General features: G+C 71.3%; 49 protein-coding genes and 1 pseudogene (1 of these 50 running past the window's edge). 24 read left to right on the forward strand and 26 right to left on the reverse strand.

What is annotated here, in order from left to right; all coding sequences use genetic code 11:
- Positions 1–46: 46 nt before the first annotated feature.
- The 3 genes from ACFWBF_RS20415 to gmd form a co-directional block, all read right to left on the reverse strand.
- A complete protein-coding gene (locus ACFWBF_RS20415) occupies positions 47–730 on the reverse strand; it encodes a hypothetical protein (protein ID WP_385603544.1) in 684 nt (227 codons plus the stop codon).
- An 87-nt stretch (positions 731–817) separates the two neighbouring features.
- Entirely contained in the window at positions 818–3,601 is a 2,784-nt protein-coding gene (locus tag ACFWBF_RS20420; protein WP_385603547.1) for a LamG-like jellyroll fold domain-containing protein, read from the reverse strand.
- A 244-nt stretch (positions 3,602–3,845) separates the two neighbouring features.
- Complete coding sequence (gene gmd / locus ACFWBF_RS20425; protein WP_385603550.1) at positions 3,846–4,859, reverse strand: GDP-mannose 4,6-dehydratase; 1,014 nt, start codon at positions 4,857–4,859, stop codon at positions 3,846–3,848.
- A gap of 218 nt (positions 4,860–5,077) precedes the next feature.
- Between gmd and ACFWBF_RS20430 the strand changes: the two genes are divergently transcribed.
- Positions 5,078–6,019 (forward strand): GDP-L-fucose synthase family protein, encoded by a 942-nt coding sequence (locus ACFWBF_RS20430; RefSeq protein WP_385603553.1) that lies wholly within the window; start codon positions 5,078–5,080, stop codon positions 6,017–6,019.
- Positions 6,020–6,037: 18 nt separating this feature from the next.
- Here ACFWBF_RS20430 and ACFWBF_RS20435 read toward each other — a convergent pair whose 3' ends face one another.
- The gene (locus ACFWBF_RS20435) at positions 6,038–7,522 is read right to left on the reverse strand and encodes a sugar transferase (RefSeq protein ID WP_385603556.1); all 1,485 of its coding nucleotides are present in this window, start codon (positions 7,520–7,522) and stop codon (positions 6,038–6,040) included.
- A gap of 381 nt (positions 7,523–7,903) precedes the next feature.
- Here ACFWBF_RS20435 and ACFWBF_RS20440 point away from each other — a divergent pair, with 381 nt between their 5' ends.
- Positions 7,904–10,171 carry a M4 family metallopeptidase gene (locus tag ACFWBF_RS20440; RefSeq protein WP_385603559.1) on the forward strand — a complete coding sequence of 756 codons (2,268 nt, stop codon included), beginning with the start codon at positions 7,904–7,906 and terminating at the stop codon, positions 10,169–10,171.
- A gap of 276 nt (positions 10,172–10,447) precedes the next feature.
- Here the strand turns inward: ACFWBF_RS20440 and ACFWBF_RS20445 are convergent, their stop codons facing one another.
- Together ACFWBF_RS20445 and ACFWBF_RS20450 are read right to left on the reverse strand one after the other, a co-directional pair.
- A complete protein-coding gene (locus ACFWBF_RS20445) occupies positions 10,448–10,966 on the reverse strand; it encodes a hypothetical protein (RefSeq protein ID WP_385603562.1) in 519 nt (172 codons plus the stop codon).
- Positions 10,967–11,182: 216 nt separating this feature from the next.
- The gene (locus tag ACFWBF_RS20450; RefSeq protein WP_385603566.1) at positions 11,183–12,673 is read right to left on the reverse strand and encodes a DHA2 family efflux MFS transporter permease subunit; all 1,491 of its coding nucleotides are present in this window, start codon (positions 12,671–12,673) and stop codon (positions 11,183–11,185) included.
- 158 nt (positions 12,674–12,831) lie between these two features.
- Between ACFWBF_RS20450 and ACFWBF_RS20455 the strand changes: the two genes are divergently transcribed.
- On the forward strand, positions 12,832–13,839 hold the full coding sequence (locus ACFWBF_RS20455; RefSeq protein ID WP_385603569.1) for an Lrp/AsnC family transcriptional regulator: 1,008 nt from the start codon (positions 12,832–12,834) through the stop codon (positions 13,837–13,839).
- Between the two features lie 15 nt (positions 13,840–13,854).
- Here ACFWBF_RS20455 and glgP read toward each other — a convergent pair whose 3' ends face one another.
- The 3 genes from glgP to ACFWBF_RS20470 form a co-directional block, all read right to left on the reverse strand.
- A complete protein-coding gene (gene glgP, locus ACFWBF_RS20460; protein WP_385603572.1) occupies positions 13,855–16,506 on the reverse strand; it encodes an alpha-glucan family phosphorylase in 2,652 nt (883 codons plus the stop codon).
- 281 nt (positions 16,507–16,787) lie between these two features.
- Entirely contained in the window at positions 16,788–17,933 is a 1,146-nt protein-coding gene (locus ACFWBF_RS20465; protein ID WP_385603575.1) for a hypothetical protein, read from the reverse strand.
- Positions 17,920–18,387 (reverse strand): hypothetical protein, encoded by a 468-nt coding sequence (locus ACFWBF_RS20470; RefSeq protein ID WP_385603578.1) that lies wholly within the window; start codon positions 18,385–18,387, stop codon positions 17,920–17,922. Before ACFWBF_RS20470 ends, ACFWBF_RS20465 begins: the two co-directional genes overlap by 14 nt.
- A 425-nt stretch (positions 18,388–18,812) precedes the next feature.
- Here ACFWBF_RS20470 and ACFWBF_RS20475 point away from each other — a divergent pair, with 425 nt between their 5' ends.
- From ACFWBF_RS20475 to glgB, 4 genes are all read left to right on the forward strand, one after another.
- Complete coding sequence (locus tag ACFWBF_RS20475) at positions 18,813–20,807, forward strand: maltotransferase domain-containing protein (RefSeq protein WP_385603581.1); 1,995 nt, start codon at positions 18,813–18,815, stop codon at positions 20,805–20,807.
- Positions 20,804–22,498: a maltose alpha-D-glucosyltransferase gene (gene treS, locus ACFWBF_RS20480; protein ID WP_385603585.1), complete on the forward strand. Its 1,695-nt coding sequence runs from the start codon at positions 20,804–20,806 to the stop codon at positions 22,496–22,498. The genes ACFWBF_RS20475 and treS overlap by 4 nt, the downstream gene beginning before the upstream one ends.
- 155 nt (positions 22,499–22,653) lie before the next feature.
- Positions 22,654–24,108 (forward strand): phosphotransferase, encoded by a 1,455-nt coding sequence (locus ACFWBF_RS20485; protein ID WP_385603588.1) that lies wholly within the window; start codon positions 22,654–22,656, stop codon positions 24,106–24,108.
- A complete protein-coding gene (gene glgB, locus ACFWBF_RS20490; RefSeq protein WP_385603591.1) occupies positions 24,105–26,435 on the forward strand; it encodes a 1,4-alpha-glucan branching enzyme in 2,331 nt (776 codons plus the stop codon). Before ACFWBF_RS20485 ends, glgB begins: the two co-directional genes overlap by 4 nt.
- Here the strand turns inward: glgB and trxA are convergent.
- Together trxA and ACFWBF_RS20500 are read right to left on the reverse strand one after the other, a co-directional pair.
- Positions 26,426–26,773, reverse strand: a complete 348-nt coding sequence (trxA, locus tag ACFWBF_RS20495) for a thioredoxin (RefSeq protein ID WP_385603594.1) — start codon at positions 26,771–26,773, stop codon at positions 26,426–26,428. The genes glgB and trxA overlap by 10 nt on opposite strands.
- 34 nt (positions 26,774–26,807) lie before the next feature.
- Entirely contained in the window at positions 26,808–27,188 is a 381-nt protein-coding gene (locus ACFWBF_RS20500) for a MerR family transcriptional regulator (RefSeq protein WP_385603597.1), read from the reverse strand.
- A gap of 386 nt (positions 27,189–27,574) precedes the next feature.
- Between ACFWBF_RS20500 and ACFWBF_RS20505 the strand changes: the two genes are divergently transcribed.
- On the forward strand, positions 27,575–28,198 hold the full coding sequence (locus ACFWBF_RS20505) for a helix-turn-helix domain-containing protein (protein ID WP_385603695.1): 624 nt from the start codon (positions 27,575–27,577) through the stop codon (positions 28,196–28,198).
- A gap of 142 nt (positions 28,199–28,340) precedes the next feature.
- On the opposite strand, the gene ACFWBF_RS20510 is transcribed toward ACFWBF_RS20505, so the two are convergent.
- Positions 28,341–29,366, reverse strand: coding sequence for an ATP-dependent 6-phosphofructokinase (locus ACFWBF_RS20510; RefSeq protein WP_385603600.1), 1,026 nt, complete (start codon positions 29,364–29,366; stop codon positions 28,341–28,343).
- A gap of 269 nt (positions 29,367–29,635) precedes the next feature.
- Here ACFWBF_RS20510 and pta point away from each other — a divergent pair, with 269 nt between their 5' ends.
- From pta to pyk, 3 genes are all read left to right on the forward strand, one after another.
- On the forward strand, positions 29,636–31,720 hold the full coding sequence (gene pta / locus ACFWBF_RS20515) for a phosphate acetyltransferase (protein ID WP_385603603.1): 2,085 nt from the start codon (positions 29,636–29,638) through the stop codon (positions 31,718–31,720).
- Positions 31,721–31,765: 45 nt separating this feature from the next.
- On the forward strand, positions 31,766–32,983 hold the full coding sequence (locus tag ACFWBF_RS20520; protein ID WP_385603605.1) for an acetate kinase: 1,218 nt from the start codon (positions 31,766–31,768) through the stop codon (positions 32,981–32,983).
- Between the two features lie 63 nt (positions 32,984–33,046).
- A complete protein-coding gene (gene pyk / locus ACFWBF_RS20525; protein WP_385603609.1) occupies positions 33,047–34,477 on the forward strand; it encodes a pyruvate kinase in 1,431 nt (476 codons plus the stop codon).
- A 74-nt stretch (positions 34,478–34,551) separates the two neighbouring features.
- On the opposite strand, the gene ACFWBF_RS20530 is transcribed toward pyk, so the two are convergent.
- The 7 genes from ACFWBF_RS20530 to ACFWBF_RS20560 form a co-directional block, all read right to left on the reverse strand.
- A complete protein-coding gene (locus tag ACFWBF_RS20530; protein ID WP_385603612.1) occupies positions 34,552–34,785 on the reverse strand; it encodes a hypothetical protein in 234 nt (77 codons plus the stop codon).
- On the reverse strand, positions 34,782–38,657 hold the full coding sequence (locus ACFWBF_RS20535; RefSeq protein ID WP_385603616.1) for a hypothetical protein: 3,876 nt from the start codon (positions 38,655–38,657) through the stop codon (positions 34,782–34,784). Before ACFWBF_RS20535 ends, ACFWBF_RS20530 begins: the two co-directional genes overlap by 4 nt.
- A 20-nt stretch (positions 38,658–38,677) precedes the next feature.
- Positions 38,678–39,574, reverse strand: coding sequence for an FG-GAP repeat domain-containing protein (locus tag ACFWBF_RS20540; protein WP_385603619.1), 897 nt, complete (start codon positions 39,572–39,574; stop codon positions 38,678–38,680).
- A 231-nt stretch (positions 39,575–39,805) separates the two neighbouring features.
- Entirely contained in the window at positions 39,806–41,131 is a 1,326-nt protein-coding gene (locus ACFWBF_RS20545; RefSeq protein ID WP_385603621.1) for a hypothetical protein, read from the reverse strand.
- Positions 41,121–41,678: a DUF6114 domain-containing protein gene (locus ACFWBF_RS20550; RefSeq protein ID WP_385603624.1), complete on the reverse strand. Its 558-nt coding sequence runs from the start codon at positions 41,676–41,678 to the stop codon at positions 41,121–41,123. Before ACFWBF_RS20550 ends, ACFWBF_RS20545 begins: the two co-directional genes overlap by 11 nt.
- Before the next feature lie 112 nt (positions 41,679–41,790).
- Positions 41,791–42,435, reverse strand: coding sequence for a DUF6230 family protein (locus ACFWBF_RS20555; RefSeq protein ID WP_385229197.1), 645 nt, complete (start codon positions 42,433–42,435; stop codon positions 41,791–41,793).
- A gap of 594 nt (positions 42,436–43,029) precedes the next feature.
- A complete protein-coding gene (locus ACFWBF_RS20560; RefSeq protein WP_385603627.1) occupies positions 43,030–44,028 on the reverse strand; it encodes a tetratricopeptide repeat protein in 999 nt (332 codons plus the stop codon).
- A gap of 241 nt (positions 44,029–44,269) precedes the next feature.
- Here ACFWBF_RS20560 and ACFWBF_RS20565 point away from each other — a divergent pair, with 241 nt between their 5' ends.
- Positions 44,270–44,917 (forward strand): TetR/AcrR family transcriptional regulator, encoded by a 648-nt coding sequence (locus tag ACFWBF_RS20565; RefSeq protein WP_385603630.1) that lies wholly within the window; start codon positions 44,270–44,272, stop codon positions 44,915–44,917.
- Positions 44,918–45,013: 96 nt separating this feature from the next.
- Here the strand turns inward: ACFWBF_RS20565 and ACFWBF_RS20570 are convergent, their stop codons facing one another.
- From ACFWBF_RS20570 to ACFWBF_RS20580, 3 genes are all read right to left on the reverse strand, one after another.
- Complete coding sequence (locus ACFWBF_RS20570) at positions 45,014–46,714, reverse strand: methylmalonyl-CoA mutase (RefSeq protein WP_385603632.1); 1,701 nt, start codon at positions 46,712–46,714, stop codon at positions 45,014–45,016.
- Between the two features lie 94 nt (positions 46,715–46,808).
- On the reverse strand, positions 46,809–47,138 hold the full coding sequence (locus ACFWBF_RS20575) for a DUF3817 domain-containing protein (RefSeq protein WP_385229209.1): 330 nt from the start codon (positions 47,136–47,138) through the stop codon (positions 46,809–46,811).
- Between the two features lie 70 nt (positions 47,139–47,208).
- On the reverse strand, positions 47,209–47,718 hold the full coding sequence (locus tag ACFWBF_RS20580) for a MarR family winged helix-turn-helix transcriptional regulator (protein WP_385603635.1): 510 nt from the start codon (positions 47,716–47,718) through the stop codon (positions 47,209–47,211).
- A gap of 260 nt (positions 47,719–47,978) precedes the next feature.
- Between ACFWBF_RS20580 and ACFWBF_RS20585 the strand changes: the two genes are divergently transcribed.
- The 6 genes and pseudogenes from ACFWBF_RS20585 (at position 47,979) to ACFWBF_RS20610 (ending at position 50,849) form a co-directional block, all read left to right on the forward strand.
- Positions 47,979–49,028 carry a glycoside hydrolase family 6 protein gene (locus tag ACFWBF_RS20585; protein ID WP_385603638.1) on the forward strand — a complete coding sequence of 350 codons (1,050 nt, stop codon included), beginning with the start codon at positions 47,979–47,981 and terminating at the stop codon, positions 49,026–49,028.
- A gap of 96 nt (positions 49,029–49,124) precedes the next feature.
- Positions 49,125–49,313, forward strand: a pseudogene (locus ACFWBF_RS20590) (DUF6232 family protein); the annotation flags it as partial.
- Positions 49,314–49,399: 86 nt separating this feature from the next.
- The gene (locus ACFWBF_RS20595) at positions 49,400–49,546 is read left to right on the forward strand and encodes a hypothetical protein (protein WP_385603640.1); all 147 of its coding nucleotides are present in this window, start codon (positions 49,400–49,402) and stop codon (positions 49,544–49,546) included.
- The gene (locus ACFWBF_RS20600; RefSeq protein WP_385603643.1) at positions 49,543–49,893 is read left to right on the forward strand and encodes a hypothetical protein; all 351 of its coding nucleotides are present in this window, start codon (positions 49,543–49,545) and stop codon (positions 49,891–49,893) included. Before ACFWBF_RS20595 ends, ACFWBF_RS20600 begins: the two co-directional genes overlap by 4 nt.
- Before the next feature lie 141 nt (positions 49,894–50,034).
- A complete protein-coding gene (locus ACFWBF_RS20605; RefSeq protein ID WP_385603646.1) occupies positions 50,035–50,364 on the forward strand; it encodes a plasmid mobilization protein in 330 nt (109 codons plus the stop codon).
- Positions 50,361–50,849, forward strand: a complete 489-nt coding sequence (locus ACFWBF_RS20610; protein WP_385603649.1) for a hypothetical protein — start codon at positions 50,361–50,363, stop codon at positions 50,847–50,849. Before ACFWBF_RS20605 ends, ACFWBF_RS20610 begins: the two co-directional genes overlap by 4 nt.
- Positions 50,850–50,890: 41 nt before the next feature.
- On the opposite strand, the gene ACFWBF_RS20615 is transcribed toward ACFWBF_RS20610, so the two are convergent.
- Positions 50,891–51,187 (reverse strand): MTH1187 family thiamine-binding protein, encoded by a 297-nt coding sequence (locus ACFWBF_RS20615; RefSeq protein WP_385603652.1) that lies wholly within the window; start codon positions 51,185–51,187, stop codon positions 50,891–50,893.
- Complete coding sequence (locus ACFWBF_RS20620) at positions 51,184–51,528, reverse strand: DUF3817 domain-containing protein (protein ID WP_385603655.1); 345 nt, start codon at positions 51,526–51,528, stop codon at positions 51,184–51,186. The genes ACFWBF_RS20615 and ACFWBF_RS20620 overlap by 4 nt, the downstream gene beginning before the upstream one ends.
- A 149-nt stretch (positions 51,529–51,677) precedes the next feature.
- On the opposite strand from ACFWBF_RS20620, the gene ACFWBF_RS20625 reads away from it, so the two are divergent.
- From ACFWBF_RS20625 to ACFWBF_RS20650, 6 genes are all read left to right on the forward strand, one after another.
- On the forward strand, positions 51,678–52,316 hold the full coding sequence (locus ACFWBF_RS20625; RefSeq protein WP_385603659.1) for an AIM24 family protein: 639 nt from the start codon (positions 51,678–51,680) through the stop codon (positions 52,314–52,316).
- The gene (locus ACFWBF_RS20630) at positions 52,316–52,966 is read left to right on the forward strand and encodes an AIM24 family protein (protein ID WP_385603661.1); all 651 of its coding nucleotides are present in this window, start codon (positions 52,316–52,318) and stop codon (positions 52,964–52,966) included. Before ACFWBF_RS20625 ends, ACFWBF_RS20630 begins: the two co-directional genes overlap by 1 nt.
- On the forward strand, positions 52,963–53,790 hold the full coding sequence (locus ACFWBF_RS20635) for an AIM24 family protein (protein WP_385603665.1): 828 nt from the start codon (positions 52,963–52,965) through the stop codon (positions 53,788–53,790). Before ACFWBF_RS20630 ends, ACFWBF_RS20635 begins: the two co-directional genes overlap by 4 nt.
- Positions 53,791–53,860: 70 nt before the next feature.
- The gene (locus ACFWBF_RS20640) at positions 53,861–54,337 is read left to right on the forward strand and encodes a MarR family winged helix-turn-helix transcriptional regulator (RefSeq protein ID WP_385603698.1); all 477 of its coding nucleotides are present in this window, start codon (positions 53,861–53,863) and stop codon (positions 54,335–54,337) included.
- Between the two features lie 125 nt (positions 54,338–54,462).
- Complete coding sequence (locus ACFWBF_RS20645) at positions 54,463–55,041, forward strand: PepSY domain-containing protein (protein WP_385603668.1); 579 nt, start codon at positions 54,463–54,465, stop codon at positions 55,039–55,041.
- A gap of 94 nt (positions 55,042–55,135) precedes the next feature.
- A complete protein-coding gene (locus tag ACFWBF_RS20650; protein ID WP_099895366.1) occupies positions 55,136–55,210 on the forward strand; it encodes a 50S ribosomal protein bL37 in 75 nt (24 codons plus the stop codon).
- 108 nt (positions 55,211–55,318) lie between these two features.
- Here the strand turns inward: ACFWBF_RS20650 and meaB are convergent, their stop codons facing one another.
- Both meaB and ACFWBF_RS20660 read right to left on the reverse strand, forming a co-directional pair.
- Entirely contained in the window at positions 55,319–56,281 is a 963-nt protein-coding gene (gene meaB, locus ACFWBF_RS20655; RefSeq protein ID WP_385603671.1) for a methylmalonyl Co-A mutase-associated GTPase MeaB, read from the reverse strand.
- 65 nt (positions 56,282–56,346) lie between these two features.
- On the reverse strand, positions 56,347–57,326 hold the 3' portion of the coding sequence (locus tag ACFWBF_RS20660) for an acetyl-CoA C-acetyltransferase (RefSeq protein WP_385234853.1). 223 nt of this gene lie beyond the right edge of the window; the window shows 980 of its 1,203 coding nt (coding positions 224–1,203); its start codon lies beyond the right edge, outside the window; its stop codon occupies positions 56,347–56,349.

The following is a 57,326-nucleotide window of genomic DNA, read 5'->3' on the forward strand; positions in this document are numbered from 1 at the left end:
GGCAAATCCGGTCCGCGGCGGCGTTTGTGTACGGCGCGCGGTGCCCCTACGCGGGGATCCAGGCGTAGCAGCCCGTGGAGGTGAACTGGGCGGTGCCGGCCGGGACGTTGGCCGTGATCTTGTCACCGGCCTTGACGGGGGCCTCGGGGCCCGACGCGAGGACGGCGCCGTCCTTGTCCTTCGCCTCCCACGCGCAGGTGGAGCCCTGGGTCAGCGCCCGGTACGAGCCCGCCGCGGGCGACTGCCGGGTGCCGTCCGGGAAGCCCTTCTCCGCCGCGGCGAGGATCGGCTTCTGCTCCGGGCACAGGTAGGTGATCGCGTCCTTCGCGCCCGGGATCTCCCCGGCGACGATGGAACCGACCGCCGCGTCCTTGTCACGCTTGGCCGTGCGCTCCACCCGCTGGCAGGACTCCTGGCCGGTCTGCAGGACGGCCGCCGGGTCCATCTTCTCGGGAACCCGGCCGCTCAGGTACTTCTTCTCGTTCTCCTTGAAGCTGCCCGTCTTGGGGGTGAGCTTCGCGTCCGGCAGAACGGGTCCCGTCGGCTTCGCCTCGGGCGACGCGGCCGGGGCCGGCGCCGGGGCGTCCGCCGGGTCGGGTGCCGAGGACGAGGCCGGCGGCTTCGCCTTGGCCGCGCCGGCGTCGGCCTTGCCGTCACCGTCCGAGCTGCAGGCGGTCAGGGTCAGGGCGGCGGCCAGCAGAACAGCAGCCGCTGCGGAGCGTCGGTACATCAGGTGGCTCCCGTACTTACTGGGTACTCGGTGGACAGGGGTGCGGGGCCCGGCTGGCGCGCCGGGCCCCGCACTGTCGTCAGACGGTTACTTCGGGCCGAAGGTGAGGACCAGCTGCGGTGCGGCGTCCGCTGCCGTCGACTCCGAGGACCAGATCCACAGCGGGTCGGTGCCCGTGCTCGTCAGGCCCAGGCTGTAGCTGGAGTTCAGCACCGCGGAGAGCGCGGTGGTGTCCAGCGGCACGCTCTGGATAGCCGAGCCGTCCGGCACCGCCGAGATGGTGCCCAGCGCGGGGGCTCCCACGGCGGGCTTGGTGTTGAAGGTGGTTCCCGCACCGCTCCAGGTACCGGTGACCGGGACCACGGAGACGGTGTCGGCGGAGCCGGCGCCCGTCTGGGTCGTGGTCTTGATCTGGAGCGAGGCGGCCTTCAGGACCTGACCGGCCGGGGCGGCCGGGAGGTTGAAGCGCAGGTACGTCTCGTACACCGAGCCGCTGCCGCGCACCGCGAGGGAGGTGGCCGCGCCGTTGGCGGTGCTCGGGGCGCCCTGGTTGACGTAGGTGTCCTCGGTCGCGGAGACCTTGGAGACCGAGTCGGAGGGGGCCTTGGCCAGATCGAAGTGGTTCTTGATCTGGGCCTGGGACAGCGCCGTCGGGTAGACGGCCGTCTCGTCGATCTGACCGGCGAAGAAGTTGCTGGTCGGACGGGTCGGCCAGCTGCCGAGGTTGTCGCCGCCCACGTGCCAGTAACCGGCGTAGGAGGTGGAGTTGGTGACGTTCAGCGTGCCCTTGGACTGGCCGTCCACGTACAGCGCCATGCCCGCCGGGCCCTGCGTACCGACCACGTGGTGCCACTTGTTGTCGTTGAACGTGTCGAACAGACCGGTGGAGATGGTCCGGGTCGAGCCGTTGTAGACACCGAAGATGAGGCGACCGGTGTTGGTCATGTAGAGCTGCTTGTCGTACGTGCCGCTGCCGCGGTCCGTGTTGTTGCCGAAGCCGACCAGCTTGCCGCCGCGCGTGGTGTTCGTCTTGAACCACGTCTCGATGGTGTACGAGGCGCCGACCGACTGGCGGTGGTCGCTGTACAGCTGCTGGCTGGTGCCGTTGAAGCCCATCGCCGTGCTGGCGCCGGTGACGGCGCCGGGGGCCTGGCGCAGGGCCGGGGCGTTCACCTGGATGCCGCTGGTGTTGCCGCTGACCGAGGAGTCGGCGACGTACGGGCTGACGGTGTCGTCGTAGCGCCAGTACAGGTTGGCGCCGTCCGCGCGGACCTGGTTCGGGTACGTCTGGACCGAGGTCGGGACCGTCACGGACACGGAGGCCGACAGGGCGCTGGTGTTGCCCGCGCCGTCGGTCGCGGTGACCCGGTAGCTGTAGGACTGGCCGGCCTTGGCGGTGGCGTCGATCCAGGACGCCTGCGGGCGCTCCCACTCGACGGAGTCCGCGACCACGGTGGCGATCGGCGTGCCCGAGCCGTTGCGGTAGATGCGGTACGTCAGCTTGCTGTCGTCCTGGTCGTAGCTGGTGCGCCAGCGGACCTGGACCTCGTTCGGCTTGACGGCGGCGGCGCTGGCGACCGGGGTGGTCGGGGCGCCGACGTCGCCGGTGGAGGCGAAGCGGGTCAGACCCTGCTGCGGCTTGCCGTTGATCTGGGTGAATTCACCGCCGACCCACATGTACTTGACGTCGTTCTTCTCCGCCACGGCCATGACGCGCGGGCCGATGCCCTCGCCGAGGCCGTCGTTGGCGGTGGGGTGCCAGCCGAGCTTGCGCGGGCTGGCCACGAAACCGTCCACGGGCGCGGGGGCGGCGCCTTCGTAGTTGGTCGGCTGGGCCAGCAGGAAGTTGCGCTTGCCGTCGGGCCATTCGCCGTTGAGGGTGCAGTCGTGCGCGTGCGAGGAGCTGTAGAGCACACCCTCGTACGGCAGGACGAACTGCGTCGCGCCGAGGCAGCGGTCGCGCCACTTCTCGCTGAAGTCGCTGAGCCGCAGGCCGATGCGGCCGTCGAAGACACCGCCGCCGGAGCCCTCGTTGCCGGTGTAGAAGCCGGTGGCGTCGGTCGCGATCGTCTTGACGACCGAGTTCGACGGGATGTTGGTGTAGGTCTTGGCGACCGCGCCGGTCGTGGAGTTGACCACGGCGAGCGCGTGCGTGTTGGCGCCGTTGACCGAGAAGAAGTCGCCGCCCAGCAGCACGTTCTTGCCGTCGGGGGTGACCGCGACGGCGCGACCCGGCTCGTCCGCGTTGGCGGTGAAGGGCTTGAGCGCACCGGAGGTGGCGTCGACCGCGGCGAAGCGCTCGCGGGTCTGGTCCTCGACGGTGCCGAAGTCGCCGGCCGCGTACACGGTGTCGCCGGTGACGGCGAGGGCGCGCACGGTGGCGGGGAAGCTCGGGTGGAACGAGGCCTTGGGGGTGCAGGTCGCGATGTCGATCGCGGCGACGCTGGAGACGGGGGTGCCGTTGACCGCGCCGAAGTAGCCGCCCGCGTACAGCGTCTTGTTGTCGGGCGAGACGGTCAGGGTACGCACGGTGGCGCTGCCGTCGCCGATGGTGAAGGCGAGCTTGCAGGAGGTCGGGTTGCCCGTCGCGGCGTCGAGGGCGACGAAGTTCACGGCTTCCTGCTCGGCGCCGCTGCCGGCGCCGTCCGGCGGGCGGACCGCGGAGAAGGTACCGCCGGCGAAGACGGTGCCGTTCGCCTGGGCCATCGCCCAGACGATGCCGTTGGGCTGCCAGGTCGGCAGGTTGTCGGCGGTGAATGCCACTGGCGCCGTGATGGCTGACGCCTCGGGCATCAGCACCAGGCCTATGCCGGTGCCGGCACCGGCCAGTGACAGGACGAGGGCAGCAGTCAGCCCTCTGGATCTACGCATGAGCCCCCCAGGGCAATCGCCCGGTTTGATGGCTGGAACTATCCGATCAGCCATATGTACTGGCGCAGACTAGGGCTCACCTGAGGGCCCGGTCACCTCACTTGACCCATTGCATACCAACTTGGAATCAACAGGTTCAGCATGGAGGGTGCACTACGGACATACGGCAGCTTTGCCCCGGTCACACCCACAGAGAACTGTGCGAATGACCGGGACACGGCAAAGCGTAGGGGAAATATAAGGCCTAGCGGTCGATGCGGACGGTCACGCCCGCCAGTTGGTCCTCGACCTGGCGGATGTCGGCGTCAACCATGATCTTGGCCAGATCCGCCACCAGGACCGTCGGCTTCCAGCCGAGCAGTTCATGGGCCTTGGAGGCGTCTCCGATGAGGGCGTCGACCTCGCTGGGACGCTCGTACTTGGGGTCGTAGCGCACGTGCTCGTTCCAGTCGAGCCCGGCGTGGCCGAAGGAGGCCTCGACGAACTCGCGGACGGTGGCTGCGACGCCGGTGGCCACGACGTAGTCGGTGGGCTCGTCCTGCTGGAGCATGCGCCACATGGCGTCCACGTACTCCGGGGCGTAGCCCCAGTCGCGGACGGCGTCGAGGTTGCCGAGGTAGAGCTTCTCCTGGAGGCCGGCCTTGATCCGGGCGACCGCGCGGGTGATCTTGCGGGTCACGAAGGTCTCGCCGCGGCGCGGGGACTCGTGGTTGAAGAGGATCCCGTTGACGGCGAACATGTCGTACGCCTCGCGGTAGTTCACCGTGGTCCAGTACGCGAAGACCTTGGCCGCGCCGTACGGGCTGCGCGGGTGGAAGGGGGTGCCCTCGTTCTGCGGGGGCGGGGTGGCCCCGTACATCTCCGAGGAGGAGGCCTGGTAGATGCGGGTGTCGACCCCGCTGGCCCGGATGGCCTCCAGCAGGCGCAGGGCGCCGAGGCCGGTCACGTCACCGGTGTAGAGGGGCGCGTCGAAGGAGACCCGGACGTGCGACTGGGCGCCGAGGTTGTAGACCTCGTCGGGGCGTATGTCGCGGAGCAGGTTCACCAGCGCGACCCCGTCGGACAGGTCCGCGTGGTGCAGCACGAAGGAACGATTCGCCGTCTGCGGGTCCTGGTAGATGTGGTCGATCCGCTCCGTGTTGAAGCTGGAGGACCTCCGCACGAGCCCGTGCACCGTGTAGCCCTTGGAGAGCAGGAGCTCGGCGAGGTACGAGCCGTCCTGCCCGGTGACGCCGGTGATCAGCGCGGTCTTGCCCATGGGGTCCCCCTGGTGGTGGTTGCTGTTCGTGGTGTGGTGAGGCTGTGCCTCGGAGTGGGTGCGGCAGGCCCCGGCAGGGGGACGTGCCGAGCGTACGGGCCAGGGCCCGGGGGCTGGATGGGTACCGTACACGCCCGGTCCGGCCACCTTTGCGGCGGATTCGCTCGGGCGCGGGGCTGCCCCGCAGCGCGCGGGAACGGACTGGCATCATCGGCGGTATGACAAGTTCGCCGCTCCTGCCCCCGAACGCTCGCGTCTTCGTCGCCGGCCACCGCGGCCTCGTGGGGTCGGCGGTCGTCCGCCGGCTCACCGCGGACGGCCACGAGGTGCTGACCCGGGGCCGAGCCGACCTCGACCTGCGCGACGCCGCCGCGACCGGGGCGTACCTGAAGGACGCCCGACCCGATGCCGTCGTGCTGGCTGCCGCCAAGGTCGGCGGGATCATGGCCAACAGCACGTACCCGGTGCAGTTCCTGGAGGACAACCTCAAGATCCAGCTCAGCGTCATCGCCGGCGCGCACGCCGCCGGCGTGAACCGCCTGCTGTTCCTCGGGTCCTCCTGCATCTACCCGAAGCTGGCCCCGCAGCCGATCAGCGAGGACGCCCTGCTGACCGGCCCGCTGGAGCCGACCAACGAGGCGTACGCCCTCGCGAAGATCGCGGGCATCGTCCAGGTCCAGTCGTACCGCAAGCAGTACGGGGCCTCGTACATCTCGGCCATGCCGACGAACCTCTACGGCCCGGGCGACAACTTCGACCTGGAGTCCTCGCACGTGCTGCCCGCCCTCATCCGGCGCTTCCACGAGGCCGCCGCCGAGGGCCGCGAGGAGGTCACCCTGTGGGGCTCGGGCACTCCGCGCCGGGAGTTCCTGCACGTGGACGACCTGGCGGCGGCCTGCGCGGTGCTGCTGGAGCGCTACGACGGCGACGAGCCCGTCAACATCGGCTGCGGCGAGGACCTGACCATCAAGGAGCTGGCCGAGACGGTCGCCGAGGTGACCGGCTTCCAGGGCCGGCTCGCCTGGGACACCTCCAAGCCGGACGGCACCCCGCGCAAGCTCCTGGACGTCGGCCGACTGACCTCGCTGGGGTGGAAGCCCGGGATCCCGCTGCGGGACGGCATCGCCTCCACCTACCGGTGGTGGCGCGAGCAGAGCTGATCGCAAAGCAGCGGCCCCTCAGTACGCTCCGCGGCCGTCGACGACGGCGCGGAGGGTACGGCCCATGACGTCGACATCGCTGGTGAAGGACCAGTTGTCGACGTACTGCAGATCCAGCTGAATCGTTTCATCCCAGGACAGGTCGGACCGTCCGCTGATCTGCCACAGCCCCGTCATCCCCGGCCGGACGGTGAGCCTGCGCAGCTCGACCTCGTCGTACTGCGCCACCTCCTCCGGCAGCGGGGGCCGCGGGCCGACCAGCGACATGTGTCCGGCCAGTACGTTGAACAGCTGCGGCAGTTCGTCCATGGACGTACGGCGCAGCAGCCGGCCCACCCGGGTCACCCGGGGGTCGCGGCGCATCTTGAACATCAGGCCGTCGTTCTCGTTGGCCGCGGACAGCTCCGACTTGCGCGCGTCCGCGTCGACGACCATGGTGCGGAACTTCCACATGACGAACGGGGCTCCGTCGCGGCCGATGCGCCGCTGCCGGTAGAAGGCGGGGCCGCGCGAGCCCGCGCGGATCCCCAGGAAGATGGCGAGGAACAGCGGCGCCAGCACGACCAGCCCGAGGGCGGCCCCCACGCGGTCCAGCACCGATTTCAGGACGGTCTGCACGCCCCGGCTCACCGGCGGCGCCACGCGCAGCACGGCCAGTCCGCCCGCGGTCAGGGTCTCCAGTCGCTTGACGGAGACCTCCACCAGCCCCGGGAAGACGGCCAGTTCGAGCCCGGCGTCGTGCAGGGCCCACACCACGCGGCGCAGCCGCTCCCCGCCGATCCGCACCCCCGGCGCCACGAGCACCAGGTCGGCGTGGTGGCTGGCGACGGCTCCGAGCACGGCGGCGGAGTCCCCGTGCGGGGCCTGCGGCATGTCCGTGTCCAGCCGGGCCGCCACGGGCACCCCGCTGACCATGGAGCCGGCGCCGACCGGGACCACGCCGACGACGACGTACGGGTGGTCGGTGCGCGCGGCCAGGTGCGCGATGACGGTCTCGGCGGCGTCGGGCTCGCCGATGACCAGCACCCGGCTCACGGCGTGCGCCTCGCGGCGGGCCGCGGAGAGGTGGCGGTAGGTCAGCTTGTGGCAGGCGACGGTGATGAGGAGAGCGGGCAGCAGGGCGCCGAGCGCGGACAGCCGCGGGGTGTTCTCGCCGGTCACGACCCGGGCGACGGCGAGGACGCCGATGAGAATCAGCCAGTCGTGTACGACGGGCAGGACACCGCGGGACTCGCCGAGCACGCGGGACGCGTAGCGCCGGCGCATCGCCTGCACCCCGGTCCAGGCCAGAGCGGCGCCGACGGCGCAGTAGACCGGCCGGACCTGCTGCGCGGCCTCGAAGACGAGTCCCACGGGAACGGCCGCGCCGAGGAAATCGGCGGAGACTGCGGCGGGCAGGTACCAGCGGGCCTTGTCTCCGAGCCGACGTGCGGGCAGGGCTGCCCTCGACGAATCAGCAGCCGTTCTGGCCACTCTTTGCGCAGGAAAATGGACATGCCTCATGGGCCCCCCTGGCACGTGGTCTATGACAGTGGCGCGTGTCCGCGGCTTCCCCGGGCAGCGGTCATCTGGCGCACCGGGAAACAGTACGACAAACACCCGTACGGTAGATGCCGTTTGCGTGAACGAGACCTCTCGTTGCTCAAGTGTTAGCAACCGGTATCAGCTGTTCCGAATGTCGGACTCCCACGTCCCACACGAAGGTGAATGGTTCGGATACCGGATGCGTCTCTTCGGACAACGAACTGTTTCCAGCCAACCTTTTGACGCGGCCCTGACATCAGCGCCCGCAGGTGGCACTCTTCGACCGTTCATCGCACCAGCCCTGATCTGCCCGGAGGCCCACCCAGCCGTCCGGAACCCCCCTTGCAGAAGGAGTCTGCGTTGAGTCCCACCCCCCAGAGGCGTGCCACCGCGGCCGGCGCGCTCGTTGCCGCGGCAGCGCTGCTCGCCGTCGGCATACAGGCCGGAACCGCATCCGCCGACGCCACCGCGTCGCAGGCCCGCTCGGCTCAGCCCAACTCGGGCGCCGCCAACCGCGCACTCAGCGCTTCGGAGCGTGCGACGCTCCTCGCCGAGGCCAACTCCACCACCGCGCAGGCGGCCAAGGCCCTCGGCCTCGGCGGCGGCGAGAAGCTCGTCGTGCGCGACGTGGTCAAGGACGCGGACGGCACCACGCACACCACCTACGAGCGGACCTACGACGGTCTGCCCGTACTCGGCGGTGACCTGACCGTCCACGCCAAGGACGGCGCCACCAAGAGCGTCACCAAGGCCACCAACCACGAGATCAAGGTGGCGGACACCTCCGCCACCGTCACCCCGGCCGCGGCCGACGGTGCCGCGATCTCCGCCGCCAACTCGGCGGGTGCCAAGGACGCCAAGCCCTCCCAGGGCGCCCGCAAGGTGATCTGGGCGGCCGAAGGCGCGCCGGTCCTCGCCTACGAGACCATCGTCGGCGGCCTCCAGCACGACGGCACCCCGAGCGCCCTGCACGTGATCACCAACGCCAAGACCGGCGCGAAGATCACCGAGTGGCAGGCCATCGAGACCGGCACCGGCAACACGATGTACAGCGGCCAGGTCACGCTGGGCAGCTCGCAGTCGGGCAGCAACTTCACGCTGACCGACGCCGGGCGCGGCGGCCACAAGACCTACGACCTCAACGGTGGCAGCTCCGGCACCGGCACGCTCTTCACGAACACCACCGACGTCTGGGGCAGCGGCGCCGCCTCCAACCGGGCGACCGCCGCCGCGGACGCCCACTACGGCGCCCAGCTGACGTGGGACTACTACAAGAACGTGCACGGCCGCAACGGCCTGCGCAACGACGGCGTCGCCCCCTACAGCCGGGTCCACTACGGCAACGCGTACGTCAACGCGTTCTGGGACGACTCCTGCTTCTGCATGACGTACGGCGACGGCACCAGCAACACGCACCCGCTGACGTCCATCGACGTGGCCGCGCACGAGATGACCCACGGTCTGACCTCGGTCACCGGCAACATGACCTACTCGGGCGAGCCCGGCGGCCTGAACGAGGCGACCTCCGACATCATGGCGGCGGCCGTCGAGTTCAACGCCAACAACCCGTCAGACGTCGGTGACTACCTCGTCGGCGAGAAGATCGACATCAACGGCGACGGCACCCCGCTGCGCTACATGGACAAGCCGAGCAAGGACAACGGCTCCAAGGACGCGTGGTACTCGGGCATCGGCTCCATCGACGTCCACTACTCCTCGGGTCCGGCGAACCACGTCTTCTACCTGATGTCCGAGGGCTCCGGCGCCAAGGTCATCAACGGCGTCAGCTACAACTCGCCGACCTCGGACAACCTCCCGGTCACCGCGATCGGCCGCGACGCCGCCGCGAAGATCTGGTTCCGCGCGCTGACGGTCGGCTACTTCAAGTCGAACACCAACTACGCGGCCGCCCGTACGGCGACCCTCCAGGCCGCTGCCGACCTGTACGGCGCGAACTCGGTCACGTACAACAACGTGGCCAACGCCTGGGCCGGCATCAACGTCGGTGCCCGGCCGCCGCAGCAGGGCGTCTCGGTCACCGCGATCGCCAACCAGACCACCCAGATCAACACCGCTGTGAGCCTGCAGGTCCAGGCGACCAGCACCAACCCGGGTGCGCTGAGCTACGCGGCGACCGGCCTGCCTGCCGGCCTGTCGATCAACTCCTCGACCGGTCTGATCTCGGGCACGGCGACCACGGCGGGCACGTCCAACGTGACCGTCACGGTGACCGACTCCGCCTCCAAGACGGGGACGGCGTCCTTCACCTGGACCGTCGGGACCAGCCAGCAGAACGTCTTCGAGAACACGGCCGACTACGCGATCGCCGACAACGCGACCGTCGAGTCCCCGATCACCGTGACCCGCACCGGCAACGCGCCGAGCACCCTCAAGGTGGACGTCAACATCGTCCACACCTACATCGGTGACCTGAAGGTCGATCTGGTCGCCCCTGACGGCAGCGTCTACAACCTGCACAACCACTCCGGTGGCAGTGCGGACAACATCGTCAAGAGCTACACGGTGAACGCGTCCTCCGAGGTCGCCCAGGGCGTCTGGAAGCTCCGGGTCAACGACAACGCGAACCTGGACACCGGCAAGATCGACAGCTGGAAGCTCACCTTCTGACCCGACCCCGCCAGGGCCAGGAATGAAGCAGAGCTGAACCGATAGACCACGGGGCCGCCCGGGAGCAGACCTCCCCGGGCGGCCCTGTTCCATGCGCCCGTGTTCCATCCGGCCCTTCCTGTACGGGACCTGCTCCCCCAGGGGCGGGACCTTCGCCGCCGGTCGGCCGGGCCGCCCCGGGGAGGGCCGGCGGCGCGGAACGCGCCTGACCGGACGTCGAAAGGGCCCGGCACCCCACAGGGGGCGCCGGACCCTTTCGCGCAGGGGACCGGTGGATCAGCCGACGGAGCGGAAGATGCTGCCGAAGAGGTCGCTCTGCTCGGCGTCGTTCGTGCGGCGGTCCTCGTCGTCGTCACGGTCGTGACGTGCGTCGTGGCGGCCCTCGTTGTCGCTGTCGCTGTTGTTGTTGTTGTTGTGGTTGTTGTGGTGGCGGGTCGGCTTGAAGAGGACCGACCGGACCTCGAGGTCGTGCGCCCGCTCGCCCGGCTGCAGGGCCTCGACGGCCTCGCCGCCACAGTTGCGGTCCTCGAAGAGCAGCGCCAGCGACTCGGTCGCGTTGCGCACCTCGAAGGCCGGGTGGCCCCCGGAGGCGTGCGTCAGCCGGTAGCAGGTGTCGTTGTCGGCGGGCTCGATCCGGCCGCGGCGCGTTTCACCGTCCTCGTCGGTGTACCGGTAGCGCAGCTCGCCCAGGCTGGTGCGGTCGTCGTCGTGGTCGTTGGCCAGGGACTGCCCCGCGGTGGGAAGGACGAGGGCGAGGGCGGCGAGGGCCGCGGCGGCGGTGGTGCGAAGACGCATGAAGAAGTCCGTTTCTCGGGTTTCGAGGATGCCGGGTCCGGTGACATCCGCCGGAAGCGTAGGAGCGGACGGAACTGCCGAAACGATTCAGCATGCGCAGCGCGTTCGAAGGTTCACCCTCACGGACCGCCCGGGCGGGCCGAACGCCGCATCGCCGGGGCGTACGCGAACGCCCCGGACCCGGACGGGGTGCGGGGCGTCCGCGCGCCGGGACGCTCAGGCGGCGGCGCGTTCCGGGGCCGCGGCCCCGGCCGGAGCCGGCCTGCGGACCAGCACGAACAGGACCAGCGCGCCCACCAGGCCCATGACTCCCGAGACCCAGAAGGTGTCCTTCAGCCCGCTCGCGAAGGCCGCCCCGATCCACTGCCCGGCCCCCGGGTCCGCGTGCAGCAGCTCGCCCGCCCGGCCGGTGGCCAACGCCTCGGCCGTGCCGTGCGGTTGGCCGGAGCCGTCGAGGCCGTCGCTCAGCCCGGCCTGGAAGACCGCGCCGAGCACCGCGATGCCCAGGGCCATGCCGAGCTGCCGCGCGGTGTTCAGGGCGCCGCCCGCCATGCCCGCCCGGGCCGGGGCCACCGCCCCCATCGCGGCGGCCGCCAGCGCCGGGGAGGCCAGGCCCACGCCCGCACCGGTGGCGATCATGCCCGCCAGCAGCGCCACCCAGCCGTCACCGGCGTCCAGCATCCAGCCCTGGAGCAGCGCGCCGATCCCGATGAGCAGCAGCCCGCCGCCGATGGTCAGCCGCGCCGAAGCCCCGTGCAGCAGCTTTCCGGACGCCGCGGAGACGAAGAAGGCGGCCAGGCTGAGCGGCACCAGCACCAGACCCGCGCCGACCGGGCCCATCCCCTCGGCGGACTGCAGCCACATGGACACGTACATGAGGTAGCCGAACGCGGCGCCGGACATCAGCAGCGCGGCGGTCATGACGGCCACGAAGGTCGGGCTGCGGAACAGCGAGAGGTCCAGCATCGGGCGGGAGCTGCGCAGTTCGACGAGGACGAAGGCGGCGAAGGCCACCACGCCGAGGCCGAACAGGCCCAGGGTGGTGCCGGAGGTCCAGCCGTTCTCGCCGACCCGGATCAGGGCGTACGTGACGACGCCCGCGCCCGCCGTGAAGGTGGCCATGCCGGGCAGGTCGAGACCCTGGGCCTGCGGGTTGCGGGACTCGGCGACGGCCTTGAGGGTGACGTACACGGCGAGCGCGCAGACGGGCAGGTTGATGAAGAAGATCCAGCGCCAGCCGAACTGCTCCGTCAGCAGCCCGCCGATGATCGGGCCGGCCGCGGCGGCGGCGCCGTTGACCGCGCCCCAGACGCCGAAGGCGACCCCGCGGTCCCGGCCCTGGTAGGCCCCGCTCAGCAGGGCCATGGTGGTGGCGAACATCGCGGCGCCGCCGACGCCCTGGACGGCGCGGAAGGCGATCAGCGCGCCGGGGCCGTCGGCCAGGCCGCAGGCGAGCGAGGCGGCGGCGAAGAGGCCGAGCCCGCCGAGGTAGACGCGGCGCCGGCCGATCCGGTCGGCGAGCGAGCCCGCGCCCAGCAGCAGGGCGGCGAGCGCGAGGGCGTATATGTCCATCACCCACTGCAGCTCGGCGAATCCGGTGTGCATGTCGGCGGCCATGTCCGGCAGGGCGACGGTCACGATCGTGACGTCGACCAGGAGCATGAAGGCCCCGAGGCACACCGCGGTCAACGGCAGCCACTTACGCATGGGAGGTCTCCTCGGGGTAAAAGTCGCCAGTTCGTGCACAGCAGTGTCCGGCAGGACTTCCGCTGACCTCAAGGTCTCAGCTGCTCCCGCGATACCCACAGCCACGCTCCCGGATCTGCCGGATTTCCATCACTGCAGGCCCTGACATGATGGAAAGCATGGATCCCGTGGAACTGGACACCCTCGATCAAGCCCTGATCCAGGCGCTGATGATCGACGGTCGAGCGTCCTTCAGCCGTCTCTCCGAGGTACTGGAGGTCTCCGACCAGACCGTCGTACGCCGCTACCGGCGGCTGCGCGGCAGCGGGCTGGCCCGGGTCGTCGGACTGCCGATGGGCCGGCGCGTCGGCCTCTTCGAGTCCTGGCTCCGGGTGCAGTGCGCGCCGGACGCCGCGCCGGCGGTGGCGGAGGCGCTCGCCCGCCGCCCCGACATCGCCTGGGTGAACCTCTGCTCCGGCGGCACCGACATCCATTGCATGACCAAGGCCCGCACCCGCGAGGACCGCGACGCCCTGCTGCTGGACAAGTTGCCGCGCACCCGCCGGGTGACCGGGGTGACGGCCCACACCCTCCTGCGGATGTTCAGCGGCGGCCCCGAGCGGTGGATCGGCCTCGACGTACTGGGCCCCGGCCAGGTCGCCGCCCTGGAGCCGCCCCGGCCGCCGGCGCCGGGGACGCGGCCGCGGTACGGGCTGGACGAAACGGAGCTGGCCCTGCTGGCGGTGCTCGGGCAGGACGGCCGGGCCGGCTACCCGGAACTGGCCCGGGCCACCGGCCTGTCGGAGTCCACCGCCCGGCGCCGGCTGGAGCGGCTGCGCGAGCAGGGCGCCATGTACTTCGACGTGGAGATCGTGCCGCGCACGCTCGGGTACGAGGCGGAGACGACCCTGATGCTGACCGTGGACCCGGCGAGCCTCGCGGAGGCGGGCGCCGCGCTGGGCAGCCACCCCGAGGTGCCGTTCGCGGCCGCCGTGACCGGCGCGGCGAACCTGCTGGCCGTGGTGATCTGCCGGGACACCGACGCCCTCTACACGTACCTGACCCAGCGGATCGGCGCGGTGCCCGGGATCCGGCAGATGGAGGTCATCCCGACCCTGAAGAACATCAAGCGGGCCGGGATGCTCGTGGAGGACGGGCGGCTGATCGACCCGCCGCCCGCCTCCTGACCCGGGCGCGTGCCGCTAGCGCAGCACCACCCCGGCTCCCGCGGCCGGGTCCCCGGCGTCCGTGGCCACCGGGCCGGCGACCAGGCCCAGTTCGGCCGGGGTCGCCAGCAGCGGATGCGTCGGCAGGATCCGTACCGTGTACCCGAAGGGCCCCGTACGGTCGAGGGCGAGCGGGCCCTCGTACACCCAGCGGCCCTCCAGGTCCGGCCCGCCGGCCGGTTTGAGCGGGAAGGGCCGCGCGTCCCGGATGACGTCCTGCGCGTCGACCCGCCCGGCGACGGCCTGCACCTCCACGTCCTCGGGCGCGAGCGCGTCGAGGGAGACCTGGACGCGCAGGGTGAGCGTGGCCCCGAGTTCGGCGGTGCCGTTGACCGGACCCGCGGCCAGCGCCTCCACGTGCTCGACCCGCAGCTGCGGCCAGGCCGCCCGGACCCGGCCCTTCCACCAGGCGAGGTCCCGCGCCGCGTCGGGGCCGAGGGCGCGGTGGGCGAGCGCGGCCGGTGCGTACAGGCGCTCCACGTACTCCCGCACCATCCGTCCCGCCAGCACCTTCGGCCCCAGCGAGACGAGGGTGCGCCGGACCATCTCGATCCACCGCACGGGAAGCCCGCTGCGGCCGGCCCGGTCGTAGAAGCGCGGCGCGACCCGGCCCTCGATCAGGTCGTAGAGGGCGTTCGCCTCCAGGTCGTCGCGCCGGTCCTCGTCCGCGCCCAGGCCGTCTGCGGTCGGGATGGCCCAGCCGAAGTCCGGCTCGAACCACTCGTCCCACCAGCCGTCCAGCACCGACAGGTTGAGGCAGCCGTTCAGCGCCGCCTTCATCCCGCTGGTCCCGCACGCCTCCAGCGGCCGCAGCGGGTTGTTCAGCCAGACGTCGCAGCCCGGGTAGAGCTTCTGCGCCATGGCCATGCCGTAGTCGGGCAGGAACACGATCCGGTGCCGCACGCGCGGATCGTCCGAGAAGCGCACCAGCTCCTGCACGAGCCGCTTGCCGCCGTCGTCGGCCGGGTGCGCCTTGCCCGCCACGACGATCTGCACCGGCCGGTCCGGGTCCAGCAGCAGCCTGCGCAGCCGCTCCGGGTCGCGCAGCATCAGCGTGAGCCGCTTGTACGAGGGAACGCGCCGGGCGAAGCCGATCGTCAGCACGTCCGGGTCGAGGACCGAGTCCACCCAGCCCAGTTCGGCCTCGGCGGCCCCGCGCTGGCGCCACGAGGCGCGCACGCGTTCCCGTACCTCCTGGACCAGCTGCTCCCGCAGCACCCGGCGCAGGTCCCACACGTCCTGGTCGGGGATGTCGGCGACGGCGTCCCAGCGCTGCGAACCGCCGACGGACAGCGCGTCCTCGGTGCGCCCGGCCCCGATCTGGCGGGCGCCGAGCCGGACCACCTCGGGGGCCACCCAGGTCGGGGCGTGCACCCCGTTGGTGACCGAGGTGATGGGCACGTCGGCCGGGTCGAAGCCGGGCCACAGCCCGGCGAACATCTCCCGGCTGACGGCGCCGTGCAGGGTGGACACGCCGTTGGCCCGCTGGGCCAGGCGCAGCCCCATGACCGCCATGTTGAACACCCCGGGGTCGCCGCCGGGGTACGTCTCCGCGCCGAGCTCCAGGATCCGCTCGACCGGCACCCCGGGCAGTTCGCCGCCGTCCCCGAAGTGCCGGGCGACCAGGGCCCGGTCGAAGCGGTCGATTCCGGCGGGGACGGGCGTGTGCGTGGTGAACACGGTCCCGGCGCGGACGGCTTCGACGGCGGCGTCGAAGCCGAGCCCCTGCTGCCCCTCCAGTTCCCTTATGCGCTCGAGCCCCAGGAACCCGGCGTGGCCCTCGTTGGTGTGGAAGACCTCGGGATCGGGGTGCCCGGTGATCCGGCAGTACGTGCGCACCGCGCGCACCCCGCCGATGCCGAGCAGCATCTCCTGCAGCAGCCGGTGGTCGCTGCCGCCGCCGTAGAGCCGGTCGGTCACCTCCCGGGCGACGGCGTCGTTGTCCTCGACGTCGGAGTCCAGCAGCAGCAGCGGCACCCGGCCGACGCGGGCCTGCCAGACGTGCGCGTGCAGGGAGCGCCCGCCGGGGAGGGTCAGGGACACCCGGGCGGGCACCCCGTCCTCCTCTCGCACGAGCGAGACGGGCAGTTCGTTGGGATCCAGCACCGGGTAGTGCTCCTGCTGCCAGCCGTCCCGGGAGAGGGACTGGCGGAAGTACCCGTGCCGGTAGAGCAGTCCGACGCCGATGAGCGGCACGCCGAGGTCGCTGGCGGACTTGAGGTGGTCCCCGGCGAGGATCCCGAGCCCGCCGGAGTACTGGGGAAGGGCGGCGGTGATTCCGAACTCGGGGGAGAAATAGGCGATCGAGGCGGGCAGTGCCGCGCCGGCCTCGTGGCTCTGGTACCACCTCCCGCCGTGGACGTAGTCATCGAGGTCGGCGGCGACGACGGCGAGCCGCCGCAGGAACCGCCGGTCCCCGGCCAGCTCCTCCAGCCGCGCGGCGGAAACGGCACCGAGCAGCCGGACGGGATCACCGCCGGCGGCCTGCCAGCCCTCGGGGTCGACGGATTGGAACAGCTCGCGGGTCTCCGCATGCCACGACCAGCGCAGATTGCGCGCGAGATCGGCGAGCGGCAAGAGGGTCTCGGGGAGTACGGGGCGCACGGTGAATCGACGGATAGCCTTCACGTGTTCCACCTTCGCAGGGGATTACGGATCGGAGCGGCCGCACCACGCTGTGCACCCGCCTATCACCCCCGGAAGGCTAGCGAGACGGCCTCGGCTCGGCCATGGCGCCTCGAGGGGTGTCCAGTGCTGTGGCCGGGAAGGTTTGCCGGGTCGCGGTGTCCGGTGCGGTGCATCGCAAGGCGGAGGACCGCGTCTCGTACCGGACGTACTTGCGCGGTCCGACAACACGGCGAGGCGCCGTACCGGGCGCCGCGACGCGGTGAACCTTTCCGGTCACAGCACTAGCCGGTCGGGCCGGGCTCCCGGGGCGGGGTGTCCAACAGGTCCGCCAGGTACGGGCGCAGGGGTTCCGGGAGGGACTCGGGCGGCAGCGTGCGCAGGATCGCGAGCGCGGGCGCGTCCAGGAAACGGGCGAGCCGCAGCAGGGCGCCCAGCTCGGACTCCAGTGCGGTGGGGTCCGTTTCCCGTGCGGCGGCACGGGCCAGCGCGGCGCACAGGGCGCCGCCCTCGTCCGGGGCCCAGGAGTCGGGCCAGTCCGAGGCCTCGTCGGCGGCGGCCTCCCGCGCCCGCGGGTCGGCCGCGCGCAGGCGCCGGACGTGACGCAGGAGCGCGGAGTCGGCGTCCAGCCGGTCCCACTGGCCCAGCGTCCGGGCTCCGGGTCCCGACAGCAGCACCCGGGCGGAGCAGGAGGGGTCCAGCCGGTCGACGGCCCGGCGGTGGAACTCGATGCGTTCGAGCACCACCCGCTCCCCGGCCGGGGTACAGAAGGCCAGACCGGGGCGCGGCACCCCGCGCAGGCAGCGCACCACGGCCAGGGTCGCCGCGCCGGCGGGTTCCACGGGCTCGGCGATCCCCAGCCGGGCCGCCCGCGCGAGCAGCCCGCGCAGGGCCGGGGCCTCGGAGGGTATCCGGGTCAGGCCGTCCAGGGCCCGGTCGGCCAGGGCCGCTTCGAAGGCCGGCAGGGCGGCGAGCTGCGCCGCCAGGGCGTCGGCGTCGTCCTCCGTTCGGGCGATTTCGGCCAGCGCGGCGGCCAGGAAGCGCTCCTCCTCGGGGGCCCAGGCCACGCCGGCGGCCTCCCGCGCGGCCGTCGCCCGCAGCGCGCCGTCGGGCGCGCGCAGCCGGCGTACGTGGTCCAGGGCCGCGGGGTCGGGGGCGCGCAGGGAGCCGGCGCGGAAGGTGAGGGTCAGGGCCGGGCCGATGACGCGGACGTCGAGGCGTCCGTCCGGCCCGGGTACGGCGCTCACCTCGTGCGGGACCGGGCTGCCGAGGCCGGCTGCCCGGACCTGCGTCACCGCGTCGAAGACGAGGAACTTGAGGTGGTGGTACCCGGCGGGCTTGTCCCACTCGAAGCCGAGGGTGACGGACGGGCCGCGCTCGTCGAGGTGGAGGTACAGCAGCTCGCCGGCGGCCCAGTCAGGGGTGTTCATAGAAGGTCCTCGCCGTGGTGGGCGGCAGCACGGGGTACAGCCTGCGGTCCATGGCGCCGGTGAACTCCCGGGGTCCGCTCTCGTCGCCCCGGTGGACGCTGACGTGCGTCACGTGCAGCTCCCGGTGTGCGCCGAAGGCGAGTGCGATCCGCTGCCCGCGCACGGTGACCGCGAGCCGCTGCCCGGTGGTCGGGGTGAGGGTGACGTCGGCCGTCGCCGGGGGCTCCCACCGGTCCAGCCGGAAGTCTTCGACGGCGAGGAAGTTCAGGTGGCACTGCACGGTGTCCCCCTTCGTCTCGCGCGGCAGGTCGATCCGCAACACCACGGCCTGTCCCCAGCCGTCGGGGTGCACGGACCTGACCCGCACACCGGCCAGAGCGGGCGGACGGCCTTCGAAGAAGCCGCCGAGGGGATCCCCGTTGGTGATGAATTCTTGCCATGCACTGGTGCCCATACGCCATTGTCGCGCGCCCCCGCGGGCCCTGCGGACAGCCCCGAAGACGGTGCGGCAGGGGCGGGTGGGACGGGCGGGGAGGGCAGTGGCTCGATGTACATCGGTTGGTGGTTGCCGACTTGACGGAGCCTCGGCGGATGTCGAGAGGGGCCTTGGTCATGCCCCGGCCACTACGTACGAGTAGTTAACCCAGCACGCGGATTGGGCCGGGTGAGAGTGGGAAGGGCTCCCCGCGTACGCGCACGGCACACCCTCCCCCGACCTCTCCCGCCACCCGAGTGAACGCGGACAGGAGCGGCCATGCCCGCAGCCCAGCCGTCCACTGAGCGGCTAGAAACAGAGCGAACAGAGCGTGCACGACCAGCCGGAGGTCCGGCTGGGTTGTTGTCACCGAGCCCTGCGAACTGCCCCCAGGTGATCCCATCATGATCGGTCGCATTCCCGTGCTGGACGTCCGCCCCGCCGTCGACTGCGGCGTCAGACCCGCCAAGGCGGTCGTGGACGAGGTCTTCGAGATCTCGGCCACCGTGTTCCGTGAAGGGCACGACGCCGTCGCCGCCCACGTCGTACTCCGAGATCCGAGCGGGCGGCTGCGGCCCCCCGTGCCCCTGCGCGAGCTCGCCCCCGGCACCGACCGGTGGGGGGCCCGCGTGTCCGCCGAAGTCGAGGGGAGGTGGACGTACACCGTCGAGGCGTGGAGTGACCCGGTGGCCACCTGGCGGGCCCATGCGGCGATCAAGATCCCCGCCGGGATCGACGCCGGGCTGACCCTGCTGGAGGGTGCGGAGCTCTACGACCGGGCGGCCGCCAAGGTCCCCAAGCGGGACGGTCGCGAGCACCTCCTCGCCGCCGCCGACGCCATGCGCGACGAGGACCGCGCCACCGCCGTGCGGTACGCGGCCGCCCTCGCCCCCCAGGTGGACGCGGTGCTCGCGAAGCGCCCGTACCGCGAGCTGGTCACCGCCTCCAAGCCGCTGCCGCTGCTGGTCGAGCGCAAGCGGGCCCTCTTCGGCTCCTGGTACGAGATGTTCCCCCGCTCGGAGGGCGCCGTGCTGGAGCCCGGCGCGGCGCCGGTCAGCGGGACCTTCCGGACCGCCGCCGAGCGGCTCCCGGCCATCGCGGCCATGGGCTTCGACGTGGTCTACCTGCCGCCCATCCACCCGATCGGGAGCACGTACCGCAAGGGCCCGAACAACACGCTCTCCGCGGGGAGTTGGGATCCGGGCGTGCCCTGGGCCATCGGCTCCACCGAGGGCGGGCACGACGCCGTCCACCCCGACCTCGGCACGATCGAGGACTTCGACGCCTTCGTGGCCAAGGCCCGCGAGCTGCGGATCGAGGTCGCCCTCGACTTCGCCCTCCAGTGCTCCCCCGACCACCCCTGGGTGGAGAAGCACCCCGAGTGGTTCCGCCACCGCGCCGACGGGACGATCGCCTACGCCGAGAACCCGCCGAAGAAGTACCAGGACATCTTCCCGATCCACTTCGACACCGACATGGCCGGCATCGTCGAGGAGACCCTGCGGGTCCTGCGCCACTGGATGGACCACGGTGTCCGCATCTTCCGGGTGGACAATCCGCACACCAAGCCGGTCGTCTTCTGGCAGAAGGTGATCGCGGACATCAACAAGTCGGACCCCGACGTGATCTTCCTCGCCGAGGCCTTCACCCGCCCCGCGATGATGCGCGCGCTCGCCTCCGTAGGGTTCCAGCAGTCCTACACGTACTTCACCTGGCGCAACACCAAGGCCGAGCTGACCGAGTACCTGACCGAGCTCTCCTCGCCCCGGTCCGCCGCCGTCATGCGGCCGAATTTCTTCGTCAACACCCCCGACATCCTGCACGCCTACCTTCAGCGGGGCGGCCGCCCCGCCTTCGAGGTCCGTGCGGTGCTCGCCGCGACCCTGTCCCCCACCTGGGGGATCTACGCCGGCTACGAACTCTGCGAGAACAGCCCGGTCAGGGAGGGCAGCGAGGAGTACCTGGACTCCGAGAAGTACGAGTTCCGGCCACGCGACTGGGCCGCCGCCGACCGCGACGGCACCACCATCGCCCCGCTGATCACCTCCCTGAACCGGCTGCGCCGCCGCAATCCGGCGCTCCAGCAGCTGCGCGACATCCATTTCCATTCGACCGACAACGAACAGGTGATCGCCTATTCGAAGCATGCCGGAGCCAATTCCGTACTGGTGGTCGTCAACCTCGATCCGCACCACACCCAGGAGGCCACGGTCTCGTTGGACATGCCGGTACTCGGCCTCGACTGGCACGGGTCCCTCGCGGTGCGCGACGAGCTCACCGGCGAGACCTATCACTGGGGCAGGGCCAACTACGTGCGCCTAGAGCCGGGCCGCACGCCCGCGCACGTACTGGCGGCTCTGCGACCGTCCCCGCCCACCGGAGGGTCACCCACCACATGATGATCAACGATCCCGTCCACGACACCTTCGAGGACACCCCCGCCAAGGACCGCGATCCCGACTGGTTCAAGCGGGCCGTCTTCTACGAGGTCCTCGTCCGCTCCTTCCACGACAGCAACGGCGACGGCGTGGGGGACCTCCAGGGGCTCACCGCCAAGCTCGACTACCTCCAGTGGCTCGGCGTCGACTGCCTCTGGCTGCCCCCGTTCTTCGCCTCGCCGCTGCGCGACGGCGGCTACGACGTCTCCGACTACACCTCCGTGCTGCCCGAGTTCGGCGACCTGGCCGACTTCGTGGAGTTCGTGGACGCCGCGCACCAGCGCGGCATGCGGGTGATCATCGACTTCGTCATGAACCACACGAGCGACCAGCACGAGTGGTTCCAGCAGTCCCGCAAGGACCCCGACGGGCCCTACGGCGACTACTACATGTGGGCCGACAACGACAAGCAGTACCAGGACGCCCGCGTCATCTTCATCGACACCGAGACCTCGAACTGGACCTACGACCCGCTGCGCAAGCAGTACTACTGGCACCGGTTCTTCTCGCACCAGCCGGACCTCAACTTCGAGAACCCGGCCGTGCAGGAGGAGATCGTCTCCGCCCTCCGCTTCTGGCTCGACCTCGGCATCGACGGGTTCCGGCTCGACGCCGTCCCGTACCTGTACGCCGAGGAGGGGACCAACTGCGAGAACCTGCCGCGCACCCACGAACTGCTCAAGCGGGTGCGGGCGGAGATCGACGCGCACTACCCCGACACCGTGCTGCTCGCCGAGGCCAACCAGTGGCCCGAGGACGTCGTGGACTACTTCGGGGACTTCGCGAAGGGCGGGGACGAGTGCCACATGGCGTTCCACTTCCCCGTCATGCCGCGCATCTTCATGGCCGTCCGAAGAGAGTCCCGCTACCCGGTCTCCGAGATCCTGGCCAAGACCCCGGCGATCCCGGACCGCTGCCAGTGGGGGATCTTCCTGCGCAACCACGACGAGCTGACGCTCGAGATGGTCACCGACGAAGAGCGCGACTACATGTACGCCGAGTACGCCAAGGACCCGCGGATGCGGGCCAACATCGGCATCCGGCGCCGGCTCGCCCCGTTGTTGGACAACGACCGCAACCAGATGGAGCTGTTCACCGCTCTGCTGCTGTCGCTGCCCGGCTCGCCGGTGCTGTACTACGGCGACGAGATCGGCATGGGCGACAACATCTGGCTGGGCGACCGTGACGGCGTCCGCACCCCCATGCAGTGGACCCCGGACCGCAACGCCGGTTTCTCCTCCTGCGATCCGGGCAGGCTGAACCTGCCGGTCATCATGGACCCCGTTCACGGGTACCAGGTCACCAACGTCGAGGCCGCGATGGCCTCGCCCTCGTCGCTGCTGCACTGGACCCGCCGGCTGATCGAGATCCGCAAGGCGAACCCCGCCTTCGGACTCGGCTCGTACACCGAACTGCCGTCGTCGAACCCGGCGGTGCTCGCGTTCCTGCGCGAGTACGGGGACGACCTGGTGCTGTGCGTGCACAACTTCTCGCGCTTCGCGCAGCCCACCGAGCTGGATCTGCGGTCGTTCAACGGACGGGTCCCGGTGGAGCTCACCGGTGACGTGCGCTTCCCGCCGATCGGCGAGTGGCCGTACCTGCTGACCCTGGCGGGCCACGGCTTCTACTGGTTCCGGCTGCGCACCGAATAGCAGGCCGAGTACGGGGCGGGCAGCTCGAATGGGTCAATCGCCCGCCCCTGTACGGATCATCCTGACCCGACACTCGCACATACCGGAGTAGCAACTGCCGCACATCCGGGACACTCTGCGCATTCTGTGACGGCCCGGGGAAAGGACGCGACGCCATGTCGGAGGCTGCATCCGCCCGGAGCCGGCTGGCGGCCGACCGGGCCGCCGGGATCGGCCCGCTCGAACCGATGCTGCGGGCCTGGCTGCCCGCACAGCGCTGGTTCGCGGGCAAGGGCCGCACGATCGGCAGGATCCGCGCCGTCTCGGCGGCCGAACTGCTGCCACCGGGATCCGATCCCGGACTGCTGCACCTCCTCCTCGACGTGGACGGGGACTGCTACCAACTGCTCCTGGGCATCCGCGCGTCCCTGCCGCCCGCACTCGCGCCCGCGCTGATCGGACACCCCGAGGACGGCCCGTACGCGGGCCGGGCCGTGTACGAAGGGCTGGGCGATCCCCGGCTCGCGGCCCTGCTGCTGGAGCGGCTGCGCTCCCCCGGCACCCTCGGACCGCTGCGCTTCGACCGGGACCCGGCCGCGCCCGTCGCGGCCGGCCTGATCCCTCGGCCGCTGTCCGGGGAACAGACCAACTCCTCGCTGATCTACGGCGATTCGTACATCCTGAAGGTGTTCCGCCGGGTCGGCCCCGGCGTCAACCCGGACCTGGAGCTCCCCAGAGCCCTGGCCGCCGCCGGCTGCGCGCGGGTGCCCGCGCCCGTCGCCTGGTACGAGGCCGAGCTGCCCGGTGGAGAACCGTTGACCCTCGGCGTGCTCCAGCCCTACCTGCGCGGCTCCGACGACGGCTGGCAGCTCGCGCTGCGCCGGCTCGGCGCCGGGGCCGACTTCACCGCCGAGGCCCACGCGCTGGGCCGGGCCACCGCCGAGGTGCACAGCGCGCTCGCCGCCGCCCTGCCCACCCTCGCGCTGGGCCCCGAGCAGACCGCCCGGCTCGCCGCCGGGATGACCGCGCGCCTCGCCGCCACCGCCCGCGAGGTGCCCGCCCTGCGCCCCTACGAGGCCGGGCTGCGCGAGGCCTTCGACGCGCTGGCCGCCTCCCGGGGGGCCGGGGTGCCCGCCCAGCGGATCCACGGCGACCTGCACCTGGGGCAGACCCTGCGCACCGCCGACGGCAGTTGGGCGCTGATCGACTTCGAGGGCGAACCGGCCCGGCCCCTGGCCGACCGGCGCCGCCCCGAACCGGCCGTGCGCGACATCGCCGGGATACTGCGCTCCTTCGACTACGCCGCCCGCTCGCACCGGCCCTTCGCCCCCGCCTGGGCGGACGCCTGCCGGGCCGCCTTCTGCGAGGGCTACGCCCGCACCACCGGGCGCGACCCGCGCGAGGACCCCGTACTGCTGCGCGCGTACGAGACCGACAAGGCCGTGTACGAGGCCCGCTACGAGTCCCGCCACCGGCCCGACTGGCTGCACGTGCCGATGGCCGCGATCCGGCGGCTGTCGCAGCCCCGGCGTCCGGCCCACCGCGTGCCGCCGGTGCCGCCGCCCCTGCCCGCCCCCGGTTCCATCTCCCCGCACCCCCGTCAAAAGCCCCCGAGGAGGCCGCTCGCGTGAGCGCCGCACGACAGCCGTCACCGCCCGTCCGCGAAGAAGCCGTCGCCCAGGCCGCCCCCAAGGCCGCCCCCCAGGCCGCGCCCCAGCCCGAAAGCGCCGGCAGAAAGCCGCGTGCGCCCCGGGCCCGGCGCACCGCCCCTCCCCACGGGGTGCGGCCCGCGCCCGCGCTCGGCGGGGAGGAGCGGGCCCGGCTGCTGGAGGGCCGCCACCACGACCCGCACGCGGTGCTGGGCGCGCGTACCCGGCGGGGCGGGGTGTCCTTCCGCGTGCTGCGCCCGTACGCCAAGGCGGTGACCGTCGTCGCCAAGGGGCTGCGGGCCGAGCTCTTCGACGACGGCGACGGGCTGTTCTCCGGGCTGCTGCCGCTGACCGGGGTGCCGGACTACCGGCTGCTGGTGGCGTACGACAGCGACGAGATCGAGATCCACGACCCGTACCGCTTCCTGCCCGCGCTGGGCGAGCTGGACCTGCACCTGATCGGGGAGGGCCGGCACGAGGAGCTGTGGACGGCGCTGGGCTCCGAGCCGATGGAGCACCAAGGCGTGGCCGGCACCCGGTTCACGGTGTGGGCTCCCAACGCCCAGGGGGTGCGGGTCACCGGCGACTTCTCGTACTGGGACTCGGTCGCCTATCCGATGCGCTCGCTCGGCTCGTCCGGGGTGTGGGAGCTGTTCCTGCCCGGGGTCGGCGAGGGCGCCCTGTACAAGTACGACATCACGCGCCCGGACGGCTCGCACACCCTGCGCGCCGACCCGATGGCCCGGCACACGGAAGTTCCGCCGGCCAACGCCTCCGTGGTGGTCGCCTCGCACTACGTGTGGCAGGACGCCCAGTGGATGGCGACCAGGGGCTCCCGGCCGGCGCACCAGGCCCCGTTCTCGGTGTACGAGCTGCACCTGGCCTCCTGGCGGCCGGGGCTCTCGTACCGGCAGCTGGCCGAGCAGTTGCCCGCGTACGTCCAGGAGCTCGGCTTCACGCACGTGGAGCTGATGCCGGTCGCGGAGCACCCCTTCGGCGGCTCCTGGGGCTACCAGGTCACGGGCTTCTACGCGCCCACCTCGCGGATGGGCGGCCCGGACGACTTCCGTTTCCTGGTCGACGCGCTGCACCGGGCCGGGATCGGGGTGATCGTCGACTGGGTGCCGGCGCATTTCCCGCGCGACGACTGGGCGCTCGCGGAGTTCGACGGGCGGCCGCTGTACGAGCACCAGGATCCGCAGCGGGCGGCGCACCCGGACTGGGGGACGCTGGAGTTCGACTACGGCCGCAAGGAGGTCCGCAACTTCCTCGTCGCCAACGCCGTGTACTGGTGCCAGGAGTTCCACGTGGACGGGCTGCGGGTGGACGCGGTGGCCTCGATGCTCTACCTGGACTACTCGCGCGACGAGGGGCAGTGGACGCCGAACGAGCACGGCGGGCGGGACAACCCGGACGCGGTGGCGCTGCTCCAGGAGATGAACGCGACGGTCTACCGGCGCTGCCCGGGTGTCGTGACGATCGCCGAGGAGTCCACGGCGTGGGACGGGGTGACCCGGCCGACGGACGGCGGCGGGCTCGGTTTCGGCCTGAAGTGGAACATGGGGTGGATGCACGACACCCTGCGGTACGCGTCGAAGGACTCGGTGCACCGCAAGTACCACCACCACGACATGACCTTCGGGATGGTGTACGCGTACAGCGAGAACTACGTGCTGCCGATCTCGCACGACGAGGTGGTGCACGGCAAGGGCTCGCTCGTGTCGAAGATGCCCGGGGACTGGTGGCAGCAGCGGGCCGCGCACCGCGCCTACCTGGGGTTCATGTGGGCCCATCCGGGCAAGCAACTGCTCTTCATGGGGCAGGAGTTCGCTCAGGGTTCGGAGTGGTCGGAGGCCTACGGGCCCGACTGGTGGCTGCTGGACTCCTCGTACGCGGCGGCCGGCGACCACCGGGGCGTGCGCGACCTCGTGCGCGACCTGAACCGGACGTACACGGCGGCGCCCGCGCTGTGGGAGCGGGACAGCGTCCCCGAGGGCTTCGCGTGGGTGGAGGCGGACGCCGCGGAGGACAACCTCTTCGCGTTCCTGCGGTACGCGCAGGACGGCTCTCAGCTGCTGTGCGTCTCGAACTTCTCGCCGGTGGTCCGGCACGGGTACCGGCTCGGGGTGCCGCAGGAGGTGGCGCAGTGGCGGGAGGTCCTCAACACCGACCTGGACCTTTACGGCGGCAGCGGCGTCCACCACACCCGCCCGCTGCGCCCCGAGCCCGTCCCCGCGCAGGGCCGGCCGGTGAGCCTGCGCATGACGCTCCCGCCGCTGGCGACGATCTGGCTGCGGCCTCAGACCTGAGCCATCTGCTCCTCCAGCTCCTGGAGGAGCTTGCGCTTGGCACGGGCCCCGACCATCTGCTGCACGGGCTCGCCGTCGCGGAAGACGAGCAGGGTCGGCATGGACAGCACCCCGTACCGCGTGACGGTGGCGGGGTTGCTGTCCGCGTCGATCTGCACGATCTTGATCCGCCCGGCCTCTTCGGCGGCGACGGCGGACAGTACGGGTGCGAGCTGGCGGCAGGGGCCGCACCAGTCGGCGGTGAACTCCACGAGGACGGGCCGTCCCCGCTCGCGGAGCACCTCGGTCTCGAAGTCGGCGTCGGTCACTTCCGCCACGCCGTGGGCCTTGGTCTTCATCGTGTTTCCCCTCTTTCCTCTTCTTCCACGTCCGTCATCCGGTCATCTCGCACTTCGGCGCGGCTTCGGCCTCGGCTCCGGCGAGCTGCCGGGCCACCTGGTCGCGTACGTCGGTGAGCCGGCCGATCAGGCCGTCCAGCTCCGCGAGCTTGCGGCGGTAGACGGCGAGGGAGGCCGGACAGGCGTCGCCGGACGGGTGCCCGGCGCGCAGGCAGTCCACGAAGGGCCGGGTCTCCTCCAGGTCGAAGCCGAAGTCCCGGAGGGTGCGGATCTGGCGCAGCAGGCGGAGGTCTTCCTCGTCGTACGTGCGGTAGCCGTTCGCGTCCCGTCGCGCGGGCAGCAGTCCGCGCGATTCGTAGTAGCGCAGGGTGCGCGTGCTGGTTTTGGCCCGCTCCGCCAGTTCGCCGATTCGCATGGCCCGACCGTAGTCCTTGACGCCGACGTCAAGGCAAGGGAAGAGGGGCGGGGGCCCTCGCCACCCCCGTGCGCGAGGGCCCCCGCACTGGATCACGTACCGGTCAGGTGGCTGGTTCAGGCGGGTGAGGTGGATCACGCACGGGGGTATCGCAACGGGTGGCCGAAACCGTACGCTTGGGTAAGGATCTTGCGCGGATCCGTTTACCGGACAGTCTCCCGAAAACCGGACCAAAGCCCTTAACTTCATAGGACGTTCCTACGAGTTATGGGCTTGTTTGATTGGTCTGTAGTCGCCACGGCTCGGCCACTCCTACGGTGTGCCGTGTGCACTCCAGTCCCCCTTTCAATGCCCCCGCCGCGCGTCGTCTGCGCGCGGCCCTGGGCATGGCTCCCGGTCATGTCGCCTATGGCCTGCGCGCCCAGTACGGAATGCTCGTCGCCCCCGAGACCGTGATGGCCTGGGAGCGGGGCGAGATCTCGCCCACCTCCGCCGAGCTCACCGCGCTCGCCGGCGTGCTGTGGTGTTCGCCCGGCGAGCTGCTCGCCGAACCGGTCACCCTGCGGGAGCACCGGATGGCGAGGGGCCTGGCCGCCGAGGAGCTGGCCCGGCGGGTCGGCCTGGAGGCCAACTCGTACCAGAAGATGGAGGACACCGGGCGCTGGAAGGGCAACGAGCGCCAGTCAGCCGCCCTCGCCTCGGCGCTGGGGCTGACCCTGGCCCAGTTCGTGACGGCGACGGGCAAGGAGGAGGAGCTGGCCGAGGTGCTGCGCAGTGCGGTCACCACGCGCTGGCAGGCGTACGTGAAGCCGCTGAGCAAGCTGCTGCCGGTGCCCAGGCAGAACCTGGAGTACGTACTCGAACAGCTCTACGGCGACTACCAGTCGAAGATGGTGGCGACCCTGAGCTGGGGCAGCGCCTCGGGCGAGGCCGGGACGGGCGACGCGGGCCGGGAGTTCCTCGCCGACATCGTGGAACGGTTCTGGTACCTCGCCGGCGGTGCGTCGTAGGACACATCGGCCCGCACGGCCGCCCTGCGGGAACGGCCCCGGCGCGTCCGCGCGGGGACGCGACCGGGGCCGTTCGGCCGGCGGAAGTCGGGACGAAGGTCCCGGCCGGGAGGACCTGGGACCCGGCGCTGCGCGAGACGGCTCAGAAGACCGACTCGGCCTCGTACATACGGGCCTCGGGGACCGTCTTGAGCTCGGTGACGGCCTCCGCCAGCGGGGCCATCACGATGTCGGTGCCGCGCAGGGCGGTCATGTTGCCGAAGTCGCCGCGGTGGACGGCCTCGACCGCGTGCCAGCCGAAGCGGGTCGCGAGGACGCGGTCGTAGGCGGTGGGGGTGCCGCCGCGCTGGACGTGGCCGAGGATGACCGGCCGGGCCTCCTTGCCCAGGCGCCGCTCCAGCTCGACCGCGAGGCGGTTGCCGATGCCGGCGAAGCGCTCGTGGCCGTACGCGTCGATCGCGCCCTTCTCGTACGGCATGGAGCCCTCGGCCGGGTGCGCGCCCTCGGCGACGCAGACGACGGCGAACTTCTTGCCGCGGGCGAAGCGCTCCTCCACCATCTTGACCAGGGCGTCCACCTCGAAGGGGCGCTCCGGCAGACAGATCCCGTGGGCGCCGCCGGCCATGCCCGACTCCAGCGCGATCCAGCCCGCGTGGCGGCCCATGACCTCGACGACCATCACGCGCTGGTGCGATTCGGCGGTGGTCTTGAGGCGGTCGATGGCCTCGGTTGCGACCATGACGGCGGTGTCGAAGCCGAAGGTGCGGTCGGTGGAGGAGATGTCGTTGTCGATGGTCTTCGGTACGCCGACGACCGGCATGCCCGCGTCCGCCAGCATCCGGGCGGCGGTCAGCGTGCCCTCGCCGCCGATCGGGATCAGGGCGTCGAGCTCGTAGCGCCTCGCCAGTTCGGCCGCGTTCTCGGCCGCTTCGTGGAGGCGGGCGCGCTCCATGCGGGCTGAACCCAAAATCGTGCCGCCGCGGGCCAGAATGCCACTGACGGCATTGATGTCGAGGGGGCGGTAGTGGCCGTCCAGGAGGCCCTTGAAGCCGTCCTCGAAACCGATGACCTCGTCCCCGTGCCCGACCAGGGCACGGTGTACGACCGACCGGATGACAGCGTTCAGGCCCGGGCAGTCGCCGCCTGCGGTGAGAACTCCGATACGCATCGTGCTGTGTCTCCTGCTCCTGGTCGTACCTGGCCGTTCGCGTGCGGGCGGACAGCCGTACATATGAAGGGCGTATTGGTGAAGCGTGTCCGATTGTTCCACGGGCCGCGGGTGGCGCGCGCTCTGTCCCCTCGGTCGGCACGACCCCCACCAGGCCTTTCGACCTGTCCCATGGGCCCTTTTACCGGCGGGCGTCCTATCGACCCGCAGAGGTATTGTCAAGGGGCAAGCCCATACCAACCAGTACAAACCACGGACGGAGAGCACGCGTGACGCGCAGCGTGTACGTGACCGGCATCGAGCGGGGGGACGGCCGACAGGTCGTCGAGCTGGGGATCATAGAGCTCCTGACCCGGCAGACAGGACGGGTCGGTGTGTACCGGCCCTTGCTGCACGACGCTCCCGACCGGCTCTTCGACCTCCTGAAGGCCCGCTACCGCATAGACCAGGACGCCGCCACGGCCTACGGCATGGAGTACCAGGAGGCGTCCGCCATCCTGGCCGAGAAGGGCACCGACGAGCTGGTCTCCCAGCTGGTCGACCGCTACCACCGGGTGGCCCGCGAGTACGAGGTCATGCTGGTCCTCGGCACCGACTACGCCGACACCAACCTGCCCGACGAGCTCGCGCTGAACGCCCGCATCGCCAACGAGCTGGGGGCCGTCGTGGTGCCCGTGGTCGGCGGCACCCGGCACCAGGCCGAGGCCGTGCGCGCCGAGGCCCGCAACGCCTACCGGGCGTACGAGAGCCTGGGCTGCCACGTCGTCGCGATGGTCGTCAACCGGGTCGCCGAGGAGGACCGCGAGGTGATAGCCGAGCGCCTGGCCGCCCGGCTGCCCGTGCCCTGCTACGTGCTGCCGGACGACAAGTCACTGTCCGCCCCGACCGTCGCCCAGATCACCCGGGCGCTCGGCGGCGAGGTGCTCCTCGGCGACGAGGCCGGGCTGGCCCGCGACGCCCTGGACTTCGTCTTCGGCGGCGCCATGCTGCCGAACTTCCTGAACGCCCTGACCCCGGGCTGTCTGGTCGTCACCCCCGGGGACCGCTCCGACCTGGTCGTCGGCGCGCTCGCCGCGCACACCTCCGGCACCCCGCCGATCGCCGGTGTGCTGCTGACCCTGAACGAGCGCCCGAGCAAGGACATCCTGACGCTGGCCTCGAAGCTGGCCCCGGGCACCCCGGTCGTCTCGGTGGCCGGCAACAGCTTCCCTACGGCCGCCGAACTCTTCTCGCTGCAGAGCCGGTTGAACTCGGCCACCCCGCGCAAGCTGGAGACCGCGCTCGGCCTGTTCGAGCGGCACGTGGACACCGCCGAGCTGCGCGACCTGCTGTCGGTGGCCCGCTCCGAGCGCGTCACCCCGATGATGTTCGAGCACGAGCTGCTGGAGCAGGCCCGCTCCGAGCGCCGCCGGGTGGTCCTGCCCGAGGGCACCGAGGAGCGCGTGCTGCGCGCGGCGGACGTGGTGCTGCGCCGCGGGGTCTGCGACCTGACGCTGCTGGGCGAGGAGCCGGCGATCCTGAAGAAGGCCGCCGACCTCGGCATCGACATCTCGGGCGCCCAGCTCATCGACCCGGCGACCTCCCCGCTGCGGGAACGGTTCGCCGAGTACTACGCCAAGGCCCGGTCCCACAAGGGCATGACCGTCGAGCTGGCCCACGACGTGGTCACCGACGTCAACTACTTCGGCACGCTGATGGTCCAGGAGGGCCTCGCCGACGGCATGGTCTCCGGTGCGGTGCACTCCACCGCCGCCACCATCCGGCCGGCCTTCGAGATCATCAAGACCAAGCCCGAGGCCTCCATCGTCTCCTCGGTCTTCTTCATGTGCCTGGCCGACCAGGTCCTGGTCTACGGGGACTGCGCGGTCAACCCGGACCCGGGCGCCGAGCAGCTCGCCGACATCGCCGTCCAGTCGGCCGCCACCGCGGCCGCCTTCGGGGTCGAGCCGCGGATCGCGATGCTCTCGTACTCGACCGGCACCTCCGGCACCGGCGCGGACGTGGACAAGGTCCGCAAGGCCACCGAGATCGTCCGTGAGCAGCGTCCCGATCTGCTGATCGAGGGCCCGATCCAGTACGACGCCGCCGTGGAGCCCTCGGTCGCCGCGACCAAGCTGCCCGGGTCGGAGGTGGCCGGCCGCGCCACCGTGCTGATCTTCCCGGACCTCAACACCGGCAACAACACGTACAAGGCCGTGCAGCGCTCGGCGGGCGCCGTCGCGGTCGGCCCGGTGCTCCAGGGTCTGCGCAAGCCCGTCAACGACCTCTCGCGCGGCGCGCTGGTGCAGGACATCGTCACCACCGTGGCGATCACCGCGATCCAGGCGCAGGGCGCACCGGCGCCCACCGCCTGACCGAACTCCCCCGACCGACCGACTGCGAACAGGAAAGACCCCATCGTGACCGCATCGCGCGTACTCGTCCTCAACTCCGGCTCCTCGTCGGTGAAGTACCAGCTCCTCGACATGGCGGACCGGTCCCGCCTCGCCGTCGGCCTGGTGGAGCGGATCGGCGAGGAGACCTCCCGGCTCGTGCACGAGCCACTGGCCGACGCGGGCGCCGGCGGCGGCGGCAAGCGGGAGCGGCTCGGCCCGATCGCGGACCACGAGGCCGCGCTGAAGGCCGTGGCCGCGGAGCTCGCCGCCGACGGCATGGGGCTGGACTCCCCCGAACTGGCCGCCGTGGGCCACCGGGTGGTGCACGGCGGGACCCGGTTCACGCGGCCGACCGTGATCGACGACGAGGTGCTGGCGGAGATCCGGAACCTGATCCCCCTGGCTCCGCTGCACAATCCGGCGAACGTCACGGGCATCGAGGTGGCGCGCGCGCTGCGCGGCGACATCCCGCAGGTCGCCGTCTTCGACACGGCGTTCCACTCGACGATGCCGGAGTACGCGGCCCGGTACGCGATCGACGCCGCGACCGCGGACAAGTACTCCGTGCGACGGTACGGCTTCCACGGCACCTCCCACGCGTACGTCTCCCGGGCGACGGCCGAGCTGCTCGGCAAGACCCCCGAGGAGGTCAACGTGATCGTGCTGCACCTGGGCAACGGCGCCTCCGCCTCGGCGGTCCGGGGCGGCGTGTGCGTGGACACGTCCATGGGCCTGACCCCGCTGGAGGGGCTGGTCATGGGTACCCGTTCGGGCGATCTCGACCCGGCGGTCGTCTTCCACCTGGCCCGGGTGGGCGGCCTCTCGGTGGATGAGATCGATTCGCTCCTGAACAAGAAGAGCGGTCTGCTGGGCATGTGCGGCGACAACGACATGCGCGAGGTACTGCGGCGGGCGGGCGAGGGCGACGAGGCGGCGAGTCTCGCCTTCGCGACGTACATCCACCGGCTGAAGAAGTACATCGGGGCCTACACGGCGGTGCTCGGCAGGGTGGACGCGGTGGCGTTCACGGCCGGGGTCGGCGAGAACGCCCACCAGGTCCGCGAGGCCGCGCTGGACGGCCTGGCCGGGCTGGGCCTCGTCCTGGACCCGGAGGCCAACGCGGTGCGCTCCCCCGAGCCGCGGCTGGTCTCGGCGGAAGGCGCCCGGGTGGCCGTCGCCGTGGTCCCGACCGATGAGGAACTGGAGATCGCCGCCCAGGCGTACGAATTGGTTACCGGCTAGTCACTTTGGACTTTCCGCCAGACGGAATATTCCGCTACGAAACAAACCGATAGGATCCGCTCCATGCGCCGTTCCAAAATCGTCTGCACGCTGGGCCCCGCCGTCGACTCGTATGAGCAGCTGAAAGCGCTCATCGAGGCAGGTATGAACGTGGCCCGATTCAACTTCAGCCACGGATCCCAGGCAGAACACCAGGAGCGGTACGACCGCGTCCGGCAGGTCTCCGAGGACACCGGGCGCGCCGTCGGCGTCCTCGCCGACCTCCAGGGCCCGAAGATCCGTCTGGAGACCTTCGCCGAGGGTCCCGTCGAGCTGGTGCGCGGTGACGAGTTCACCATCACCACCGAGGACGTCCCGGGCGACAAGTCCATCTGCGGCACCACCTACAAGGGCCTGCCGGGTGACGTCTCCAAGGGCGACCAGATCCTGATCAACGACGGCAACGTCGAGCTGCGGGTGACCGCGGTCGAGGGTCCCCTGGTCAAGACCATCGTCATCGAGGGCGGTGTCATCTCGGACCACAAGGGCATCAACCTGCCGGGTGCGGCCGTCAACGTCCCCGCCCTCTCGGAGAAGGACGTCGACGACCTGCGCTTCGCCCTGCGGATGGGCTGCGACATGGTCGCCCTGTCCTTCGTGCGCGACGCGAGCGACGTCAAGGACGTCCACAAGGTCATGGACGAGGAGGGCCGCCGGGTCCCCGTCATCGCCAAGGTCGAGAAGCCGCAGGCCGTCGCCAACATGGAGGCCGTCGTCGACGCCTTCGACGCGGTCATGGTGGCCCGTGGTGACCTGGCCGTCGAGTACCCGCTCGAAAAGGTCCCGATGGTCCAGAAGCGGCTCATCGAGATGTGCCGCCGCAACGCCAAGCCGGTGATCGTCGCGACCCAGATGATGGAGTCGATGATCACCAACTCGCGCCCGACGCGCGCGGAGGCGTCCGACGTCGCCAACGCCATCCTCGACGGCGCGGACGCGGTCATGCTGTCGGCCGAGTCCTCGGTGGGCGCCTACCCGATCGAGACCGTCAAGACGATGTCGAAGATCGTCGCAGCGGCCGAGGAGGAGCTCCTCTCCAAGGGCCTGCAGCCGCTGGTCCCGGGCAAGAAGCCCCGTACCCAGGGCGGCTCCGTCGCCCGCGCGGCCTGCGAGATCGCCGACTTCCTGGACGCGAAGTCGCTCGTCGCCTTCACCCAGTCCGGCGACACCGCCCGCCGGCTCTCGCGCTACCGCGCGTCCCAGCCGATCCTGGCCTTCACCACCGACGCCGGCACCCGCAACCAGCTCACCCTGAGCTGGGGCGTCGAGTCCTACGTCGTCCCGCACGTGGACAACACGGACGCGATGGTCGACCTCGTGGACGCTGAGCTGCTCAAGCTCAAGCGCTACAACCAGGGCGACACCATGATCATCACGGCCGGCTCGCCCCCCGGCGTCCCGGGCACGACCAACATGGTCCGCGTGCACCACCTGGTCGGCGGCGCCCGCGACTGACCGGCTCCGCCCCGCACGGACCGAGGGCGGCACCCCGATCGGATCGGGGTGCCGCCCTCGGCTTTTTCATCCGGTCACTCGCCGCCGGGATCGATCTCCCGGCCCGAGGAGTCCCAGACCCGCATGGAGCCGTCGCCCTCCTGCGTCAGGATCAGGACGCCGCCCATCGGCTGGACCGAGCTCGGTGTCTCGGACTCGGCGAATTCGACGTCGATCCAGTCGCCCGGATCGATGACGCGCTCACCGCCGATGATCTCGAAGTGGACCGTCAGCGGTTCGTGCCGGTCGGCGTAGAAACGAGTTCTCATGGCACATCGTCCCAGTGCTGGAGCAGCCAGTCCATCAGGTCCGCCCGGGGGCCGGCGCTCTTGTTGCCCGCGGGGTTGGCGACCGGGTGGTACGGACGGAGCCGGTGGACCTCCGCGTACGCGTCACGCACGGTGGTGATCTCGGCCTTGCTGAACAGCTTCTTGACGTCGGCGAGATGCTCGACGTTCATCATCTTGTAGGCACCCTCGGCGTTGATCGGTCCGTCGCCGGTGGTGTTGTCCCAGAGCTTCTCGCCCAGCTGTTTGTTGTTCAGCCCCCTCAGCTTGCCGACGTTCAGGGCCTTCTTCATCTCCGCGGCGACGAGCTCGGACACCTTCAGCCCGCCGGTCACGTTCTTGATGGCGGCGGCGGAGGCGCCCAGTGAGGCCATCTCCGCCTCGAACGCCGCCAGGGCGCGCCCGGCCCTGATCGCGGCCCGCATCCCCACCACGGCCTTGCAGAGCAGGCCGAGGATCCCCGGGATCGCGAACTCCGCGGCGATCCAGGCGCAGCTGGACAGCTGGAGGTCCCAGAAGCAGCCCTTGATGTCGTCGAGCAGCGCGTGGACGATCCCCTTGACGGCCGCCTCGGCGAGGTCCCGGCCCGCGATGTGCTCGACCTTGTCCTTGGAGACGTCGATCGGCACCTGCGTCAGGTACTCGGAGGAGATGTTGCCGATGCAGTCGCCGAGCGGCACCTCCGGCAGGTCGCACATCAACAGCAGGTAGACCACCGTGCCGGTGACGTGGTGGCGGAAGGTGATGTCGCAGCCGCCGGTGCCGACGCAGTCGCTGATCGGCTCCGGAGCGTCCTTGAGACTGGCGACCCAGACGACGCCCTCGCCCGTGACGCCCTGTCCCTGGTCCGAGACGGCCGCGCTCTTGGCCGTCTTCTCCTCGGCCTTCCAGCTCTCGGATTCCTTGGCGATCACCTGGGCCTGGTCGGCGGCCTCCTGGGCGCGTGCGGCCGCCGCCTCGGCGGTGGTCGCGTCCTTCTCCGCCTGGGTGGCGACGCCGCGGGCGGCGCCCGCGTCGGCCTCGGCCCCCGCCGCGGCGGTGCGGGCGGATGCCGCGTCCCGCTCCGCGTCGGTGGCCGCGGAGTCCGCCGCGTTCGCGTATCCGTCGGCCGTGGTGGCCGCCGACTGGGCGGCCGCCGCGTCCTCGGTCGCCTGCTCGTGGTAGGCGACCGTCTTGGCCTCGGACGCCTTCGCGGCCTTCGCCGAGGCCGCGGCCTGGTTCGCCGACGCCTGGGCCGCCGCGGCCGACTTGGCCGCCTTCGCCGCCCAGTCCGCCGCCGAGGCTGCCGCCTCCGCCGCGACCTTCGCGTCCGCGTCGGCCTTGGCGGCCAGCGCCTTGGCCTCCGCCGCCGCCTTGGCGGCCTGGTCCGACTTGGCCTGGGCCACGGCCGCCTGGCGCTCGGCCGCGGTCTTCGCCGCCTGGCCCGTGAGGACCGCGAGGCCCGCCGAGGCGTCGGTCTCCTTGTACGGGGAGCCCATCTCGATGGCGTCGTTGGCTGGCTTGATCACCTGCGCCGCCGAGTCACGGGCGGCCGCGGCCGCCTGCGCCGTCGCGTAGGCGAACCCTGCCGTACGGATCGACTCGGCGCCCGCGGCGAGCGCCTCGGTGCGCGCCACGCTCGCGTCGGCCTTCGCCTTGGCCGCGTTCGCCTTGGCCGTGTCGGCCTGGGCCTTGGCGGTGATCGCGTTCCAGCTCGCCTGCCACGAGGCGTCGATCGCCTCGGCGGCGGCCGCGTGCGCCTTGGTGACGGCCGCGCCGGTGACGGCGACGTCGGCCTTGGCCTGGTCCGCCGCCGACTGGGCCCGCTTCGCGGCGCCTTCGGCCCGGGTGGCCGCGGCGCGCGCGTTGGACGCCGCCGTGGTGGCCGCGTTCGCGGCCGCGCGGGCGGCGGTGGCCGCGCTCGTGGCGTCGTTGGCCTCGGAGCGGGCCTTGGTCGCGGCGGCGCGGGAGGCCCCGGCCGCCGAGGTGCCCTCGTCCGCGGCGGCCTGGGACTCCGCCGCGGCCGCCTGGGCGTTCAGCGCGTCGCGCCGGGTCTCGGCGTCGATGGCGTCGTCACGGGCGGAGACCGCGTCCTGCTCGGCCTTGAGGGCGGCGTCCTTCTGCTCGCCGGCCGTGCGGCCGGCCGCCTGGGTGGCGGTGAGCTTCTCGGCCGCGATGCGGCGCTGGTCCTGCGCGGTGGACTCGGCTGCCGCCGCCTTGCCGCGCTCCGACTCCGCCAGTTCCTTCTGGGACTTGGCGTAGTCGCGCTCGGCCTCGGCCTTCTCCCGCTTGGCCTTGGCGTCGGCCGCCGCGTTCTTGGCGGTGGTCTCGGCCTCGGCGGCCTTGACCTGGGCCGCCTTGGCCTTCGCCGCGTTCTCGGCCGCCTTCACCGCCTGGGCGGCGGCTCCTTCGGCGGCCGCCTTGGCCTGCGCCTCGGCCTCCTGCGCCGCCTTGCGGCGGAACTCGGCCTTCGAGGCGTGGGCCTGGGTCATCGCCAGCGAGTTCAGGGTCTTGCTGTCGGCGGCCGAGGCCCGGGTGGCGTTCAGCGCCGTCTCGGTCGCCTTGGCCGCGGCCAGGGCGGCCGCGGCGGACGCCTTGGTGATCTGCGCCGCCTGCTGGCCGTAGAGCAGTCCGCGGCCGCGGGGCAGACCCGCCTGGTCGGCGAGCTGGTACGCCTGCGTCTGCGCAGCGGTGACGATGTCGGCCTGGGCCTGCGCGTCCTCAGCCGCGCGCGAAGCGACGTACAGCCGCCCGGTGGCGCGTGCCTTGGCCTGCTCGATCCAGGTGCGGGCCTTGGTGTACTCGGAGGCGGGCGGGCGTCCGCTGCCGGCCGGGACCTTCAGGAAGTGCGCTTCCCAGTCCGCGAGCCGGCTCGCGATCATCGACTGGCCCAGGGCCTCGGCCATCGCCTGCGCCGCGGTCTGAAGGTCCTTCGAGGCGGCCTGCTCCGCGCCCAGGATGGTGTCGCGCTGGGTGCGCTGGCCGGCGATCTCGTTCTGCCACTCCTGCGAGGCCACGGCCACCTCGGCCGTCAGCACCTGGTGGGGGTCCACCGGGTTGCTGGTGGCGCAGGAGGCGAAGCGCGCCTTCAGGTTCTCGACGTCGACCCGGAACTCCATGGTGTCCGGCTCGGGCGCCGCCGTCGGGAAGCCGCCGTTCTCCAGGAACATGCGCGCGTCGTCCGCGTACATGGGGTGACCGTGCTGCATGTCCCACTCCCACGCCGAGCGGTCCTCGTAGGACCCGTTGGGGTAGTAGCGGGCGTTGGCGATCGCCGTGACGGCGTCGGCGGACTCCTTGCTGGCGAGCGGGTGCGGATCCACGTAGTGGTCGTTCTCGCCGGTCCAGAAGCGGTCGGCGATCCAGCCCGCGAAGCCCGTCTCGGTGAAGATGCTCGGGTTCGGCGGCCACTGGAAGCCGGTGTACGTGTAGCCGGGCGGGGTGTCGAGCATGTAGAGCGAGGCCTGCCAGGCCTTGTCGCGCTCGTCCATCTCGGCGAACTTCGCGTCGGCGGCGGCGTGGTCCTTGTCGTACGCGGCGGCCAGCGGGGTGGGGTCCCAGAAGTTCGGCGCGGCGGCGGCGAGCAGCTCGCCCTCCGTGCCGTTCAGCCCGGCCCGGGCCACGGCCTTCATCTCCGCGCCGCCCTTGCGCAGGATGTTGCCGAGCAGGCACTGCGCGTCGCGGACCTTCTTGGCGTCGTTCAGGTCGTACCCGGAGGCCGCGGCGGGGCGGGCCGTGTCCAGGGAGTCGGCGGGCGGCTGGATGCCGCTGCCGGTGAAGGTGACCGCGGCGGCCGTGGCCACTGCGGTGGTGGTGAGGAAACGCGTCCAGGCGCCGGTGCGACGGCGTCTGGGCGGCGGTGCGTTCTTGCGCATACCGGTATCAGCCGTTCTGTTCAGAAGAGGACGTCGAAGGCGGCCCAGCCGGCGGTGCCGATCTGCACGCGGGGGGCGAAGGGAGCGGCGGCTTTGCCGGTGCCCTTGAACAGCCACAGCGCGCCCGAAGGCTCGCTGGCGATCAGATCGGTCTTGCCGTCGCCGTCGGTGTCACCGGCCGACACGAGCGCCTTGTACGCGTTCCAGCCCGCGCCGAGGGCGATACGGGTGCCCAGCGCGCCGTCGGCGACGGCACTGCCGGTACCCGGGTAGAGGTAGAGGTTGCCGTCGCTGTGGCGGGCGAGCAGATCGGCCTTGCCGTCGCCCGTGTAGTCGCCGCGGCCCGCGAGCGCGGTCATCGCGTTCCAGCCGCCCGAGCCGATCCTGACGCGGGCGGCCAGGGTGCCGTCGGGGTTGCCCGGGTAGAGCCACAGGGCTCCGGCCGCGTCCCGGCCGACGAGGTCGGGGCCCGACGTACCGCCCATGTTGCCCACGCAGACGAGCAGGTTGTAGATGTCCCAGCCGCTGCCGATGAGCTTCGTGTCGTTCCCGTGCTCGGCGGTGTAGTACAGGGAGTTGTTCATCCGGTGGTACAGGTCGTTGCCCCTGCCGCCCTCCGAGACGTTGGCCGCCGCGAGCGCGGTCGCGTCACCGAACCCGCCGCCCATTTCGTAACCGGCCTTGAGGCCACCGGTGCCGTTCGCCTCGTACGCGCGGAGCTTGCCGCTGCCGCGGGTGAACAGCGGGAAGGTCTTCAGGGGGCCCGCGGACTGGGCTCCGGCGGCCGCCGCGTTCTCGGTCCGGCCGGTCCAGAGCGGCGGCGCGGCTCCGGACACCCCCACCGCGACGGCGGCCAGCACCAGGCCGATCGCGCAGATCACCGCCCGGCGCACCGAGCGGTTCATCGTGTGCAGCATGAAAGTGCGGATCCTTAAGGACGTCACGAGCGCAGGCATGCCATGGGCACACCGAAGTGCTCGAGAGTCCCCCCGTGGACAGCCGCGCGCCGCGTCTGTGACAGCGGCGGCTTCACGCTAGTCGAGACATCAACTGCTGTGAAGATCCTATGAGTTACCTGTGGGTCACAACCCGGACGGCCCGTCCCCCGGCGAGGGGGACGGGCCGTCGGAAAGGCGGGTGAGCTGCGATTACTCCGGCGGGCCGATGTAGTTCTTGAGGCCCGGGACGGTGAGGGTGCCGCCGAACTGGCCGGCCTGGACGACCTTGACGTTCGTGAAGAACGCGAAGGGAACGTTCAGGGGCGGCGGGCTGTTCGGAGTGAACTCGATCGGGATCAGGCCGAAGAGGTTGCCCTTGAGGCTCTCCGTGTACATCGTCACCGTGGCGCCGCGGATCTTGGACGTGGAGCCCGGACGGGACTTCAGGTGGGCGACCTTCCCCTCCTTGCCGACCGTCTGGTACAGGTCCTTGATGTCCAGCGAGTCCGCCGTGAACTTCAGGACCTTCTTGGTCTTGCCGCCCGCGGTCTTCACCTCGACGATGCCGTGGTAGTCCAGGCCGTAGAGGGTCAGCATCGAGCTGTTGAGGTACCAGGGGTCGTCGGGCAGGAGCGGGATGCCCGGCTCCAGCTCGGCGTCGGCCAGCGCCTTGGCGTCGTAGGTCGGGCAGGGGAAGGGTTCCTTCCCGTCCGCGTCCTTCGAGGCCCCGGGCGTGGGCTTGGCGTCGTCGGCCTCGTCGTCCGACGCGTCCTGCGCCTTGTCGTCCGCCTTGTCGTCGGCGGTCTTGCCCGTCTCGTCCTTGGGGGTCGTGGCGGTGTCCTTGACCTCCTTGGACAGCTCCGAGACCTCGGCCCCGGCCTTCTTCGCCGCATCGCGGATCGCGTCCGCCGCCGGGTCGGGCGCGGGCGTGGTGGCAGGCTTGGCCGGGGTCGCGGGCGCCGGGGCGGCCGCCGTCCCCGTGCCCGTCAAGGGCTTGCCGAGCTCGTCGAGGACGCCCTTGAGCTTGTCGCCGACACCCAGCGGGTCCAGCGGGTTCACGGTCTTGGACGCCGACGGAACGACGGGGGCGACCGGAGCCGCCTGCTTCGCCGCCGGCTGTTCGGCGGGCTTGGCCGCCGGCTTCTGCGCGGGCTTCTCGGCCGACGCCGACTTCGACGCGGACGGGGTCACAACCGGCGAGGGGGTCGCGGTGGGCGAGGCACTCGGCGACGGCGTCTTCGAAGGGGACTTCGAGGGCGACGGCGTCGCGGTGTCCGCTTCCGCGGGCTCGTCGGACCGCGTCACGCACGGTCCCGGCGCGAAGGGGATCTCCTTGTCGTCGGCCAGGGCGAGCTTGGGCGCCATGCCCATCCCGACGAAGACCGCCGTCGGCATGGCCGCCAGCGCCATCGTCTTGCCGACGGGTATCTGGATCTTGGTCAGCAGCGACTTCCTGGGCGCCGCGTGCCGCGGACCCTTTCTCTCACGGGACTCTGCGCCTGGGGCCACACCCCGCTGCGTCTCGTCACCCCGCACTGTTCCTCCCGCCATCGGCGTGGGCAGTCGTCTCGCTCGCGTATGCCGTCTCCGTGTCACGCGGTCCGGGGATGCCCGGGTGCCCCGCCATCGCCTCGGCCCTGTCCGCCCCGTCGGCCCGTGCCGTCTCGTCCACCGGCTTGGCCGGAACCCACGCCAGCGCGAGTGCGCCGCCGATCATGGCCCCGGTGAAGCCCATGAAGAAACCGCCGAGGTTGGACATCGGCAGGGACACCAGGGCCAGCAGGATCGCGGCGACCCCGGCGAAGACCCGGGCGCCCTGCTGGAACCACAGGGCCAAGCCCAGCGTGACCAGGAGGATGCCGATGATCAGCGAACCGGAACCAGCCGTCGTCGCCATCGCGAAGGTGACGTTGCCGAGCCGGAGGTCCGCGTACGGGAAGTACATGATCGGGATACCACCGAAGAGCGTGAACAACCCGGCCCAGAAGGGACGGCGACCACTCCAGGCATGGAAGTGGTAGTACGCAGCGGTGAGCAAGGCGTCATCTTCGGCGCGCACGTAGACCGGGGCCTGGTGGTTCATGGACAACAGCTCCCTGGAAACGGTGGTACGGAGAAATCTGTGAAGCCCGGACGGGCGGGCGGGCGTCGGCTCTCACCACCGCCCGCCTGTCCGGTCATGCACCGGGACGGATTCAGTCCTTGATGTCCTGGTAGCACGGCTGGTCGCCACCGAGCAGGCGCAGCTTGAGGTCGGGCAGCTTGAAGGTGCCCGCCGTCGTCGCCCATGCCTTCTGCTTGACGTTGGTGAGGACCGCCTTCTTGGCGCGCTGCGAGAACAGCGCACCGTTGGACACCGTGCCGGCCTGCGGCTTGGTGGTGTGGCTGCCGTCGCCCACCGCCACACCGATGTCGAGGTCGGTGAACTCGGCGTCGGCGTCGAGCTCGGCAACATCCAGGTAGATGTTGTCCGCGACCGCCGGCTTGCCCTTGTTGCCCGTGCGCAGCTGGAGCGTGATGTTGCCGAGCGGAGTCGGCGTCACCAGCGACTGGCACATGTTGGTGATCTCGGCGTGACTGAACCCGGAGATGGTGACCGGGTGGTACACGTCGCCGGGGCCCTTGAGGTCCTTGCCCTTGGTGACGCTGCCGTACTGGATCAGGTTGTCACCGTCGAGCTTCTCGGCGCTGACCTTGAAGTCCTGGCCGGAGACGCTGAAGGACGCCGCGAGGGCACCCTGCGCCAGACCCACACCGACCGCGGCCGTGGCCGCGATGCTCGGCACCATGACGAGCGCGAAGCGCTTCCATCTGGTCCCACCACGAACCTGAGAACTCATTTTGTTCCTCCTTCTCGGACGTACATCTCCGGTCCGGGCCGTGCCCGTCCTGGGATGGGAGAAGTGCTACGTCCTCGGGAAGGAGCGCAGGCGGCCGAGCCGCGGCCTGGCCGCGTCCGGTACACCGGCGATCACCCCCGAGCGACAACCACTTGGCCACGCGTTCGCGCAACCTGGAGGACAGGCTCCACCGTGCGGCGGAGACCCCCCTGTCCCACGGCCGGTGCCACTGCCACCGGCCGGCTCGGTGGGGACCCTCCACCGCGGCTCCGGATGAGCGGCTCTGCGGGAAGGACCGAGCGTCGCCGATCGTGGTCCATTACAGGCCGGGGCACAAGGGGGTTCGTTACTGGCGGGTAACGGCCAGATAACCTACGTACGACCCACTGACGTCGGGCAGCAACACAGGGTGTCACCGAAGGCCACGACAGATCGGCGGAAGAGTGAACACACCGGACAGTTCACGGGGTTCGATTTACTGCGAGTAACAGCGGCCGCAATTACCAAGTTTTGGCAAAGTGCGACCGCTGTTGGGCTTCGTGTCAACAATCGCCGGTGGTCCACCGGCCCACGGGGCGCCTCTCGACGGCGCCTCTAGAACAGCACCCGCGCCAGCGCCGTGCGGGCCGCCGACACGCGCGGATCGTCCGCCCCGATGACCTCGAACAGCTCCAGCAGCCGCACCCGTACGGCGTCGCGGTCGTCACCGAACGTCACGCGGACGGTGTCCACCAGGCGCCCGAAGGCGTCCTCCACGTGGCCGCCGACCAGATCCAGGTCCGCCGCGGCGATCTGCGCCGCCGGGTCGCTCGGCTTCTCGGCCGCCTCGGCGCGCACCACCTGCGGGTTCATGTGCTGGACGCGGGCAAGGAGTTCGGCCTGGGACAGGCCCAGCCTCGCCTCGGTGTTGGCCGGGTCGTCGGCCAGTACGTTCTTGTACGCCTGCACCGCGCCGCCCAGGTCACCGGCGTCGAGCGCGACGACGGCCGCCTCCAGCAGCGCGTCGTACGGGCCCGCCGGGGCCGCGGCCCCGGCGACCGGGGCGGCCGGCGCCTCGGCGCTCGGGTCGACCTCGATGCCGATGATCCCGAAGCGCTCCTCCGCGACCTGGACCAGCTGGGCCAGCGTCGCGCGGACCTCCTGCTCGGGGGCCACGCCCTGGAACAGCGGCAGGACCTGGCCCGCGACCACGGCGAAGACGGCCGGAATGCCCTGGATGCCGAACTGCTGCATCAGCATCTGGTTGGCGTCGACGTCGACCTTGGCCAGCACGAGGCGGCCGTTCGCCTCGACGGTCAGGCGCTCCAGCAGGGGGCTGAGCTGCTTGCACGGCTCGCACCACTCGGCCCAGAAGTCGAGGACGACCGGGACCTCCGCGGAGAGCTGGAGGACATCGCGTTCAAAACCGGCCTCGTCTACGTCGATGACGAGGGCGGACGGCGGCAGCGCACCGGGGGAGGCGGGGGCGCCGCCCTGGGCGGCACGCCGGGCCGCCTCCGCGCGCGCCTGCTCGGCCTTCGCCTTGGCCTCGCCGGCCGCCTTCACCGCGGCGAGGTCTACGACGCCGCTCATGGACATGTTTCTGGGCTGCATGCGTACATCCTCCCCCGAGTGCGCGCACCGACGAAAAAGATCGGCCGAATCGGACCCAACCTTCTTGCTGTGTGGCGCCTGGTCCCCACCTGGCGCCGGTAGCTCGCGTGGTTGTCGCTCTTACGCTACGACCCGTAGCGTAACTCCCTTCGCCCCTCGGCGCCCCGTGATCCGATCCGTGATCTGAACCACACCTTCAGGGGTCCGGGCGGTTCCCCTACCGGCGGGTATGGTCTCGGCCATGCGCAACCCCAGCTCAGGCCCCACCCCCACCCCGCCCGGCGGCCGCACCGGCCGTCCGCGCAGTGCGGCGGCGGACGCCGCGATCCTCGCCGCGACGCGCGACGCGCTGGTGGAGCTGGGCTGGTCGAAGCTGACGATGGGCGACGTCTCGGCGCGGGCCGGGGTCGCGAAGACCACCCTCTACCGGCGCTGGGCGGGCAAGAACGAGCTGGTCGTGGACGCGGTGGCGGAGCTCTTCGACTCCCTGGAGCTGCCCGACCGGGGCTCCCTGGAGGCGGACATCGAGTACGTGGTCCTGCGCTTCGCGGAGCTGCTGCGGCGCCCGGAGGCCCGTACGGCCCTGATGGCGGTGGTCGCGGAGTCCACCCGGGACGAGGCCCTGCGCGACCGGATCCGGTCGGCGATCGTGGACCGGCAGAAACGTCTCGTCGTACTGGGCCGCGAGCGGGCGCAGGCCCGCGGCGAACTCCCGTACGAGGAGGACGAGTCCCTCGCGGGCCGCACCACGGACCTGATCTTCGACGTCATCGCGGGCACGGTGGTCCACCGCGCCCTGGTCAGCTCGGAGCCGGTCGACGAACTGTGGGTCGCCACCTTCACGGCCCTCCTGATGCACGGCCTGCGCGGCCCGGCCCCGGCGGCCTGACCCGGCTCCCGCGGACACGGAAAAGGGCCGGCCGCGCCCCCACCCGTACGGGCGGGGGCGCGACCGGCCCTCCAGCGTCGAGCCGCCGCCACAGCACTAGAAGCCGGGCGGCTCCGTGTAGGTGCCCCACTCGTCGCGCAGGACGTTGCAGACCTCGCCCATCGTGGCCTCGGCGCGCACCGCGTCGAGCATGGCCGGGATCATGTTCGAGCCGTCGCGCGCCGCGTCGAGCATCGCGGTCAGCGCCGCCTTGACCTTGGCGTCGTCGCGCCGGCCCTTGCGCTCGGCCAGTTCGCGGACCTGGACCCGCTCCACCTCGTGGCTGACCCGGAGGATCTCCAGGTCCCCGGTGACCGATCCGTGGTGGACGTTGACGCCGACGACCCGCTTGTCGCCCTTCTCGAGCGAACGCTGGTACTGGAAGGCCGACTCGGCGATCTCCCCGGTGAACCAGCCGTCCTCGATGCCGCGCAGGATGCCCGAGGTGATCGGCCCGATCGGGTGCTGCCCGTTCGGGTGGGCGCGCAGGCCGCGCTCCTTGATCTGCTCGAAGATCTTCTCCGCGTCCGCCTCGATGCGGTCGGTGAGCTGCTCGACGTACCAGGAACCGCCCAGCGGGTCGGCCACATTGGCCACGCCGGTCTCCTCCATCAGCACCTGCTGCGTGCGCAGGGCGATCTCGGCGGCCTGCTCGCTCGGCAGGGCGAGCGTCTCGTCGAGGGCGTTGGTGTGCAGCGAGTTCGTCCCGCCCAGGACGGCCGCGAGGGCCTCCACGGCGGTGCGCACGACGTTGTTGTACGGCTGCTGCGCGGTCAGCGAGACCCCGGCGGTCTGGGTGTGGAAGCGCAGCCACATCGCCTTGTCGGTCTTGGCGCCGTACTCCTCCTTCATCCAGCGGGCCCAGATCCGGCGGGCGGCGCGGAACTTGGCGATCTCCTCGAAGAAGTCGAGGTGCGCGTCGAAGAAGAAGGAGAGCCCGGACGCGAAGTGGTCCACGTCCAGCCCGCGGGAGAGGCCCAGTTCCACGTACCCGAAGCCGTCGGCGAGGGTGTACGCGAGCTCCTGCGCGGCCGTGGCCCCGGCCTCGCGGATGTGGTAGCCGGACACGGAGAGCGGCTTGTACGCCGGGATGCCGGCGGCGCAGTACTCCATGAGGTCGCCGATGAGGCGCAGGTGCGGCTCGGGCTCGAAGAGCCACTCCTTCTGGGCGATGTACTCCTTGAAGATGTCGGTCTGGAGCGTCCCGTTGAGGACGGCCGGGTCGACTCCCTGCCGCTCGGCGGCGACGAGGTACATGCAGAAGGCGGGCACGGCGGGCCCGGAGATGGTCATGGAGGTGGTGACGTCCCCGAGCGGGATGTCCTTGAACAGCACCTCCATGTCGGCGGCGGAGTCGATGGCGACCCCGCAGTGCCCGACCTCGCCGAGGGCGCGGGGGTCGTCGGAGTCCCGCCCCATGAGGGTGGGCATGTCGAAGGCGACGGAGAGCCCGCCGCCGCCGGCGGCCAGGATCATCTTGTAGCGCTCGTTGGTCTGCTCGGCGTTCCCGAAGCCGGCGAACTGCCGGATGGTCCAGGTCCGGCCGCGGTACCCGGTGGGGTGCAGACCGCGGGTGAAGGGGTACTCCCCCGGCCAGCCGATGCGCTCGAATCCCTCGTACGAGTCGCCGGCCCGGGGCCCGTAGACGGGATCGACGTCATCCCCGGAGAGCGTGGTGAAATCGGCCTCGCGCTTGCGGGCCTTGTCATAACGGGCCTGCCAGCGGCGGCGGCCCTCCTCGATGGCGTCAGCGTCCATACCGTTGAATTTACTAGGACGTCCTAGTAAATGTCGATGGGCAACCCCCGGAGAGTCACCCCGGGGGCGGTACGGTCGAGCGAAACGCGAGTGTTCAGGCCTTCGCGGTGGCGAGGGAGTCGGTCACGAGCGGCTCGATCTCGGCGCGGACCTTGCGCTCGACGAAGAACGCGGCGAGCGGGATCGTGCCGGAGAGCATGACCCACAGCATCTTGCCGAACGGCCACTTCGCCTTGGAGCTCAGGTCGAAGGCGAAGACCACGTAGATCATGAAGAGCACGCCGTGCGCCTGGGACACCACGAACGTCAGGTCCGCGCCCTTGTCGAAGCCGTACTTGAAAATCATGCAGGTGCAGAGCACCAGCAGCATGACGGCAGTGGCAAAGGCCATCACCCGGTAGCGGGTCAGCACGCTCTTCTTCATGCCGTCGAGCCTAGCCGTCCGGTTTGCGCGATCTTGACGGGGGCGGCGTGATCCCCGCTACGCACCTTCGCTACGCCTCTTCGAAGTCGTCGGCGGCGACCCGCAGGGGCCTCAGGAGGGCGAAGATCTCGCCGCACTCCTCGGCGTCGTACGCGCCCAGGCCGAAGTCGATCTCCATCAGGTCCCGCGTCGCCGCCTCGACGACCTCGCGACCCTTGTCGGTGATGGAAGCGAGGGTGCCGCGGCCGTCGTTCGGGTTCGGGCGCTTGGCGACGAGGCCGGACCGCACGAGGCGGTCCACCGTGTTCGTCACCGAGGTCGGGTGGACCATCAGCCGCTCGCCGATCTTCGACATCGGCAACTCGCCCGCCTTGGAGAAGGTCAGCAGCACCAGCGCCTCGTACCGCGCGAAGGTCAGCCCGTACGGCTTGACCACCGCGTCGACCTCGCCGAGCAGGATCTGGTGCGCCCGCATGATCGAGGTGATGGCGGCCATCGAGGGCACCGGCCCCCAGCGCTGCTGCCAGAGCTCGTCGGCGCGGGCGATGGGGTCGAAGGGAAGGCTGAGCGGCTTTGGCACGCCTGCGACCCTACCGGTCGGTCATTTGGCGGGGTGCCCCGTCTCACTCCTCGGCCCAGACGGGGCAGGGCGCGGGCTGGCCGGGCGGCCGATCCGGCAACGCGTTCGGACGGTGAGCGCAGGCTCCCACACGGGCTCCCACGCGGGCCCCCGCCCGGGGCCCGGCGGGGGGGGCGAGCAGTGTCGCACCCTCGCCCGACATGCCCCTTATGTCACGCTATCCCGGTCCGCTGCCCGACCCTTCGTCCCGAGGAAGCCGGATGCCAGGCCGTCGCCGCACCGCCGCCCGCCGCCACCCCCTCCCCACCGCCCTCGCCGCCGCCACCGGCCTCGCGCTGCTGCTCGCCGCCGCCCCCGGGTGCGGCCCGGCTCCCGAGGCGAGGCCGCAGTCCGCGCCGCCCGAGGGGCCCGCGGCGGCCGGCCCGGCCGAGGAGTCCCCCTTCTGGGTGGACCCGCAGAGCGACGCCGCCCGGCAGGTGGCCGCCTGGGAGGCGCAGGGACGCAACAGCGACGCCCAGGTGCTGCGCCGGATCTCCGACCGGCCCATGGCGCTGTGGGGGCCGGCGGGCGACCCGGGTCCGGAGATCCGCCGGGCGCGGGCCGGCGCCAGGGCGGCCGGCCGGACCCTGGTACTGGCCGCGCACAACATCCCGTACCGGGACTGCGGGCAGCACCCGGCAGGCGGCGCCCGGGACGCCGCCGCGTACCGCAAGTGGATCGGCGCCGTCGCCGACGGCATCGGCGACGGCAAGGCCCTCGTCGTCCTGGAGCCGGACGCCGTCCCGCACGTCGTCGACGGCTGCACCCCGGCCGACCGCCGCGACGAGCGCTTGCGACTGCTCTCCGAGGCCGTCGACCGGCTCAAGCGGAACAAGAACACCAAGGTCTACCTGGACGCCGGCGACCCGGCCCGGATCCCGGATCCGGCGAAACTCGTCGAGCCCCTCGGCAGGGCCGGGCTCGCCCGCGCCGACGGCTTCTCCCTCAACGTCTCCGGCTTCCAGCCCGACGAGGGCGGCCGCGCGTACGGCGCCAGGATCTCCGAGGCCACCCAGGGCAAGCACTTCGTCATCGACACCAGCCGCAACGGCGACGGCCCGCTGGCCGGAGACCGCGCGCAGACCTGGTGCAACCCGCCGGGCCGGTCCCTGGGCACCCCGCCGACCGACCGGACGGGCGACCCGCTCGTGGACGCGTACCTGTGGGTCAAGCGTCCCGGCGAGTCCGACGGGACCTGCCGCGGCGGCCCCGCCGCCGGCCGCTGGTGGCCCGACTACGCCCTGGGGCTGGCCCGTCGCTCGAAAGGCTGAAGCACCGTCCCCGCCTGGCCAAAACTCCTTGCCGGAAGGGGAGTTGGCGAGGATCCTGTCCGCTACGGGCACGTGGAGGGGGATCCGCAATGGCTGGTGCTGTGGATCGGCGCCGAGGCGCATCCGTTGAACAACATCGCCAGGGCGACGACCGTACGGATCCACCCCGACCGCAAGGCCGCGGTCGGACGCTTCACCACGGCCGTCGTCACGCTGGCGGTGGTGACGCTGCTCGCCCTCTGGGCGCTCAAGCAGACCACCACGGGCGACGACCGGGAGACCTTCACCCGCTTCGCGGTGATCGCCGCCCTGGCCGTGGCCGTCCTCGCCGTCGTCCGGCTGGTCTCGGCGATGCTGACGAGGACCACGAGGTGCACTACCTCGTCCACAGCATCATGGACTCGATCGACGATCCGCACGCCGACTTCGAGGTCAAGGTCAACAACTACATCGGGCAGGTCGGCGACAACATCAACATGTTCGGCGGCCGCAACAACACGGGCAAGGTGGGCAGATGACCGGCAACGAGGGCTACCGGGTCGGCCAGATCGGCGACAACGTCAACGTCTACGGCGGAACCGGCAACATCGGCCAGATCAAGAACACCTACAACGGCCCCCAGGACCCGCAGGCCGTCTACCGCGAGATGATCGGCCTGATCCAGGTGCTCCGCGGCCAGGTCTCGGCCGCGGACCGCGAGGTCATCGACGAGTCCCTGGAGACCGTCCACGAGGGCGACGCCGCGCCCCCGGGGGCCGTGCGCCGGGCGCTCGGCGCCATCGCCGGGGTCGCCGCCGTGGTGGGCGAGGTCGGACTGCCGGTGGTCGAAGCGGTCCGCCGCTTCCTCGCCCTGCTCGGCGGCTGACCCCTTCCAGGCGTCGGCGGCGCGGAGAGGCGGGGCGGGGGTTCAGCCTCGGGCCAGGTGCCGTTCCATCGTGGCGGCTGCTCCCGCCCCGACACCACGAGGTGAGCCAGGCTTGGCGGGGCGTAATACGCGTCATACACTATGGCTGTGGCCAAGACCAGGATCAGCATCAGCCTTGAGCAGGAGCAGGCCGAGCGCATCAGGCGGCATGCCGAGCGAGCCGGCTTGGACGTTTCCGCGTATCTCGTGCACGCCGCGACGCGGCAGATGGCGGAGACCGAAACCATAGAGGCGCAGTTCGCGGACGTGGACGCCTTGATCGCCGCGGCTGAAGTCGAGGCTGCGGGCGCGCCGCAGGATGACACGGCCGTCGGGGCACTGACGGAGCAGGAGCGGCGGGAGGTCGAAGCGGCCCTCGATCTCGTCTACGGGGCGGATCGGCCCGGTGCGCGTTCCGGAAAAGCCGCGTGAGCGCGGGAAGGGTCCCCGTCTACGACTCCGGGATGCTCATCGCTCTTGCCGACCGCAAGGCCAAGGCGGTTCACTTGCATGAAGCCCTGAAGGAGACCCCGCACCGGGCCCTCGTCCTCGGGCCGGTGCTGGCTCAGGTGTGGCGTCCCGACCCGGCGCTGGTACATGCGCTGGCCACGACGCTCAAGGACTGTTCCGTGCCACAGGCAAGGACTTCGGCCCCGCCGATGCGCGAGACGAAGGCGGGCCGTCCGGAGTGCATCGCCTGCGCGATGGGCTTCGACCTGACGGACTGGCGCAGAATCGGTACCGTCCTCGGGGAGGCCCAACTCCCCCCGAAGAAGCGGCCGGACGCCGTTGACGCCTGCGTGGCCCTGGCCGCCGCGAAGCACGGCAGCGCGGTGATCTTCACCAGTGATCCGGAGGACATCACCGCGTACCTGTCGGTGCTTCAGCCGCCCGATGTGCACGTCCACGCCGTGTGACACGTCCGCGCCGTGCGAGCGGGTAGGGCCGTGGGGGGCGCTCAGCCCTCCGCCAGGTGCCGTTCCACCGTCTCGACCTTCGAGGTGATCCCGTCGGTGACACCGGGGCGGATGTCGGCCTTGAGGATGAAGGACACCCGGGGCGAGCGCGCTTCGACGGCCTCCACGGCACGCTTCACCACGTCCATCACCTCGTCCCACTCGCCCTCGACGGTGGTGAACATGGCGTCGGTGCGGTTCGCCAGCCCCGACTCCCGTACGACGCGCACGGCGTCGGCGACGTACTCGCCGACCTCCTCGCCGACCCCCAGCGGGGTCACGGAGAACGCGACGATCATGCGCGGGCCGCCTCGCGCGCCCGCGCGGCCAGCACGCTGTCCGCCTCCTCGCGCTTGAGCAGCCGGTCGCCGTACAGGCCGCCGAAGGGCAGCAGCGCCAGCAGGAAGAACAGGCCGAGCTTCTTGCCCGGCCACTTCGCCTTGTTCCAGACATCCAGCAGGAAGACCGCGTAGATGACGAACAGGATCCCGTGGAGGATGCCGAGCGGCATCATCAGGTAGTCGATGTCCGAGACCCGGCTCAGCAGCGAGCCGAAGATCAGCAGGGCCGGGAACGACAGGGCCTCCGGGACGGAGATGAGGCGCAGCCGGTGCAGGGCGGAGGCGGTCTTGATGTCCACGTGGAACCTTCGGGTGGGTGCCGGGGGTCCGTTCCAGTGTCTCAGCCGGTGCACGGGATCTTGACCCGGGCCCCGGTCGGCGTCCGAGTGTGGCGGATATCGGCCAACAGGCCCTGTTCGGGCTCGCCCTGTGCCGATAACGTCATCCCGTGGCTCAGTTCCGACTCCAAGGCAGCAAGGTGCTCGCCGTCGACCTGACCGGGGACGCCGTCAAAGCGAAGAACGGCTCCATGGTCGCGTACGACGGTCAGATGGCCTTCAAGAAGATGACAGGCGGCGGCGAAGGCCTCCGCGGCATGGTGACCCGGCGGCTGACCGGCGAGCAGATGACCGTGATGGAGGTCCAGGGACACGGCACCTGTTTCTTCGCCGACCGGGCGAGTGAGATCAATCTGGTCAATCTGCGCGGCGAGAAGCTCTACGTCGAGTCGAGCAACCTGCTGTGCACCGACGCCGGCCTGCGCACCGGCACCACCTTCACGGGCCTGCGCGGCGCGACGACGGGCAACGGCCTGTTCACCACGACCGTCGAGGGCTCGGGCCAGGCGGCGATCATGTCCGACGGCCCGGCGGTGGTGCTGCGCGTGAGCGCCCAGTACCCGCTCTCCGTCGACCCGGGGGCGTACATCGCGCACACCGGCAACCTCCAGCAGTCCTTCCAGTCCGGCGTGAACTTCCGCACGCTGATCGGCGAGGGGTCGGGCGAGTCCTTCCAGATCCGCTTCGAGGGCGAGGGCCTGGTGTACGTGCAGCCCAGCGAGCGCAACACCATCGGGGGCGACATCTGATGCCGTTCCGCGAGATCAACTCGAAGATGGTCGAGGCCCAGGTCGTCCCGGGGCAGAAGATGTACAGCCAGCGGGGCGCGATGCTCGCCTACCGCGGCGACGTCTCCTTCACCCCGAGCATCACCGGCGGCCAGGGCGGGGTCATGGGCATGATCGGGCGCCGCGTGGCGAACGAGCAGACCCCGCTGATGACGGTCGAGGGCAGCGGCACCGTGATGTTCGGCCACGGCGGCCACCACATCCAGGTCGTCAACCTCACCGGCGAGACCCTGTACGTGGAGGCCGACCGGCTGCTCGCCTTCGACGGCACCCTCCAGCAGGGCACGATGTTCATGGGCTCGCAGGGCGGCGTCATGGGCATGGTGCGCGGCCAGGTGACCGGACAGGGCCTGTTCACCACCACCCTCAAGGGCCACGGCGCGGTCGCCGTGATGGCCCACGGCGGGGTCATCGAGCTCCCGATCACCCCGAACCGCCCGGTCCACGTGGACCCGCAGGCGTACGTCGCCCACCACGGGGACGTCCGCAACAAGCTCTCCACGGCGCTGGGGTGGCGGGACATGGTCGGGCGCGGCTCGGGCGAGGGGTTCCAGCTGGAGCTGTCCGGCCAGGGCGCGGTGTACGTACAGGCCTCGGAGGAGAAGCTGTGAACTTTGGTCCCGTGACGGTCGGCCCCGGGGGCCCCGGCGGCCCGACGGTCTTCGACCCGTACACCCTGCCCTCCGACGACAACGTGAACGCGTACACCTTCTGCGTGGAGCTCAAGGGGAGCCAGTGGTTCCTGCAGAAGGGCAAGATGATCTCGTATTACGGGCGCATCGAGTTCAACGGAGTCGGCAACGGCCGCTTCGACCGGCTGCTGCGCACCAGCTTCCACTCGCCGCTGCACGCGAGCGACTGGGTGGTGGCCGAGGGGCAGGGCAAGATGCTGCTCGCCGACCGGGCCTTCGACGTGAACTCGTACGACCTGGACAACGGGAACCTGACCATCCGGTCGGGGAACCTGCTGGCCTACCAGCCTTCGCTGGCGCTCAAGCAGTCGATCGTCCCGGGTTTCCTCACGCTGATCGGAACCGGCAAGTTCGTGGCGGCGTCCAACGGACCGGTGGTGTTCATGGAGCCGCCGCTGCGCGTCGACCCGCAGGCGCTGGTGGGATGGGCCGACTGCCCCTCCCCCTGCCACCACTACGACCACGGCTACATGTCGGGCGTGATCGGCGGACTGCGCTCGCTGACGGGCCTCGGGGGCTCCTCCGGCGAGGAACACCAGTTCGAATTCGTGGGGGCGGGAACGGTGCTGCTGCAGTCTTCGGAGATGCTGATGGCGGAGCAGGCGGTCGGCGCGGTGGGCGCCGGTGCGGCCACCGGTCAGGCGCAGGGCGTTCCTGGCGCGGGCCAGGGTCCGCTGGGACAGCTCGGCGTGCCCCGGATGCCGGGACAGCTGGGTGATCTCCAACGGCGCTTCGGCCTGTAGCAGCCCTCGAATTCCGCTCGCAGTTTTGTACGCAATTCAACTTCTTAGGTAGAGTTCATTCATGGAGACCATCGAGACCGAGACGGCCACGCGCTGGCTGACCGACGCCGAGCAGTGCGCCTGGCGCACCCACCTGGACGTCAGCAGACTGCTGATGCACCAGCTGGAAAAGGATCTCCAGCCCTTCGGACTCACCAACAACGACTACGAGATCCTCGTGAACCTCTCGGAGTCGGACGACCACCGCATGCGGATGAGCGATCTCGCGACCGCGACCCTGCAGTCCAAGAGCCGGCTGTCCCACCAGATCACACGCATGGAGACGGCGGGCTTCGTCCGCCGCATGAACTGCGAGTCCGACCGCCGCGGCCTGTACGCGGTGCTCACGGACGAGGGTATGGAGACGATGCGCAAGGTCGCCCCGCACCACGTGGCGTCCGTGCGCCGGCACTTCATCGACCTGCTGCCGCCGGAGGCCCTGGCGGCGCTGCGCGGCTCGCTGGGCCCGGTCGCCGAGCACCTGCGCGACAACCGCGGCAAGGGCTGACGGGAGCCGCCCCCATCCGGGGTGCCGTCCTCGGCGGCAGCCCGGACAATGGGTGGTCGGAACGCTCGCTCGCCGGCCGCCCGCCGAGCAACCGTCAGCGCATGGCCGGCCTGAGGAGGTCAGCCATGCACTGCACGCCCAAGGCATGCGTCTCCACGGCCGCAGCCGTGGCCCTGATGATCGGGGGCCCGGTGGCGGCCGCCGCCGCAAACACGGCCGACGCGGCGGGATCCGCCCCAGCGGCCGCGGCGGCCCGCTCCGACATGAACGCCGAGCAGGCAGCCGCCGCCGCGCTGAAGAAGTACCCCGGCGTCGTGGAGTCCCTCGACAAGGACGACGCCGTCTGGCACGTCGACGTCATCGGCAAGAACGGCAAGCACGCGGAACTGACCGTCGACACCCGCAGCGGCAAGGTCTTCGCCGAGAACGCGGACGAGGACAGCGACGACAACGGCGGGAACAAGGCGCTCATCGCCGCGAAGGTCACCGCCCAGCAGGCGATGAAGGCAGCCCTTGCGGCACACCCCGGCCAGGTCTGGTCGGTGGAGTGGGACGACGATGACGACAGCGGCGCCCGCTACTGGCACGTCGAGATCAAGTCCGGCGACAAGACCACCGACGTGCACGTCGACCCCACCTCGGGGAAAGCGACGGTGTCGCACTCGGACTCGCACGACAACGACAACGACAACGACAACAACTGACACCCACCGGCCCGCGGGATCTGATGCGGACCGGATCGGGCGCCCCTAGACTGGCGAGCGCCCGGTTTACCCCGATCTTCGAGGGAGTGGCGTCATGGCCAAGCGCGGCAACAAGAAGCGAGCACGCAAGAAGAAGAAGGCGAACCACGGCAAGCGTCCCAACGCCTGACCGGTCCGCCCCCCAGACGCAGCGGAGCCGCGCCCCGGAAGGAACGGGGCGCGGCTCTCGCGTAGGCGCACGGCGCAGGGCATACGCGCCCCCTCGGGTCTCTGCCCCTCAGGCCTCCGTCAGCGTCTCCAGCAGCACGTCCGCGGCGGCGTACGGGTCCAGCTCGCCCGCGGCGACGCGGGCCGCCAGCGCGTCCAGCCGGGCGTTGCCGTGCAGATCGGCCATCCGGGCGCGCAGGGCCGTCACCGCGATCGTCTCGACCTCGCGCGCGGCCCGCGCCGTACGCCGCTCGGCCAGCACCCCGTGCTCGTCCATCCACGCCCGGTGCTTCTCCAGTGCCTCGACGAGCTCGTCGATGCCCTGCGCCCGCGCGGCGACGGTCTTGACGATCGGCGGCCGCCAGTCCCCCGGGCCCCGGGACTCCCCCAGGCCCAGCATGTGGTTCAGCTCCCGCGCGGTGGCGTCCGCGCCGTCCCGGTCGGCCTTGTTGACCACGTAGACGTCGCCGATCTCCAGGATCCCCGCCTTCGCGGCCTGGATCCCGTCGCCCATCCCGGGGGCCAGCAGCACCACCGAGGTGTCCGCCTGCGCGGCGATCTCCACCTCCGACTGCCCGACCCCGACCGTCTCGACCAGGATCACCTCGCAGCCCGCCGCGTCCAGCACCCGGATCGCCTGCGGCGCCGCCCAGGCGAGGCCGCCCAGGTGCCCGCGGGTGGCCATGGAGCGGATGTAGACCCCCGGATCGGAGGCGTGGTCCGACATCCGCACCCGGTCGCCGAGCAGCGCGCCCCCGCTGAACGGCGAGGACGGGTCCACCGCGAGGACGCCGACCCGCTTGCCGGCCTTGCGGTACGCGGAGACCAGCGCCGAGGTCGATGTGGACTTGCCCACGCCCGGCGAGCCCGTCAGCCCCACCACGTACGCGTTGCCGGTGAGCGGGGCCAGCGCCGCCATCACCTCGCGCAATTGCGGGGACGCCCCCTCGACCAGCGAGATCAGCCGGGCCACCGCTCTGGGCCTGCCCTCACGCGCCTGGGCCACCAGCTGGGGGACGTCCACCGCCGTCATACGTGCTGCGCTCCTCGGTTCTCGTACGGGGTACGGGTGCTGCTGCGGCCGCGGCCGGGGGGGCCTCAGGCCCCGGGGACGCGGACGATCAGGGCGTCGCCCTGGCCGCCGCCACCGCACAGCGCGGCCGCGCCGACCCCGCCGCCGCGGCGCTTGAGCTCGAGCGCCAGGTGCAGCACCACACGGGCGCCGGACATGCCGATCGGGTGTCCCAGGGCAATGGCGCCGCCGTTGACGTTCACCTTTTCCGGGGTCACGCCGAGGTCCTTCATTGACTGCACCGCGACGGCGGCGAAGGCCTCGTTGATCTCGATCAGGTCCAGGTCGGCGACCTCCAGACCGTCCTTCTTCAGGGCGTGCAGGATGGCGTTCGACGGCTGCGACTGCAGCGAATTGTCGGGACCGGCCACATTGCCGTGGGCGCCGATCTCGGCGAGCCACTCCAGGCCCAGCTCCTCGGCCTTGGCCTTGCTCATCACGACCACGGCGGCCGCGCCGTCGCTGATCTGGGAGGCGGTGCCGGCGGTGATGGTGCCGTCCTTGGCGAAGGCCGGGCGCAGCTTGCCGAGGGACTCCGCGGTGGTCTCCGGGCGGATGCCCTCGTCCTGCGAGAAGACCACCGGCTCGCCCTTGCGCTGCGGGATCTCGACCGGGGTGATCTCGGCCTCGAAGATGCCGTTCTTCTGCGCGGCCGCGGCCCGCTGGTGCGAGACGGCGGCGAACTCGTCCTGCGGGGCGCGCTCGATGCCCAGGCGGGTGTTGTGCTTCTCGGTGGACTCGCCCATCGCGATGTTCTCGAAGGCGTCGGTGAGGCCGTCGTAGGCCATCGCGTCGAGCATCTCGATGGCACCGTACTTGTAGCCCTCGCGGGACTTCGGCAGCAGGTGCGGGGCGTTGGTCATGGACTCCTGGCCGCCCGCGACCACGATGTCGAACTCACCGGCGCGGATCAGCTGGTCGGCCAGCGCGATGGCGTCCAGGCCCGAGAGGCACACCTTGTTGATGGTGAGCGCGGGCACGTTCATGGGGATGCCGGCCTTGACCG

Source organism: Streptomyces sp. NPDC060028, assembly GCF_042736725.1.
In the GTDB taxonomy this organism is placed as follows: domain Bacteria; phylum Actinomycetota; class Actinomycetes; order Streptomycetales; family Streptomycetaceae; genus Streptomyces.

Coding starts and splice junctions, on each gene's coding strand:
- ACFWBF_RS20415 (WP_385603544.1), bottom strand. CDS start 730: ATGTACCGACGCTCCGCAGCGGCTGCTGTTCTGCTGGCCGCCGCCCTG.
- ACFWBF_RS20420 (WP_385603547.1), bottom strand. CDS start 3,601: ATGCGTAGATCCAGAGGGCTGACTGCTGCCCTCGTCCTGTCACTGGCC.
- gmd (WP_385603550.1), bottom strand. CDS start 4,859: ATGGGCAAGACCGCGCTGATCACCGGCGTCACCGGGCAGGACGGCTCG.
- ACFWBF_RS20430 (WP_385603553.1), top strand. CDS start 5,078: ATGACAAGTTCGCCGCTCCTGCCCCCGAACGCTCGCGTCTTCGTCGCC.
- ACFWBF_RS20435 (WP_385603556.1), bottom strand. CDS start 7,522: ATGAGGCATGTCCATTTTCCTGCGCAAAGAGTGGCCAGAACGGCTGCT.
- ACFWBF_RS20445 (WP_385603562.1), bottom strand. CDS start 10,966: ATGCGTCTTCGCACCACCGCCGCCGCGGCCCTCGCCGCCCTCGCCCTC.
- ACFWBF_RS20450 (WP_385603566.1), bottom strand. CDS start 12,673: ATGCGTAAGTGGCTGCCGTTGACCGCGGTGTGCCTCGGGGCCTTCATG.
- ACFWBF_RS20455 (WP_385603569.1), top strand. CDS start 12,832: ATGGATCCCGTGGAACTGGACACCCTCGATCAAGCCCTGATCCAGGCG.
- ACFWBF_RS20465 (WP_385603575.1), bottom strand. CDS start 17,933: ATGAACACCCCTGACTGGGCCGCCGGCGAGCTGCTGTACCTCCACCTC.
- ACFWBF_RS20470 (WP_385603578.1), bottom strand. CDS start 18,387: ATGGGCACCAGTGCATGGCAAGAATTCATCACCAACGGGGATCCCCTC.
- ACFWBF_RS20475 (WP_385603581.1), top strand. CDS start 18,813: ATGATCGGTCGCATTCCCGTGCTGGACGTCCGCCCCGCCGTCGACTGC.
- treS (WP_385603585.1), top strand. CDS start 20,804: ATGATGATCAACGATCCCGTCCACGACACCTTCGAGGACACCCCCGCC.
- ACFWBF_RS20485 (WP_385603588.1), top strand. CDS start 22,654: ATGTCGGAGGCTGCATCCGCCCGGAGCCGGCTGGCGGCCGACCGGGCC.
- trxA (WP_385603594.1), bottom strand. CDS start 26,773: ATGAAGACCAAGGCCCACGGCGTGGCGGAAGTGACCGACGCCGACTTC.
- ACFWBF_RS20500 (WP_385603597.1), bottom strand. CDS start 27,188: ATGCGAATCGGCGAACTGGCGGAGCGGGCCAAAACCAGCACGCGCACC.
- ACFWBF_RS20505 (WP_385603695.1), top strand. CDS start 27,575: ATGGCTCCCGGTCATGTCGCCTATGGCCTGCGCGCCCAGTACGGAATG.
- ACFWBF_RS20510 (WP_385603600.1), bottom strand. CDS start 29,366: ATGCGTATCGGAGTTCTCACCGCAGGCGGCGACTGCCCGGGCCTGAAC.
- pyk (WP_385603609.1), top strand. CDS start 33,047: ATGCGCCGTTCCAAAATCGTCTGCACGCTGGGCCCCGCCGTCGACTCG.
- ACFWBF_RS20530 (WP_385603612.1), bottom strand. CDS start 34,785: ATGAGAACTCGTTTCTACGCCGACCGGCACGAACCGCTGACGGTCCAC.
- ACFWBF_RS20535 (WP_385603616.1), bottom strand. CDS start 38,657: ATGCGCAAGAACGCACCGCCGCCCAGACGCCGTCGCACCGGCGCCTGG.
- ACFWBF_RS20540 (WP_385603619.1), bottom strand. CDS start 39,574: ATGCTGCACACGATGAACCGCTCGGTGCGCCGGGCGGTGATCTGCGCG.
- ACFWBF_RS20550 (WP_385603624.1), bottom strand. CDS start 41,678: ATGAACCACCAGGCCCCGGTCTACGTGCGCGCCGAAGATGACGCCTTG.
- ACFWBF_RS20555 (WP_385229197.1), bottom strand. CDS start 42,435: ATGAGTTCTCAGGTTCGTGGTGGGACCAGATGGAAGCGCTTCGCGCTC.
- ACFWBF_RS20560 (WP_385603627.1), bottom strand. CDS start 44,028: ATGCAGCCCAGAAACATGTCCATGAGCGGCGTCGTAGACCTCGCCGCG.
- ACFWBF_RS20565 (WP_385603630.1), top strand. CDS start 44,270: ATGCGCAACCCCAGCTCAGGCCCCACCCCCACCCCGCCCGGCGGCCGC.
- ACFWBF_RS20570 (WP_385603632.1), bottom strand. CDS start 46,714: ATGGACGCTGACGCCATCGAGGAGGGCCGCCGCCGCTGGCAGGCCCGT.
- ACFWBF_RS20575 (WP_385229209.1), bottom strand. CDS start 47,138: ATGAAGAAGAGCGTGCTGACCCGCTACCGGGTGATGGCCTTTGCCACT.
- ACFWBF_RS20585 (WP_385603638.1), top strand. CDS start 47,979: ATGCCAGGCCGTCGCCGCACCGCCGCCCGCCGCCACCCCCTCCCCACC.
- ACFWBF_RS20600 (WP_385603643.1), top strand. CDS start 49,543: ATGACCGGCAACGAGGGCTACCGGGTCGGCCAGATCGGCGACAACGTC.
- ACFWBF_RS20605 (WP_385603646.1), top strand. CDS start 50,035: ATGGCTGTGGCCAAGACCAGGATCAGCATCAGCCTTGAGCAGGAGCAG.
- ACFWBF_RS20615 (WP_385603652.1), bottom strand. CDS start 51,187: ATGATCGTCGCGTTCTCCGTGACCCCGCTGGGGGTCGGCGAGGAGGTC.
- ACFWBF_RS20630 (WP_385603661.1), top strand. CDS start 52,316: ATGCCGTTCCGCGAGATCAACTCGAAGATGGTCGAGGCCCAGGTCGTC.
- ACFWBF_RS20645 (WP_385603668.1), top strand. CDS start 54,463: ATGCACTGCACGCCCAAGGCATGCGTCTCCACGGCCGCAGCCGTGGCC.
- meaB (WP_385603671.1), bottom strand. CDS start 56,281: ATGACGGCGGTGGACGTCCCCCAGCTGGTGGCCCAGGCGCGTGAGGGC.